Raw genomic sequence first — 57,671 nt, forward strand, 5'->3', positions numbered from 1 at the left:
CAAGATGAGGACTCCATTGAGGGTCGTCATAGACGATGACGTTGATAGGGTGCAGGTGTAAAGACGGTGACGTCAAAGCCGAGCACTACTAATTGCCCGAGATCTTTCGCTTCATGCTGATATTATCAGATGTAATCAAGTAGCTAAAGCAAGCTTTGCTACGTTTCTTGTGTCGACAATGTCAATAACCTATATTAGGTGGTTATTGCAGTGGGGTCCCACCTCTTCCCATTCCGAACAGAGAAGTTAAGCCCACCTGCGCCGATGGTACTGCAATGCAATGCGGGAGAGTAGGAAGCCGCCGTCTTTTTTAAAGAAGAGCCTCGAGAATACAATATTCTCGGGGCTTTTTCGTTTATATATATGTATGCAATGGACAGACAGAATTAGACAAACCAAAATACTTCTGGTAATAGCAGCTGTGGTAATAGCTGTTACCTCTTTATTGGTATCACATTTCTTGGTAAAAGACCTCTCTAACGAAGAGCGTAAGAAGATGGAAGTCTGGGCACAGGCACTCCATGCCTTGAACCATGCTGATGAGAATACCGATCTTTCTTTAGTACTCGACGTGATGCAAGGTAACACTACAATCCCTGTGGTTGTGTTGAACGATAAAGGAGAGATTGATGATTATCGTAATATCGATGATACGTTGCATCTGGATCAGATAGCCCAACGTATGCTGAAGGCGGGTGATACGATTGTAGTTGGTACCCAGGTTGTGTGTTACGATGAGTCGGTTTTGCTTAAGCGGTTGTCACAATATCCCTATTGGCAGCTGGGCGTGGTGATGATTTTTGTAGTGGTTGCCATCTTTGCCCTACTATCTTCCAAAAAGGCCGAACAGAATAAAGTTTGGGTTGGCCTGTCAAAAGAAACAGCTCATCAGTTAGGAACGCCTATCTCTAGTTTGATGGCATGGGTCGAAATATTGAAAGAGAATCATCCTGATGATGACCTGATACCAGAGATGGATAAAGACGTAAAGAGATTGGAGCGTATTGCCGAACGTTTTTCGAAGATAGGCTCATTGCCAGAACCAACACCTAGCTCGATGAACGAGGTGATTGTACATGTGGTAGATTATATGCGTAGGCGTACTTCAAATAAAGTTGAGATTTCTACCCAACTGCCAGATCACGACGTGATTGTTAATATGAATGCTTCGCTTTTTGAATGGGTGATTGAGAACCTCTGTAAGAATGCAGTTGATGCGATGGAAGGTGCCGGAAAAATTGCTATCCAGTTGATAGATGATGACCATCGTGTGGCTATCGAAGTTTCTGATACAGGTAAGGGTATCCGTAAAAAGGATATCAACCATGTTTTTACCCCTGGCTTTACCACCAAGCAGCGTGGTTGGGGATTAGGTCTTTCTTTGGCGCGACGTATTGTTGAGGACTATCATAAAGGTAAGATTTTTGTGAAGTCATCCGAAGTCGGAAAAGGCACCACTTTTCGCGTAGAATTGCACAAATAACCCTCGATTTGTGTAATATAAGGGCCTGATAACTAAGTAATTTGCACTAAAATGATAAAAAAATAAAATAAGCGTGCTTTCATTGAAAAAAAAGTTGTAACTTTGCAGCCCGTATAGCGCATTATTGCGTTTAAAAGTGTATAATAATGAATAGTCTGGAGTCGTTGAAGATAGATCTGAAGAGTTTGGTAAGCGAGGAAACATCCTTGGCTTTCGACTTGAACGATACTTACTTCGAGGCTTTGGATGGTGCTGAAGTGAAGAGGGGCTCTTTGCACGTGTCGGTGTCTATACGCAAGGCAACCGGCTTTTTCGAACTCCTGTTCCATACCGAAGGCACCGTTATTGTACAGTGCGACCGATGCTTAGACGATATGGAACAGCCGGTAGAAACCGACAACCGTTTGATAGTCAAGCTCGGAAGCGAATACTCAGAGGAAGATGATATCATCGTAGTGCCTGAGGACGAAGGAATACTCGACACCTCGTGGATCATCTATGAGTTTGTTGCGTTGGTAATACCCATCAGGCATGTGCATGCACCTGGCAAGTGCAACCCTGCCATGACGAAAGCTCTGGAAGAGCTGTCAGCTGACCGAAGCAGCGATGAGGAGTCCGACCAGCCCATCGACCCCCGCTGGGAAAAATTGAAGAATTTAAAAATGTAACAATTAAAAAATTTATAGAATTATGGCACATCCTAAAAGAAGACAGTCAAAGACTCGTACACTCAAGCGTCGTACTCATGACAAGGCAGTAGCTCCCACACTGGCAGTATGTCCTAACTGTGGTGCATATTATGTTTATCACACTGTATGCCCCACTTGCGGTTACTATCGTGGTAAGGTAGCTATCAAGATTGAGGAAAGCGTAGCTGAGTAATGGATAGAATCAATGCGATAATCACTGGTGTAGGCGGTTATGTGCCCGACTATATTCTGAACAACGATGAGTTGTCACGTATGGTCGACACCAACGATGAGTGGATTATGACGCGCGTTGGTATCAAGGAGCGTCACATACTTACGGAGGAGGGTCTCGGCACCAGCTACATGGCTCGTAAGGCAGCCAAGCAGCTGATGCAGAAGACCGGAGTCGATCCCGACTCTATCGATGCCCTCATCGTAACCACCTCTACAGCTGATTATAAGTTCCCTTCCACAGCCTCTATCGTATTAGGCAAACTCGGATTGAAGAATGCTTTTGCATTCGACTTCTGGGGCGCTTGCTGTGGATTCCTCTATACACTCGACGTGGCAGCTACGATGATTCAGAGCGGACGCTACAAGAAAATCATCGTGATCGGTGCCGATAAGATGTCGTCGGTTGTTGACTATAAGGATCGTCAGACCTGTCCTCTCTTCGGAGATGGTGCAGCTGCCGTTCTGCTCGAGGCTACCGAGGAACAGAATATCGGTGTGATGGACTCTTATTTCCGCACAGATGGTAAGGGACTTCCGTTCCTGCACCTGAAGGCTGGAGGTTCTGTCTGCCCACCGTCGCATTTCACTGTTGATCATCGTCTGCACTACCTCTATCAGGAGGGTCGCACTGTGTTCCGTTATGCAGTGACGAACATGAGCAACGACTGCGCCATCATCGCCGAGCGCAACGGTCTGAACAAGGACAACATCCAGTGGGTGGTTCCTCATCAGGCTAACATGCGTATCATCGAGGCAGTGGCCAAGCGCCTGGAGTTGCCAATGGAGCAGGTGATGGTAAACATCGAACGCTACGGAAATACGAGTGCCGCTACGATACCGCTGGCTATCTGGGAATACGAGAATAAGTTGAAGAAGGGCGACAACCTGATCCTCACCGCCTTTGGTGCTGGATTCGTTCACGGAGCTTCTTATTACAAGTGGGCCTATGATGGCAGCAAGTAAATTGACAAAGGATAATGGACAATTGAGAATTAATGCATAAAGCAGGATTCGTAAATATTGTTGGAAATCCCAACGTAGGCAAAAGTACGCTCATGAACCAGCTGGTTGGTGAGCGTATTTCTATTGCCACATTTAAGGCCCAGACCACCCGTCATCGTATCATGGGTATCGTGAATACACCCGAGATGCAGATTGTATTCTCGGATACCCCAGGTGTGCTCAAGCCAAATTACAAACTACAGGAGTCAATGTTGGCGTTCTCTGAGTCGGCCCTCCAGGATGCGGATGTGCTGCTCTACGTGACCGACGTGGTAGAGAACCCCGAAAAGAATATGGACTTCCTGGAGAAGGTGCAAAAGATGGATACGCCCATCATCCTGCTCATCAACAAGATTGATGAACTGGCTGGCGATGCCAGCCAGGCTAGTTTAGCAGCGATTGTTGAGCGCTGGCATGCCCTGCTGCCTAAGGCAGAGATCCTGCCTATTTCGGCTAAGAATAAGTTCGGTGTGGATATGTTGCTGAAGCGTATCCAGGAGCTCCTGCCCGAGAGCCCCGCTTATTTCGATAAAGATCAGTTAACCGATAAGCCCGCACGATTCTTCGTGTCGGAGATTATCCGCGAAAAGATACTCCTCTACTACGATAAGGAGATACCTTACAGTGTAGAGGTAGCTGTAGAGCGATTCAAGGAGGACGACAAGCACATCCACATCAATGCCATCATTTATGTGGAGCGCGACTCGCAGAAGGGTATTATCATCGGTCACCAGGGCGTTGCCCTCAAAAAGGTGAGCACCGAGGCCCGCAAATCGCTCGAGAAGTTCTTCGCCAAGCCCATCTTCCTCGAGATTTTCGTGAAGGTAGATAAGGACTGGCGTTCATCAGAAAAAGAATTGAACCATTTTGGTTATAATCCAGAATAATTATGGGAAATTTAGTAGCAATCGTAGGACGCCCTAATGTGGGTAAGTCTACACTGTTCAATCGACTGACAAAAACGCGCCATGCGATTGTCAGCGACGAGGCTGGTACCACTCGCGACCGCCAGTATGGCAAGTGCGAATGGAACGGTCGCGAGTTCTCGGTTGTCGATACCGGCGGCTGGGTCGTCAACAGCGACGATGTATTCGAAGAGGAGATCCGCAAGCAGGTGATTATTGCCACCGAAGAGGCCGATCTCGTACTCTTCCTCTGCGATATTAATAATGGTGTCACTGGTTGGGATATGGACGTAGCGCAGATTCTGCGCCGTGCCAAACTGCCCGTAATCCTGGTGGCTAACAAAGCCGACGATGGTAAGGACCTGTACGACCAGTACGAGTTCTATAAGCTGGGTCTTGGCGATCCGTATCCTATCTCTGCTGCTACTGGTAGCGGTACAGGGGATCTGCTCGACAAGGTACTTGAGATATTGCCCGAGAAGCCCAAGGACGAGCTCGAGGATGGTATCCCCCGTTTTGCGGTGGTAGGTCGTCCTAATGCCGGTAAGTCGAGCATTATCAATGCCTTTATCGGTGAGGATCGTAACATTGTAACCGATATCGCTGGTACCACCCGCGATAGTATCTATACCCGTTACGATAAGTTCGGTTTCGACTTCTATCTGGTAGATACTGCAGGTATCCGTCGTAAGAATAAGGTAACCGAGGATCTGGAGTTCTATTCGGTGATGCGCTCTATCCGTGCCATCGAGAATAGCGATGTGTGTGTGCTGATGCTCGACGCCACCCGTGGTATCGAGGCGCAGGATATGAACATCTTCCAGCTCATTCAGAAGAATAATAAGTCGCTGGTTGTAGTAGTTAACAAGTGGGATTTGGTTGAGGATAAGTCGCAGGAGGTTATCAAGACCTTCGAGAATGCCATCCGTAAGCGTATGGCTCCGTTTGTCGACTTCCCCATCATCTTCGCTTCGGCCCTTACCAAGCAGCGTATCTATAAGGTGCTCGAGACTGCCAAGCAGGTTTATCTGAACCGTAAGGCAAAGATTGGTACCTCGAAGCTTAACGAGGTGATGCTGCCCCTTATCGAGGCCTTCCCACCACCATCGGTTAAGGGTAAGTACATTAAGATTAAGTATGTGGCTCAGGTGCCCGACACGCAGATTCCTACCTTTGTGTTCTATGCTAATCTGCCACAGTACGTGAAGGAGCCTTACAAGCGCTTCCTGGAGAATAAGATTCGTGAGAACTGGGAGCTTACTGGTAGTCCCATTAATGTGTTTATCCGCCAGAAGTAATGCGTAAGCTCGTCTATCTTATATTGATAGTTATAGTAGTAGCCTGTAGCACCGGTGTGAGTCGCGAAGAACAAGCGGCTTTGGCTGCTAAAGGCTACTATACTCATTTAGTTCAGGGAGAGTACGAGCAGTTTGTTGAGGGCCGTTTTATGGCCGATTCGCTGCCTGCCGATTATCGCTCGCAACTGATCGAGGGCTATAAGCAGTTCTTTGCTCAGCAGATGGAAGCCCGAAAAGGCATACAAGAGGTATCTGTATCGCGTGCTTATACCGACAGTCTGGCTGGTTATACCAATGTGCTGCTGATGCTCTGCTACGGCGATAGCACCACCGAAGAGGTGGTAGTGCCGATGGTAGAACGCGATGGCCGCTGGATGATGAAGTAACTTAAGAATAACTAAAATATAAAAGTAAGAAATGAAAAAGATTGTTTTAGCAATAGCCGCTGCTTTGACTGTTAACCTGGCTTATGCCCAGGGCAACACCGATGGCAGCAGCAAGAAGAACGTGTTTGCTACCGAAAGTAAGAAGTTCACGCTCTCTTCTGTTACCGATTGGATGAAGGACAACGGTGTTTTCCAGAATCTCGATGTATCTGTAACCGCAGGTACCACTGGTATCGGTATCGATGTGGCTTCTCGTGTTCACGAGAACGTACAGATGCGTATGGGTTACGAGTATATGCCTCGCTTTAAAAAGAGCATCTACTTCCCTGTAGAGGTTGGTGGTAAGCCTGCTGTGGCTTACGATGCCAATGGTAATCGTGTAGAGACCACTTTCGACCGTCTTTCAAAGATGCTGCACGAACTCACTGGTTTTACTGTTGAGGACGAGGTTGAGATGGTTGGTAAGCCCACTGTCAACAACTTTAAGTTCCTGGTGGATGTGTTCCCCTTCAAGAATAAGCACTGGCACGTAACTGGTGGTTTCTATTGGGGCCCCTCACAGTTTGCCTATGCCGAGAACTCTACCACTGCCATGACTTCACTGCTGGCTGTAAGTATGTATAATCAGATTTACGAGAAGTGTGTGAAGGACGAGCCAATCATCCAGATAGAAGGCGACGAGGACGATCCTAATAATCCTGGTATGAACATCTTTCTGAACGAGGCTTACCGTCAGAAGATTCTGAACTACGGCCGTATGGGCTTCCATGTAGGTGACAAGAAAGAAGATGGCGAACCTTATGTGATGGAGGCTGATGCAGAGAGCGGTATGGTTAAGGTTCGTGCCAAGAGCAATAGTTTTAAGCCTTACTTAGGCTTTGGTTATGGTGGTAAGCTGATGAAAAGCCGCGACGATTGGCAGGTTTCTTTCGATGCCGGTATGATGTTCTGGGGTGGCACGCCAAGCTTGATAACCCACGATGGCACTAACCTTACTAAGGATGTTGAGAATATCACTGGTAAAGTAGGCGATTGGGTAGATTTCTTGGGTGGTATCAAGGTTTATCCCGTACTCCAGGTGCGTTTTACCAAGACTATTTTCTAAGTCTATTTTTCTCTAAATACTATAACACTACACCCGCTTTACTATGATAGTAGAGCGGGTGTAGTGTTAGGGTAAACGTTGGGTGGTGCAGGTGCAGCAGGTGGTGCTTTTTTATGGATTATAAAAAATAAATCCCTAAATATACCATCTGAGTATTTCTGAATTTAGGTATTTATTTTCGCGTTCGTATAGAAATACTCCACCTGCTGCACCTGCACCACCCAGAATACGAGATTGTATAAAAAATCAGGGCGGCCTATGGAGGGGCTGCCCTGATTGCATTATGTTAGATTCTTTTATTTGAATCTGTTGTTGCTTTACTCAGCTGCGGGCTTTGGAGTGATGGTACTAACCTTACAAAGGATGTTGAGAATATCTCTGGTAAAGTAGGCGATTGGGTAGATTTCTTGGGTGGTATTAAGGTTTATCCTGTACTCCAAGTGCGTTTCACTAAGACTATTTTCTAAGTCTATTTTTCTCTAAGTACTTTTCAATTGCAATCTAAGTACTTTGCAATTGTTTCCTAAGTACTTTTCAAAAATAACTCCCCGCTGTGTGTGGAAGCAGCGGGGAGTTGATTAGTTATTAATAATCTTAGGAATTAGATTCCTGTTGTTTAGATTACTTCTTAGGAACAGCCTGGCCCCAAATGTACTTGCTGTTTGAAGTAGTGCCTTCAATTGCAGTTGCTTTTGTCTTGTCGCTGGTATCGCCCTGCAGGAACTGGAAACCTGTAGCTGCAGTCAGACTACCCTTAACAGCTCTGTAGTCGTCGTTATAAGCTTGGAATGAACCCTTGTTAAGAACAACATCACCGATAACTGCGAAACTTGTCTCAGTGTCAGAGCCTTGACCTTGGGCAAGTACTAAACCACCATTCACTGTAAGTTTTCCGCTAAGTTTCATAGCGTACTTGCTGGTCCCAGTTGAATAAGCATTTAATGCACCTGCATAAACGTTAACGTCCTTTACGACAATTCCTCCATACGTAGTGAGTGTTCCTGCATAAATGTTAATCTCCTTGAAGTTTGTTATGCAATTTGCAACATTATTCCATGTATTAATATTGATATTAGGATTCCAGGCTTCATATGTACCAGCTGTTGCTCCAGGAATTGCTTCACCGAAGATATTAAGTGTAGCGTTATCTGTCTTATCATCAAGATTCTGTAATGATGAACCCCAACCGTTCTTAAAGATAAGTGTCACATCTCCCTTAATATCTATTGTTTTACTGCCGTCATAAACACCATTCTTTACGTAATATGTACCAGCCTCAACTGCGCTTGTTGCATTAAGGTCTAATTCCTTATACTTATCAGCAGTCAGGATCTCGCGCTTGCCTTCTTCGTTCATGTAAGCAATAGACTCCTTGATGTCAACCTTAACCATAGCAGTCCAATTGTCTTCGTCTGCTGCCTTCTTTTCGTAACCATCAGGGATGTTGTTAACCTTAGCATGGATATAAACAGTACCCTTGTCGCTGCCAACAGTAAATTTACCAGTTGCCATATCGATAGTGCTGTTACCTGTATAGGGGTTGTAGCCGCCATTACCATCATCTTCCCAGAGGCTATATTGTATTTCGCATCCTTCTGCTGGATATGGAACAAAGAATTCACTTGCTTCGAAGGTAGAACCATTATTGACAGTGTACTCTACATAAGATTCAATGTTACTCTTAAGTTTTACATTGGCATCCATTACAATGACCTTATAGGTAAGCTTGGTTGGCTCGAATACGCTTCTACCGTTTGTGCTCATACCAGAGATAACTGCGCTGATGTTGGCTTCACCTTCAGCTATAGCTTCAACTTCACCAGTAACAGGATCAACGGTTGCAACTTCTGTGTTGTCAGACTCGTAAGCAATAATTGCTGAACTTACGGCAGTTGCAGTAGCAATGATTTTCTTATCGCCAATCTTCATAGTTACCTCAGCACCTGGATCAGTCTTCCACTGAACGTAAGATGCAACAGGATTATCCTCCTGGCCAATCACGTCATCACAGCTTGAAATAACGAAAGCTGCACCGAGCAGGAGCGAAACCTGCATCAGATTCTTGAAATAGTTCTTTTTCATAAATCTTTTGTTTTAAGTTAATAAAAATGAATGTAAATTATTTATTTCAATTCGTACCTTTTAGAGTTTTACCATTTCGTTCCCTTGATGGTTATTCTATTTTACGTTATTGATACTGCAAATATAGGGATTTTTATTGAAAGTTACTCAAAAACGAAGAAATATTAACATAAATTAAGAAAAGTAATCCCGGAGGACTACTTTATCACCATTTTCTTTCCGTTCTGGATATAAATACCGGGTTTCAACTGCCGAGAATCGTTAATTCTGACGCCCGATAAACTGAAAGTTCCTTGTTTGCTGGTGCCTATTTCTTTGTCGGCATTGATGTCCTCAATACCTGCATATTCCTCGTAGTTTACCAGTCGGAAGTCGCCAGTATAGCCGTTGATTACTCTCAGGTAGCAGGTGTTCATTGGAATATGCTGACCATCGTTTGCCAAATCAGAGCTCTTGGCTGTAGTGAATATTATCTGGTTGGCATCGTTTACGCCTAATACTCTCATTGTAGTGGCATCGTATGCTATATATTCCTCATGTTTAGAGGTTGTAGAAGCGAAGTATGTACCAAGCAGATAATTGCCTGATATTGAACTTGAGTTATCGGCAACAGGCATAATCATGTTTTGTGCAGGATCGTTACTGCTGCATCTAAATATAATAGGTGTAGCGGCAGGAATTACGTCGTTAGTAATTTCGTTCAGTCGGCACATGCCTTCCTGTTCTCCATCAATATAGTATATCTTTATACCGTCGGATACCTTCTTGAATGCATAGTCGGCATAAAGTGTACCGTAATATCCGTCGGAAGCTTGTACTGTGGGCTGCAGGCCTAAGTAGTTGTCGCTTGTATTGATGGGCAGGAATTTCCAATATGAATAGTCAGAGTTGCTACCAGATTGCATTACATAGCCTTTATCAGCCGACTTTGTATTGTCGTAAAGTCGAACGGTAGCACCACTATATGTTACTGATAATACGTAGTTATCGTTTCCCTTTGAAGTTATATCGAGATATGTTTTTCCACCAGCTATCTGATAGATGCTTGTTCCTTGTGCTTTTAGATTATACTTAGATCCTACAGCCTCTACATATATTATTGAAGCAGGGTTACTCTTTACATAATCGAAACCGCGCCAAGTAATGATGTTATTAAGGTCGGCTGTAGTACTCGACATATTAACCTTACCTATAATATCATCGTTAATGGTGATATAACGCGAACTTCCATAGTTCTGTAAACGGTAGTATCCGTCGCCATTCAGCTGTGCTGAGGCGAGTGTTGGCATAAGAATAGAAACTAATGCACTTAGAATGACTCTTTTCATCGGGTTATCCTTTTTTTGTGGGTTTGAAAAAAGCCCAGCCCCTTTGTGGGACCGGGCTTTACTATTTTTGTTTTTGTAATCTTGTGATTACTCAGCGATTACGATAGATACACGGTTGCTGTCGTTGTCAGCGAATGGCTGAACACGAGCACCCTTGCTGTCGTAGCTGATGCGGCTTGCAGCGATGCCAGCCTTCTTCAGAGCCTTAACTACAACGTCGGCACGACCAGCAGCCAGGCGATCGTTGATGCGATCGTTACCTGTACCAGCGTCAGCGTAACCAGTTACGTTAACCTTAGCCTCAGGGTTAGCGTTCAGGTAAGCAACTACCTCGTCAACCTTCTGCTGCTCGCTCTTGCGGATAACAGTCTTACCGATAGCGAAGAAGATATCGCGACGGAGAGCCTCTGTCTTAGCCTCTGGCTCCTCAGCCTTAGCAGGAACCTCAACGATCTTCTCAACAATCTTCTCTACGTAGCGGATCTCTGGCTCTGGAGCAGGGATGAAACGTGTAGAGTAGGTGTTACCGAGGGCAATCTTCACACCAGCGAGGGCGTTGAAGTACCAATCCCAGTTCTTAGCCTTCTTTGAGTTGTACTTGTCGTTCAGGGTGTTAGCGCTCAGCTCGAGACCGATGCTAACCTTGTCGCTAACCTTGAAGTCACCCATCAGACCGAACTGACCCATGAGGCGAACCTTTGTACCGTCCCACAGATACTCCAGACCACGGTTTGTGGTGTAGGTAGTACCGTTGGCACCAACGATTGTACCCATAGCGCGGATAGCCTTATCAGCATCAGCAGCCTCTGTGTTAGAGAAACCGATGTTTACACCGATACCAGCGAATGCGCTCAGGTTGAATACACGGTTAGGATTGAAACCGAACAGTGCGTTAGAAACGTTGAATGTAGCGTCGATTGTAGGAGCTACATAGTTCCACTTCCACTTATACTCCTTGTTAGCAATGTCGAACTTGCTACCAGCCTTGCTCTGCCAAGCGTTAACGGCCAAGCGGGCACCCCACAGCTTTGAGAACTGACGGCCTACAGTAGCCTGTACGTTGTATGACAGCAGATCGCCGAAGCTTACCTCACCAAGTGTGTACTGAGCGCCCAGAGGCTGAATCTGTACATACCAGTGTGGCTCGAAGACGTATTCAGTCGTGCCCTTCTGCTCCTGTGCATTTGCTGAGATACCAGCCAACAGCATCAGGCAAGACAATATTGTTTTCTTCATTTTCATATTCTGTTTACTAATTATTTAAAATTCGCGAATGTTAATTACTTCACTACGTTGATAGCAACCTTCTTAGCAATCTGCTTACCGCTGAAGTCGAGAGCTGAGTAAACGATAGCCTGGTCACCCTCCTCGATCTTAACAGTAACCTTGCTGAAGTCTTTCTGGCCACGTGTCAGAACAACTGGGTTCTTAGCCTTACCATCCTTACCGATTACAGCAACATACTTCTTGTATGCAGGAGCGAAGAGCTCGTAAGTCATTGTTGTTGGGATGAGGTCAATCTCAGCACCAGCCTTTACAGATACGCCAGGAGCCAGACGGTTAACACCCTCGCTACCCTGATAGAGCAGTACTGGCTCGAGAACGCGTGTCAGACCATCGTTAGCAATCTTCAGGATTACCTTGTTGATGTACTTCTCGAGGAAGTTTGTAGCACGAGCCTCGAGGTTCTTAGCGCGGTCTGCATAGTAGTTAACGTCGTTGATAACCTGCAGAGCCTCAGATACCATCTCGTTCAGAGCTGTTACAGGAACTGAAGTGTAGAGAGCGTCAGCTGCATCAAGAGCGATAAAGTATTCTCTGTCTGCTGTGAGAGTTCCTGCAATTGTAATATTAGCAGGTACAATAATTGTTGTTGTAGAAGGTGCAGGTGCAGTTGCTGGAGAAACTACTTTTATAGTATTAGCAATAATCTTACCTGAAGCATTTGTCTTAAATGTCAAATATGGATTACCACCATCTGTCAACTCAACACTAACCTTAACGTCCTGCAGCTTAACATCGAGACGGTTCAGTCTATCCTGTACCTTGTTAACGAGCTTAGCAACAGCAGCGTCGATCTTGTCGAGGCTGATAGTGCGGCCATCAACACCCAGCTCAGCACCGAAACCGAAGCCGAGAGGCTTGTAAGCTGTAGCAGCGAGAGAGTAGTCAGAAAGTACGCTACGTGTACCAACAGTGTCGTTCCACTCAGCCTTCAGAGCCAGAGCTGGCATAGAAGGAATCTCGGTCTTGAGCAGAGTAGCAACAATCTGTGCACCATCCTTCAGAACCTCCTTAGCAGTAGCCTTAGCAGCTGAAGTAGTTCTTGCTGAATGATATGCGTCAGAAATGAGAGTTCTAACCTTGTCGGCGATAGTCTTGAAGTCGATCATCTGAGTAGGATCGATAACCTTCTTCAGTGTCTCAGCGTCGTCGAGGTCGATAGTAGCCTCAGCCTTCCACAGTGTTGGCTGGAACTCAGCACGAGTCAGACCCCACTCGAGAACAGTTGTTGTATCCTTCTCAGCCTTACCAATCTCTACGAAACTTGCTGCGTTCTGGCTGTTAACCAGTGAAAGAGCAATCTGCTGAGCCTCGAGGTCAGAGATGTTAGATGGGTTGAGGGTGAAGTACATTGTACCAGCGTTAGCCTTCTCAACTGGGAGGTAGTCGTTAGCACCCCACTCAGTCTTCTTTGCACCGGCGATATCGTTAGCTGTGAGAACAACACCGTGACCAGCAACGTAGTCGTCAGCCTCTGTTGAAGGGAACTCACCAGCGTATGTAGCCTGACCGTAAGCTGCACCCAGGAACTGCAGGTTGAGACCAGGGAATACCTTTGAGTTTGCAAGAATACCATTTGAAGTAGCATTAACAGTTACGCTTGTAACCATGTTTGTCAAAGCCTCAACAATCTTGTTGATCTTTGACTCAACCTGAGTCAGCTGACCCTCGATGGTCTTTGTAACCTGAGCCAAGCTATCCTTCTCCTGCTCCAGAGTAGATACACGGTTCTTCAGGCTTGTAACGTCGCTCTTCAGAGTCTTGATGTCGCCCTCAGCAGTGGTCATACGGCCTTCGAGTGCGTCGATGTCCTTCTCAGCCTGCTCTACGCGTGGCTCGAGGTTAGCCTTAACGGCATTTACCTGTGCCATCAAGTCTGTCTTTACATCCTCGCTTGTGTCCTTACAAGAAACGAATGATGTTGATGTAGCACCTACGAGGGCTACCATCAGAATACCATTGATAATTTTCTTTTTCATTGAACTTAAAAATTATAATTAAACAAATAAATAAAACAATAATATCGTACGTTAATTTATATAAATCGGTGACAAAAGTAGGAAATATAATTGAAACTTGCAAGAAATATTAGGTTTTTTTTTCAAAAAACCGCAAATTTCTGCCGAAATACCTGCAATATGGTAGTTTTTTCCATTTATAGCTCCTTTTTATGTTATTTTAAGTGATGTGCGCCTGACAGGACTCGAACCTGCACGTCATAAACACTAGATCCTAAGTCTAGCGCGTCTACCAATTCCGCCACAGGCGCAGAATCGACGTAAGTCAATTCGCATTTTGATAGAAATGCGGGTGCAAAGATAATGCTTTTTTTTTATTTGACCTACGGATTTAACGTATTTTTTTTAATTACTATTAAGTAAGGTACGCGCGTGTTCTATTATAGTATCTTTACCTTTGTTAAAATCTTCGTCGGTTAGCGTCACGTTGTAGTCGGGATCGATACCGAATTCGGTTTGGTTGTGGTTGGCATCGTAGGTAGGGCAGGCCGAGAAACGCACTGTCCAACCATTCGGCAGACTGGCGGTGAAGGGCAGGCCGCTGCCACCACCGGTACGGTCGCCCACTACGGTTACCTGTGGCATACATTTCATGTAGGTGGTAAACTCATTGGCGGCACTAAACACACCGCGGTTGGTGAGTAGTACCACCTTTTTCTGCCAGCGTAGGTTGCTGCTGGGCTCTATATACTGTGGCTCCTGTGCTGAGAAGTCGTTATGACCTTTACCGGTTTTATGCTGTATGTAGCCAACCAGTGTTTTCTGGTTGCAGAATCGGGCAGCCAGTTTCTCGGCATTGGTCAGGTCGCCGCCGCCATTGCTACGGATGTCGAGTATCATGCCCTGGCAGAACATGAGGTGCTGTATTACCTCGTCGAGATTACCTTCGCCCACAGCACTTGAAAAGCTGCCATAATATACATAGCCGATGTTATCGTCGAGGATGCGGTAGCGCAGGCCGCCGGCTATACGATAGTCGGTGCCTAAGTAACGACGCTGCAGGGTATCGCTGAAGTTGGTGGGGTAGTCCTCATGCCAGTTCCAGTAACGCCCATTGTCGAAAGCGGTGTAGAGGTTTACATGTCCGTCGCGCAGTTCGGAGAGCATATCGGTGAGCACCTCGAACAGCTGCTCGCGGTTCATATTGTCGTTTACACGTACCTTATAGGTCTGGTAAATCTGGTTCCAATCAATATCTTTGTAGTCGAAAAAACAGTAGTGCTCATCGATGATATGCCACAAGGCCTCGAAGTTGCCTGTGGGTGTATCGGGGCGTTCTTCCTCCTTTACGCAGGAAGTTATGGAAAAAATCAGGAGAATTAACAGCGTTATCTTTTTCATAGGCTGCGGGTGATGCCAAGCAGGATACGGTGGGTGTAGGTGTGCTGCTTGAGGTTGTTGACTTGGGCTTGCTGGTAGTTGCCGAGGTAGGCCAGGCGCAGTGCCCATTTTTGAGTGCAGTGCCAATCCACCGAGGCGAGTTGGCGGAAGGTGGGGGCGGAAACAAAAGTGGTGGGTACGATGTTATGATCGTAGTTGCCTCGCGAAAAGATTTCGTAGTAGCTCTGTCCGTAGTTAGGACTGAACATCACGCCTACCAGTGGCAGGTTGAGTTCGTAACGGGCAGTAAAACGGTGGCGACTGATGTGGAAACCATACGTGGCGGTAGCACTCGGCATGATGTTGAGTGCCGCACGGGCCTGGGCGGGGTTGTTGCTGCTGGTCATATTGTAGATAGCGCCAGCGCAGAGGTTGGCGGCTACACCTGCCTGCAGCTTCAGACCGTTGAGTACGGGACGGAAATTGTAGTAGCGTGCCCAGTAGAGGTTGTAAGTAATCTCCAGGTCGTTGATGTTATGGCTACGGTCGTGGGTGTTCGAGAGGTCGACCTCGTGCTCATAGGTGTTGCTCCAGAGTCGGGTGGTGTCGCGCTGCTCTTTGATATACATATAGGTAAAGCCCGTGCCGCTAAAGTTCTCGGGGGTTAGATAAGTATCGAGAACTTTGCTTGGGCCAAGGCCTATCATGTGTGATTTGTTCTGTGCGTTTGCTGCAGTTGCAGCAAAGCACAAAACAAACAATATATTACTTAAAATCTTCATTATCAAAAAGATTTAGCTGGCCGGTGAGCTCGTCGCGTACCTGCTGCTCGCTTTTTCCGGCATCGGGATCGAGGTCCTCTAGTTCCTCGGCCGATTCGGCCGAGGGGCTATTATCGCTAGTATCACTAGCTGGGCTAGAATTTCTAGGGTCTAGCTGGGGATCCAACTCCTCGATGCTTTCGAGGGCGTAGGTGGTCAGACGCTTACCCTTGGCCTTGTAACCCTTTACGGCAATGAACTGTTCGGCATCAATCTCCTCGCTGCCACGGAAGGCATCGGCACCGCCGTAGGTTACCTGCAGACGGGGATAAGGCGTGTCGGTGAGCAGCAGCAACTGTGACGATGGATTCTCCGAGAGCCAGTTCTGCTTTTTCTTAGTGGCATCCATCTGGAAGCGCTTGAGATAAGGATAGCCCTGGTTGTCGGCATCGTAGAGGACGGCCGTCCAAACCTTGTCGGCATCGTATTTCTCGATGCGCAGGATGTTCGACTCGTAGTGGTTGTTCAAATCAAAGTTGCTCAGATAGTAGTCACCATTCGAAAGGATAACCAGTATCTGGTCGTCGTCGTAGAACTCGCCTAACATCTTTCCATGGTCGTCGTAGTTCAAACGGTTTACGTCGGGATCGAACCACACCTTGCGACCACCCAGTGTAGAGTGTCCGTGACTTTTCAGTCCGATGCGGGTTACCTGATACTTGGTGAGCAGGTTACCCTTTGAGGCGCGGCCCTTGATCATAATCTCTGAGAAATCTTTGACTAAGAACACACGTTTGATGTTCTGTGAGGGGTCGAGTGTTACCTTGATCACCTCGGCCTCGCCGTTGGGGTTGGCGGTGAAGTACATCACGCGACTGCCGTCGGTGCCCTGTGTCAGGTCGTACTCCTTGTCGCGGGTCATGCTGGTAACGTTAAAACGCTTGATGTAGCAGGCGCCCTTCTTACCATCGCGATAAACGGCATTATAGATGGTACGTGAGTCGTTCTTCTTGAATACGTTCACATACAGGATGTTCTTACCTACAAACAGTTTCTCGGCTACGCGTACAATCTTGTATTTACCATCTTTATAAAAAATGATGACATCGTCGAGGTCGGAGCAGTTGCATACAAACTCGTCCTTCTTCAGTCCGGTGCCGATAAAGCCATCGCTGCGGTTGATATACAACTTCTGGTTGGCTTCGGCCACCTTGGCTGAGTCGATGGTGTCGAAATTGCGAATCTCGGTCAGACGTGGATGGTCCTTACCGTACTTATCCTTCAGGAACTGGAACCAGTTGGCAGTTACCTCTACCAGGTTGGCCAGGTCGCGGTCGATCTCCTCAATCTCTGCCTTCAGACGTGCCATGAGCTCGTCGGCTTTATCCTTATTGAATTTCAGGATGCGCTGCATTTTTATCTCCAGCAGCTTCAGGATGTCGTCCTTGGTTACCTCGCGGATAAACTGTGGATAGTAAGGTGTGAGTCGCTCGTCGATATGTTCGCAAACGGCATCTACGTTCGGTGCCTGTTCAAATTTCTTGTCTTTATAGATACGCTCCTCGATGAAAATACGCTCCAGACTCTGGAAGTGCAGCTGTTCTAACAGCTCGCCCTTGCGGATTTCCAGCTCCTGACGAATCAGGTCCTTGGTGCGCTCAACCGAATGACGCAGCACATCGCTCACGGTGAGGAACTGTGGCTTGTTGTCCTCGATCACGCAGCAGTTAGGCGATATGCTTACCTCGCAGTCGGTAAAGGCATAGAGGGCGTCGATGGTCTTATCGCTCGATACGCCTGGTGCCAGGTGTACCTGGATCTCAACCTCGGCTGCTGTGAGGTCTTCAACCTTACGGGCCTTGATTTTTCCTTTTTCGATGGCCTTTACGATAGAGTCCTGCAGGGTCTCTGAGGTTTTTGAGAATGGTATCTCGCGGATGACCAGCGTTTTCTGATCGATCTTCTCGATCTTGGCGCGTACCTTGACCACGCCGCCACGCTGACCGTCGTTATATTTCGAAACATCGATGCTACCGCTGGTGGGGAAGTCGGGGTAGAGTGCAAATGGCTGCTGGTGCAGATAGCTGATGGCTGCATCGCAGATTTCGCAGAAGTTGTGTGGCAGGATTTTTGAACTCAATCCTACGGCGATACCCTCGGCACCCTGTGCCAACAGCAATGGGAATTTGACAGGGAGTGTGATTGGCTCCTTGTTACGACCGTCGTACGACATCTTCCACTCGGTGGTCTTGGGATTAAACACTGTGTCGAGGGCGAACTTAGAAAGGCGTGCCTCGATATATCGTGGGGCAGCAGCCGATGAACCCGTGAGGATGTTTCCCCAGTTACCCTGCGTGTCGATGAGCAGGTCTTTCTGTCCCAACTGCACTAAGGCGTCGCCGATAGAGGCATCGCCGTGGGGGTGGAACTGCATGGTATGACCTACGATGTTGGCTACCTTGTTGTAGCGTCCATCGTCCATACGTTTCATAGAGTGCAGAATTCTGCGCTGTACGGGTTTCAGTCCGTCGCCCAGATGGGGTACGGCGCGCTCCAGAATTACGTAGCTGGCGTAATCCAGAAACCAGTTCTGATACATGCCGCTAAGATGATGAACCGCTGCGGCATCAAAGCGGTTGCTTGGTTTATAGTCGGAGTGCTGTTCCGACTGTTCAATCTCTTTAATCTCGTCGTCCATTCCTTTTTTATGCTGCGGTTTTTAGTACACGTAGAAAAAATTGCTAGTACACGTAGCCGTATTATTTTCTACGTGTACTAGCAAAAACAGGTTAGTTAAGCTTTGCCAGCTCTAACACCTTGTCAACGGCGGCGCTCAAGCCGTCGGCGTTCTTACCACCAGCCTGGGCAAAGTGAGGCTGACCGCCACCACCACCCTGGATGAGCTTAGCAGCCTCGCGAACCATCTGACCGGCATTCAGTCCGTGGTCGCTTACCATATCGTCGCTCATCATGATGCTAAGCTGTGGTTTATTGTTGTCGTGAGTACCCAGTACACACAGCAGTGAGCCCTCTACAGCTGCGCGAATCTTAAATGCCAGATCCTTGGCAGCAGCAGGATTCATAGGCAGAACGGCAGAAACAACCTTGACGCCGTTTACCTCGCGAGCCTTGTCGACCAACTGCTTGGCAGCGCGCTCTACAGCCTGTGCCTGGAAAGCCTCAATCTCCTTCTTCATAGAGTCGTGCTCCTCGATATACTTCTTGATAACACCCTGCAGGTCCTTGGCATTGTTAAAGAATGCCTTAACAGCCTTCAGGATATCCTCGGTCTGGTACAGCAGTTCCTCGCACTCCTGACCGGTCTTGGCCTCGATACGACGGATGCCGGCAGCAACGCTGCTCTCAGAGATAATCTTGAAGAAACCGATACGTCCGGTGCTTGAAGCGTGGATACCACCACAGAACTCGCAACTTGGACCGAAACGAACCACACGAACCTTATCGCCGTACTTCTCGCCGAACAGGGCGATAGCACCAAGCTTCTTAGCCTCGTCGAAAGGTACGTCGCGGTGCTCATCGATGTGAATGTCCTGACGGATCATATCGTTAACCATACGCTCAACCTCGCGCAGCTGCTCGTCGGTAACCTTCTCGAAGTGTGAGAAGTCGAAACGCAGGGTGTCGGGGCTTACAAACGAACCCTTCTGCTCTACGTGGTCGCCGAGAATCTGCTTCAAAGCATAGTCGAGCAGGTGAGTAGCGGTATGGTTAGCGGCCGAAGCGTTACGCTTGTCGGTATCAACGCATGCCATGAACTGGGCTGCGGGATCCTTTGGCAACTGCTTCACGATGTGAACGCTCTGACCGTTCTCGCGCTTGGTATCGATGATGTTGATGGTCTCGGCCTCGTTAACGAGTACACCGCAGTCACCAACCTGTCCACCCATCTCACCATAGAATGGGGTGTTATCGAGTACCAGCTCGTAGAACTCATTCTTTTTCTGAGTTACCTTGCGGTAGCGGATGATATGGCACTCGTATTCGGTATAATCATAACCAACGAACTGCTGTTCTCCGGCGGCCAGTTCAACCCAGTCGCTGTTCTCAACGGCAGCGGCGTTACGGGCACGGTCCTTCTGCTTCTGCATCTCAACATTGAACTGCTCTTCGTTAACGGTGAAGCCGTTCTCGCGACAGATGAGCTCGGTGAGGTCGAGAGGGAAACCGTAAGTGTCGAACAAACGGAAGGCCTGTACGCCATCCAGTTCGGTCTTACCCTCGGCCTTGAGGGTGTTCATGGCATCGTTCAGCATACCGATACCCTTTTCGAGGGTGCGGAGGAACGACTCTTCCTCTTCCTTGATCACCTTAGTGACAAGCTGCTGCTGAGCCTCCAACTCGGGGAAGGCACCGCCCATCTCGGCAACGAGTGTTGGAACGAGCTTGTACAGGAAACCATCCTTCTGGTTCAGGAAGGTATAGGCATAACGTACGGCACGGCGCAAGATACGACGGATGACATAACCTGCCTTGGCATTAGAAGGCAGCTGACCGTCGGCAATCGAGAAGGCAACGGCACGCAGGTGGTCGGCGCAAACACGCATAGCCACGTTGATGTCGTCCTGCTCCTTGCTGATGGGACTCTCGGTCTCCTCCTCGAAGGTGAAGTACTTCAGTCCGGTAATCTGCTGCTCGGCCTTGATGATAGGCTGGAATACGTCGGTATCATAGTTAGAGTGCTTGCCCTGCATCATGCGGACCAGACGTTCAAAGCCCATACCGGTATCAATCACGTTCATTGACAGAGGCTCGAGTGAACCGTCGGCCTTGCGGTTGAACTGCATGAATACGATGTTCCAGATTTCGATAACCTGTGGGTCGTCCTGGTTAACCAGCTCACGACCGGTCTTGCCGCTGGCAGCTTTCTGCTCAGGGGTGCGGCTATCTACGTGGATCTCAGAGCAAGGACCGCAAGGACCTGTATCGCCCATCTCCCAGAAGTTATCGTGCTTGTTTCCGTTGATGATGTGATCCTCGGGTACGTGCTTTGCCCAGTACTTGGCAGCCTCGTCGTCGCGAGGGATGTTCTCCTCGGGCGAGCCCTCGAATACGGTCACATAGAGATCCTCAGGATTCAGCTTCAGCACGTCAACCAGATACTCCCATGCCATATCGATGGCGCCCTCCTTGAAGTAGTCGCCAAAGCTCCAGTTACCGAGCATCTCGAACATGGTGTGGTGATAAGTATCGTGTCCAACCTCTTCAAGGTCGTTGTGCTTTCCTGATACACGCAGGCACTTCTGTGTATCCGCTCGACGGCGTGGCTCTGGGTCGCGAGTACCCAGGATGATATCTTTCCATTGGTTCATACCTGCGTTCGTAAACATCAGTGTGGGATCGTCCTTGATCACCATTGGGGCTGATGGTACGATAGCGTGCTGCTTCGACTCGAAAAACTTCTTGAATGAGTCGCGAATCTCATTTGCTGTCATCATCTTATTTTACTATTTGACAATTTATGATTTACCATTTATAAATTTGGGTGCAAAGTTACACATTTTTTTCGTAAAAGTTTTGAGATTTCGGTGAAAAAGTTTACCTTTGCAGCAAAATAGTAGTAATTATGGCACTGAATTTGAATAGGAGGCTGAAAACGTACTACTCCATTAGGGAGGTAGCCGAGATGTTCGATTTGAACGAGAGTACGCTGCGCTACTGGGAAACTGAGTTTCCATTCCTGAAGCCAAAGACCTCGGGAACTGCGAAAATACGTCAGTATCAGGAGAAAGATCTGGATCAGATACGCCTGATACACAACCTGGTGAAAGTGCGTGGATTCAAGATTGCTGCTGCACGTGAAATGTTGACTAAAAACCGACAAGGCGTGCAGAAAACAGCCGATGCCTTACAGAACCTGATTGCGTTGCGCGAAGATTTGCAAGTGCTTAAAAGTCATCTCGATGCGCTCTAAATAAATAAGCCCCGCCAACCGGCGGGGCTTTTTGTTTATCGTTTGTGACCTCCAAAATCATTCTTGGTCTTTTCCTTGAAGGCAGCGCCTTCCTTGAGCATCTCCTGTACGGCACGCTCTAACTGACGGTCGTGACCGTTAAGGTAATCCTCGGGGGTGTTGTAAACCTCGATGTCGGGCTGCAGTGGGGTGTTCTCACCATAGTCGCCACGCACATCGATACGGCCTACCTGTGGAATACCGAATACTACGCCGTTGACAAGCGTCTCCCACCAAACACTGGTGGATGTTCCGGCTACAGGCGCACCAATCAGCTTACCAATCTTCATGTCCTGATACTGACGGGGGAATCCGCAGGCATTGCTATAGTCGTCTTCGCACAGAACAACGCACGATGGCTTGTTCCACTGGGCTGATGGCTCGATACCTAAGTATTTGCCATGGGCCATGAAGTGTGAGTGCTGACGGCCATTGAGCAGATGGCAAAGATCGTCGTGCAGATAGCCACCACCATTATGGCGCTCATCTACTATCACGGCATCGCGCCCGCGGTTGGTCTCGTTCAGAATCTCCTCATACAGTTCACGGAATTTGGCACCGTTCATCGATGAGATGTGTACGTAAGCCAGACGACCGTTCGACAGACTGTCGACCAGTTTGCGGTTTCGCTCTACCCAACGATCGTAAAGGATATTGTTGTATGCGGTGAGCGAGATGGCTTTGATGTTCACGATACGACCATTGATGGTGAGACGTACCACCTTACCGGTCTTCCCAGCCAGCAGGGGATAGTAGTCGTCGCCTTTCCTGATTGGTGTACCGTCGATGGCCTCGATAATGTCGCCAGCCTTGACGCCGGTGTTACGTACAGCCAATGGCGAGCCCTTGGGAATCTCGGCAATCTTCAGTCCGTCGCCCTTGTAGCTGTCGTCGAAGAACAAACCTAACGAGGCCGTGCGGAACTCAACGGGATTCTGGTAGCGGGCACCAGTATGCGAGGCATTCAGCTCACCTAACATCTCGGCCAGCATATCGCGGAAGTCGTACACGTTGTTGATGTATGGCAGGAACTTTTCGTAGATTTTCTTATATCCAGCCCAATCCACGCCATGCAGGTCGTCGCGGTAGAACTTATCGTCAACCTGACGCCAGATATGCTCGAACAGATGCTGGCGCTCTTCAAACGGACGGTTGTTGAAGTCGGCTTCGAAATCAATAGCCTTACGGCTGCCTTTCGCGATGTCGATACGGCGCAGCGAACCCTTATTCATAAAGAATAGGTTTTTACCTTTCTTGTCGGTGCTCAGGCGTCCGTTGCCTACGCCACGGATCACCAGCTCGCTCTTATCCTCCAGCAGGTCGTACTTCCACAGGTCGTAGCCATCCTCATAGGCAGCCTGGTAGTACAGGGTGTCGCCCTTTGGTGTGAGGTAGGCATCGCCCAAGCGGGTAGAGTGGGCGGTCAGGCGTACAATACGGTCCTTAGCATTCTCCAGGTCGAACTGCAAAGGTTCAACGGCTGGCTTCTTTTCTGCAGCTTTCTTATCCTTGCTGTCGGTAGCCGTGTTTTCTTTTTTGGCAGGCTTGTGAGCCTCGTCGTAGATGGCCTTCTCCTCCTTCGACATCTGGAAACGTTCGTAGGCATCGATATCAAAGAACATCAGGAAATAGTCGTTCTGCCATCCGTGTCCGCCGTGGTTCTTGAAGCCTCTGCGGTTGCTTGTGAACAGCATGGCCTTTCCACCGAGAACCCAGTGAGGGTTCATGTCGTAGTAAGAACTATTGGTCAGATTGTAGGGCTTCTGTTTACCCGAGGCATCAATCAGCGCAATATCATCGTGGTGGTAGCCGCCGTCGCCATAGTAGGTGGCCAGCAGCCAACGGCTGTCGGGACTCCACTCAAAGTCGATGTCGCCATCAGAGTATGAGAAGAGATCCTTGCCGTCCATGACGGTACGTATTTTCTTGGTGGCTAAATTGATGATGCGGATGGTGCCGCGATCCTCGAAGAAAGCCAACTCCTTACCATCGGGACTGTAGCGGGGATAGAACGAGGTGTGGTTGTGCTTGGTGAGCTGCTCTTCGGTAAAGTCGGTAGCATAAGCAAACTGCTTCTCGTCCTTGTTCTTGATGGTTGTCTGGTAGATGTTCCAGCAGCCATTACGCTCTGAGGCATAGGCCAGCGAACGTCCATCGGGTGAGAAACTCAGGTTGCGCTCCAGCTCGGGGGTGTCGGTAATACGACGGGTGGTCCTGTAATCGGTAGAGGTTACATATACCTCGCCATGTACAATGAATGCCACCTCCTTGCCGCTGGGCGAAGCTACCACCTCGGTAGCACCCTTGGTAAGCACCTCGCGGATGAGTTCGCGATCGGTCTTGTCGCTGACGATATTGATGTTTACACGCTGAGGCTGACTGCCCTGACGTACGGTGTAGATCTCGCCATCGTAGCCATAGCACAAGGTTCCGTTGTCAGCTGCGCTGAGGAAACGTACGGGGTTGGTCTTATGACGTGTAATCTGCTGGTTCTGTTTGCCGTCCAGACTGCGGTACCAAACGTTAAAGGTGCCATCCTGCTCGCTCAGGTAGTAATAACCCTTACCATCGGCAGTCCACACTGGTGTGCGGTCTTCGCCGGCAAAGTCGGTAAGCTTGGTGTATTTTCCCTTCGACAGCAACCAGATATCGCGGCAGATTGCCGACTGGTGGTGCTTGCGGTACATATCCTCGCTGCCCTTGATGTCGTGATACAGCACATCGCCCGTTTTACGGTTGATGTTGATATCGGCCATCATCAGACCAGAGAACAAGCGTGGGCGACCGCCCTTTATGCTAACCTCGTATACCTGAGGGAATTTCCCAAGGCTGGGGATGATACTCTGGCGTGTGGGCATGTCGGCCATGCTGAACAGCACATGGTCGTTGTCGGCAAATGTCAGCACGTTCTTAAAATGACTACTGGTGGTAATCTGCTGTGGCTGTCCGCCCTTGCTGGGCATTACCCACACATTGATGCCACCCTCACGGTCGGAAGCAAAAGCAATCTTGCTGCCGTCGGGGCTCCAAACAGGATTGTAGTCGTAAGCAGGGTTGGTGGTAAGCTGCTTGGCTGTGCCACCAGTAACGGGCACTGTAAACAGGTCGCCCTTATACGAAAATGCAATCGTCTGTCCGTCGGGCGAAATGGCGCAGAAACGCATCCAGAGCGGACGCTCCTGGGCGATGGCCACGAGTGACAGTGTAGTGGTTAAAACTGTAATTAGTAATTTCTTCATATATATACCTTATTTATTTTATAGGGGTCCAACCGTCGTTGCGGGCAAAGACGTTGGAGATGGTGATCTTAGCAGCTTCTTTCTTGGTGAGCTGGCGACTCCATGGAACTCGCTGACTGGTGTTGGCACCGGTACCACGGTTGTTGTACTCTAAGTAACGGGCAGTCTGCTCGCGGTGCTTCTCCCAGTGATGCCAACCCTCAGGACGGATGTGAGCGCCTAACTCGCAGTTCATGAAGAGCGTGTAGCCATAGTCGCGCCAAGGACGACCTAAGTAAACCTGTGTGGCCTCGGGGGTAGCTATCAGACGGCAGTTGTTGAAGATGTAGCCGTAGGGCTGATCCTGTGGTGTTGAGGCTGCTGTAACGTATGAGTTGATACGACTCTCGATGGTGCAACCCTCGAACCAGGCAGTAGAGGGACCGAAGATGAAATCGGTGGTGCCACAGATAAAACAGTCCTTGAAGTACAGACGTGTGCCTGCCACTCCGGTGTAGACCGTATCCTGATGACCGATGAAACGACAGCCGACAAATACCAGTCGGTCGCCCTCGGTATGCAATGCCACAGCCTGACCTAAACGGGCAGAGTTGTTCTCGATGGTGATATTCTTCAGGGTGATATCATTGCCCTCAATCTTCAGGGTGTAAGTACGGAACGTGCCCATGGGCTTTCCTGTTTCGGGACGGGCGATGTTGGCATGATCGTCGTAGGTGATGATGGTCTTCTCGGCATCCTCACCGCAAATCTCGATGTTCTGCAACCACGAAGGGATAATCAGTTTTTCCTTGTATGTACCGTTCTTGACAAAAATAACCTTGTGGTAATCCATAAACGCACGACATACCTCGATGGCTTCGTCGACGGTGCGGAACTGTCCCGTACCATCGCGAGCTACTACGATGGTGTCGGGGTTATCGAAATTTTTAGCAGGGCTAGATGTTCTAGCCGAACTAGAGGCAGAAATGGCCATGATGGCCAGTAATAGCAGTAGTTTTTTCATTGTTTATAAAGTAGTTTACATAATTTCGGAAATCTCCTTGAGATCGGGAATCTTCTTGAGGTTCTCCATGATGGCACGTACGTTGTCGCGGTCGTGTACACGCATTTCGATGGTTCCCTCGAAGATACCTTCTTCGCAGGTGATGAGGATCTTGTGGATGTTCACATTCATCTCCGACGAGATAACCTGTGTCATCTCGCTCAACATACCCAGACGGTCGATACCGCTGATGCGGATGGTGGCATCGAAGTAGAGCTTCTTGTGCATGTCCCACTTGATGTCGAGGATACGGTTGCCGTAGCTGGTCTTGAGCTTGGCAGCCACCGGACAGGCACGCTTGTGTATCTCAATCTGATTCTTATTGTTGATATAGCCTAAGGCATCGTCGCCTGGGATGGGGTGACAGCAGCCCATGAACTTGAACTGGTTGTAGTTCTCCTCTGAGATATATACCGGCTTTTTGCGGTTGAACTTCTCAGGTACCACAAACAGTTCCTGACGGCTGTGCTCTTCCTTTTTCTTCTTTCCCACAAAGGGTACGAACTTACGCCAGCCGGAATTGCTGTCGGCCTCCTTGTTCTTGCCGTTCAGCTCATCCACATCTTTCTCGCCTAACAGCACAATTTTTTCGCCCAGGGCCTGGAAGAACTCAGGACGCTTGTTGTACTCGTGGTATTCGGCCAACTTGTCGGCCAGAGCTACTGTAGGCTCGAAGCCATTCTTCTTCAGGAAGGCATTCAGTATCTCCTCACCCTCGCGCTGTACCTCGCGGTTGTCGCGACGCAGAATGGCCTGAATCTTGGCTTTGGCCTTGGCGGTAGATACAAAGTTGATCCATGCGGGGTTGACATGCTGCGACTTAGAGGTAAGAATCTCAACCTGGTCGCCACTCTGTAGCTTGTAACTCAGAGGAACCAGCTTGTGGTTTACCTTGGCACCGATACAATGACTACCTAAGAAAGTGTGGATAGAGAAGGCAAAGTCGAGTGCCGTGCAGCCAGCGGGCAGGGTGCGGATTTCGCCCTTGGGGGTAAACACGAATATCTCGCTTGCAAAGAGGTTGAGTTTGATGGTGTCGAGGAAGTCCATTGCATCGGGCTGTGGGTCGTCCAGAATCTCCTTGATGGTACGCAACCATTCGTTCAGCTCGTTCTCGTCCTCGGTATATTCCTCCTCAACGCCGTCCTTGTATTTCCAGTGAGCCGCAAAGCCCTGCTCGGCTATCTCGTCCATGCGGTCGGAACGTATCTGTACCTCAATCCACTGACCGGTCTTCGACATCAGGGTGACGTGCAGGGCCTGGTAACCGTTGGCCTTAGGCTGCGAGAGCCAATCGCGCAAACGGTCGGGGTGCGACTTGTATATCTTTGAAATAGCAACGTAGATCTTGAAGCACTCGTTAACCTCGTCGTCGCGGTTGTTAGGCGTGAAAATGATGCGCACGGCCAGGATATCGTAGATTTCCTCGAAGCTAACGTGCTTGTTCTGCATCTTGTTCCATATAGAGTAAGGTGTTTTTACACGCTCCTTAATCTCGTATTTGATACCCATGCTGTTGAGTGCGTTCTCGATGGGCGAGGTGAACTGTGAGAACAGCTCGTCGCGGTCCTCACGGGTCAGCTTCAGTTTCGATTCTATCTTGTTATACTCGTCGGGGTGCTCAAACTTAAAGCTCAGGTTCTCCAGCTCGCTCTTAATCTTGTTCAATCCCAGACGATTGGCCAACGGCGCATAGATGTAAAGGGTCTCGCCAGCAATCTTGTACTGTTTGTTGGCAGGCTGACTCTCCAGGGTGCGCATGTTGTGCAAACGGTCGCAGATCTTGATGATAATCACACGGATATCATCACTCATGGTGAGAAGAAGTTTCTTGAAGTTCTCGGCCTGTGCCGAAGCCTGCTCGCCAAAGATACCGCCACTGATCTTGGTCAGTCCATCCACAATCTGTGCGATCTTGGCACCAAAAATGTTCTCGATGTCCTCTACGGTATAGTCGGTGTCTTCTACTACATCGTGCAACAGGGCTGCACAGATACTGGTAGAGCCTAAGCCCACTTCGCTGCATGCAATCTGCGCTACGGCGATGGGGTGCATGATATATGGCTCGCCCGACAGACGGCGAACACCCTTATGGGCCTGACGTGCAAAGTTGAAGGCCTTTGTGATGAGGTCGACTTTCTTACGATGACGCGACGAAATATAATCGTTCAACAGTTGCTGGAACGCCTCATTGATCATCTGATCATCTTTTTCTTCTTGGGTTAATTGTTTTTCTTCTGCCATACCTCTTTTACTTCATTTATAAACGTCAAATCTGCTTTATCTTACTCGGAGCTTCTTACCAGCTCGGATATTATTGCCACGGAGACCATTGAGTCTTTTCAGTTTTGCAACGGTAGTGCCATTACGACGGGCTATCTCGCCCAGTGTCTGACCAGAGCGGACGGTGACGCTGGAACCGCCACGGCGTGAATTGCGACTGGCGCGACTACTGCGACCGCGTCGGCTGCTCTTCTTGCTACGATAGGTGGGCTGATCGTCGTTAACCTCGGCTACGGCACGCTTGGTGAGCAACTCGTCGGCACGATAGCTGTAGATGCTATCCTGCAGGTCGATAAAGCGAGTGACATCGGCCATAGGCAGGCGGATGGCATGCTTCTTGTTGGCGCCAGGCACAATGTCGCGGCGATATTCGGGGTTTAACGAACGCAGCATCTCAATATCCAAATCGAGCACGGCGGCCACTTGTTGCAGGTGTACATCGCGATCAACCACCACGGTATCGGTCTGCAGAGGCAGACGGGTGTTCATGGGGCAGATGTTATGCTCGCAATAGTAGGTCATCGCATAGTTGGCTGCGATGAATGCTGGTACATAACCACGTGTCTCGGCTGGCAGGTAAGGATACAACTGCCAATAGTCCTTTTCGCCTCCGGCACGGTGAATGGCTTTGTTGATGTTACCAGGACCGCAGTTGTAAGCGGCAATCACCAGGTTCCAGTCGCCAAACACACGATACAGGTCGCGCAGATAGCGGGCTGCAGCATACGAAGCCTTTACAGGATCGCGGCGCTCATCAACCAGCGAATTTACCTCCAGTCCGTACTGCTTACCAGTAGTCAGCATGAACTGCCACAAGCCAGTGGCACCTACACGTGATACGGCTTTGGGATTCAGTGCACTTTCGATAACGGGCAGGTACTTGAGTTCCAAGGGAACCTGATAAGCCTCGAGGGCTTCTTCGAAGATGGGGATGTAGAAATTGGCTGCACCCAGCATCAGACTAACCGAGTGGCGCAGACGACCCATGTAACGGTCGATGAAGCGCTGTACGATATCGTTGTAGGCCATCTCCATGACAGTAGGCATACGGCGAAGTCGTTCAATATACTCCTCTGGTGTGTAGGTGGGGTTCTCATCCTTCATCTCGCAATCGCCCTTGCTCAGATAAGTCTTGGTCATGTAGAGCTCGAGCAGACTGTCGAGGTTGAATGTCATGGCCTCGGGAAACTCGATGAGTTCCTCGTTGCCCTGTTTGTCTCTTACCGAAATCTCATCCTCGATGGGTACGAACAGGCTGTCAACCTCCTCTTCGTCTTCCTCCTCTTCGGGATCGTCTAAAATAGTCTGTGCCGACAGCGGTGCGCTACTAAAGAGCAGTACCGCAAAACTTAAAATCTTTATGTAATTCTTTACTATCATATGCCATTAAAATTTGATACTACATTGCACACCAACGGCACCGGCGTCGAGCGGATTGCGTGAGGTGTGGGTGTCCAGGATGGTGGGTTCGATGCTCAGACTCAAGTCCTTGCTGATATCGAATACCGACAACTCGGCATCAACATATGCGTCGATGACTGAAAGGGCGTAGACGCCTACCAGTACAAAGAAACTCATGTCGCGCCAACGACGGTAGCGGTCCTTACGCTGCTTGAAGAGCTTCTTGTATCGCTCTTCCTGGCCGTTGATGGTGGCACCGTTATGCAGAAACTGGTTGTAACTCTGCGTGCCAGGGTCGTTGTCCATGATATCGATATAGGCCTGTGAGTAGTCCTTATACATGGTGTTATTCCAGTTCATGGCGTACAGACAACCGATGAAACCGCCGTAAACCAACGGCAATTTCCAGTATTTGCGGTTATAGATCTGTCCGCCGCCAGGTATTACCAGAGCCAGCCACAGCGCGCGTTTAGGATCGGGGCGCCAAGTGCTCATGTCCTTGAGAGGCTTGGTGGGTATGCGGGCCGAATCGACCAGCAGCGACACCTCGTTATTGATGGCTTGTGACAACGAGTCGTGCTCCAATACCACCTCCTCCTGGGCTCGGACGGTACCGAAACCGGTGGCCAGCAGCATGCCAGTTATCAACAGCTTACATCTATTCTTCATGTTCTTGTTTTACTTCTTCTTCAGTTTGTCGAAGACATTCATGATATACTCCAGCTCATCCTCATTGGCAAAGGAAATGCTGATGCGCCCCTTCGACTGGGCAGAGCAGGTCATTTGTACTTTTGTTTTGAACAGGTCCGACAGGCGGTCTCTCAGAATGCTGTACTCCAGTGGCAGCTGGTTGGGAGCCACGGTCTTGCGGGCGTTCTGCAGGGTGTCGCCGTTCTTCACCATCTGCACCATCTCCTCTACCTTACGTACCGAGTAGCCGTTGCGGTGTACGTCCTTAAACAGCTTGAGCTGTGCCGAAGGACTGTCGAGTGAGAGCAGAGCACGGGCGTGTCCCATATCGATATCGCGATTCTTCAGGGCCATCTGTATCTGTGCGGGCAACTTGAGCAGACGCATATAGTTGGTAATCGAGGTGCGACTCTTACCCAGGCGCTCCGACATGCGCTCCTGTGTCATACCTGTAGATTCCGACAGTCGCTGGTATGCCAGTGCTATTTCGATAGCGTTCAAATCCTCGCGCTGAATATTCTCAACCAGAGCCATCTCCATGGTCAGCTTATCGTCGGTGGTCTTAATGTAGGCAGGGATAGCTGTAAGACCTGCCAGCTGTGATGCACGCCAACGGCGCTCACCGGCAATAATCTGATAGCGTCCAGAAGGCATCTCACGAACAGTGATGGGGGTGATGATGCCAATCTCACGGATACTGGCTGCCAGCTCGTTAAGTGCGTTCTCGTCGAACTCATGTCGTGGCTGGTCTGGGTTAGGTTCAATCAGCTCGATGGCTATCTCATTCAGGTTTGATGTACCTTTGGTGTTGATATCGTTAGTATTGATAAGTGCATCGAGCCCCATGCCTCTGCCGGTGCCGATGTTATCGAGTCCGCGACCCAGTACGTTGTGATCGTATTTTTTTCTTACTGCCATAGTTATTTTTTGTTCTTGTAGATGATTTCCTGAGCCAGTGCCAGGTGGTTCTTGGCACCTGTCGAGTCGGCATCATAGAGAATGACGGGCAGACCATGACTGGGTGCCTCGCTTAATTTAACGTTACGCTGAATAACAGTCTTGAATACCAGCTCCTGGAAGTGGCGCTTTACCTCATCGTAAATCTGGTTGGCCAAACGCAGACGACTGTCGTACATCGTCAGCAGGAATCCTTCTATCTCGAGCGTTGGGTTCAACTTGTTCTTGATAATCTTGATGGTGTTCAGCAGCTTGCTGATACCCTCCAGTGCAAAGTACTCGCACTGTACAGGGATAATCACCGAGTTGGCTGCAGTGAGCGAGTTTACGGTGATGAGACCCAGTGATGGTGAACAGTCGATGAGGATATAGTCGTATTCGTTACGAATAGGCTCAAGCATCTTCTTGATCACTTTCTCACGATCGTTCAGATTCAGCATCTCAATCTCGGCACCAACCAGATCGATATGGCTGGGGATGATATCCAGTCCGTCGATATCGGTGGTGTAGATGGCGTCGCGCACATCGGCCTTGTTGATGATGCATTCGTATAGTGAACATTCTACATCCTTGATGTCTACACCCAAGCCACTCGAAGCGTTGGCCTGAGGGTCAGCGTCGACAACCAGTACCGTTTTTTCCAACGTGGCCAGCGATGCTGCCAGGTTGATGGTAGTGGTGGTTTTGCCTACACCGCCTTTTTGGTTTGCTAAAGCAATAATCTTTCCCATTTGATTTTGACTTAATCTTGATAAAAATAAGAAATTTGGCCACAAAGTTACTAAAAAATTAAGAATTAATCGTTATGAATTAAGAGATTTTTGTAACTTTGCAGCCAAATCATTGATATTTTATGGAAATTAAACGACCTTTATTGCTCATTTCGAACGATGACGGCTATCAGGCAAAAGGTATTAACTGCCTGATAGACATGCTGAAGGATATAGCTGATATCATTGTTTGTGCACCTGATGATGCCCGTAGCGGCTACTCGTGCGCCTTTTCGGCTGGTATCCCTTTGCGCCTGAATCTGCAGCGAAAAGAGGAGGGGGTAGAGGTGTGGAGTTGTAATGGTACCCCCGTGGATTGTGTAAAAATGGCGCTGGCCAATATCTGCAAGCGTCAACCCGATATGGTGATTGGTGGTATTAATCATGGCGATAACGCTTCGGTCAATACGCACTACAGTGGTACGATGGGTGTTACCATCGAGGGTTGTCTGAAGTATATCCCATCGGTGGCCTTCTCGCTTTGCGATCTGCATGCCGATGCCGACTTTGAACCGCTTCGACCTTATGTGCGTGAGATTACCCAAAGGGTGCTGAACGAAGGATTGCCTAAAGGCGTGTGCTTGAACGTGAACTTCCCATTGGTTGAGGCTTATCAGGGCGTTAAGGTTTGTCGTATGGCATTTGGTACGTGGTATAACGAAACCGAGATGCACCATCATTCACGTGGCTACGACTACTGGTGGATGATTGGTCACTATCGTAATGATGAACCCGATGCTGAGGATACCGACAACTGGGCACTGCACCATGGCTATATAGCTATTACGCCTACTCAGATAGACGTGACCGCCTATCAGGCTATGGATCTTGTAAAGGGCTGGAACTTATGAAGTATTACCTGATAGTAGGCGAGGCCTCGGGCGATCTGCATGCGTCGCATCTGATGAAAGCATTGAAAGATGTTGACGATGAGGCTGAGTTCCGTTTCTTCGGTGGCGACCTGATGACGGCCGTGGGTGGTACCCGTGTTCGCCATTATAAGGAACTGGCCTATATGGGTTTTATACCTGTGCTATTGCATCTGCCCACTATACTTCGCAACATGAAGATGTGTAAGCAGGATGTGGTGGATTGGCAGCCCGACTGTTTGATATTGGTAGATTATCCAGGTTTTAATCTCAAGATAGCTGAGTTTGTAAAAAGTCATACAAATATTCCTGTGTATTATTATATCTCGCCCAAGATCTGGGCTTGGAAGGAGTATCGTATTAAGAATATCAAACGTGATGTTGATCAACTCTTCTCAATCCTGCCTTTCGAGGTGGATTTCTTTGAGAATAAACATCATTATCCCATGCATTACGTAGGTAATCCCACGGCTGATGAGGTCAAGGAGTTCTTGCAGGCTCAGCCGGAGGCAAAGAAGGAACGGATTATCGCGCTGTTGGCAGGATCGCGTAAACAGGAGATAAAAGATAATCTGCCTGCGATGCTTGAGGCTATAAAACCTTATGAAAATGATTACCAAATTGTAGTGGCAGGAGCGCCTGGCATCGAACCTTCGTATTATCAGCAGTTTATGCAAGGTTCGCAGGCTGATATTGTGTTCGGACAGACGTATGCTTTGCTCGCGAAAGCCCATACAGCCTTGGTGACCAGTGGCACGGCCACGCTTGAGACTTGCCTGTTTGGCGTGCCACAGGTGGTGTGCTATAAAATACCGATGCCTGCCGTTCTAGGGTTCTTGCGTCGCCATTTCTTAAAGGTAAAATATGTTTCGCTTGTAAATCTGGTGGCAGGTCGCGAAGTGGTTAAGGAACTGCTCGAAGATTTCTCGGTAGCTAACATCCGTAGCCAACTCGAGAAGATTCTTTCCGGTCCCGATCGTGAACGTATGCTCGAGGGGTACCATGAGGTAAAGCAGGCTTTAGGTGATAAGAAAGCCCCCGAGAATGCAGCGCGACTCATTGTTGATACATTAAAAGATTAAACATTATATATAATATAATTATGAAAAAGTTTTTTTCTATTGCGTTACTGGCTGTAGCAGCTATGAGCGTTAGTGCACAGAATGTGCAGTTGCATTATGATTTTGGTCGTAATTTCTACTCTGATGAGGAATCAGGTCGCCAGAAGGTAACCATGACCCTCGAGCAGTTCAAGGCCGACCAGTGGGGTTCTTGGTTCTACTTCGTGGATATCGACTTTAGTCGTAAGTTCACCGAGGGTGCTTATGGTGAAATCTCTCGTGAGTTTAATATTGGTAAGAAAGGCTTTGCTGCCCATGTGGAGTATGATGGTGGATTGAATCGTTTCGGTTCGTTCCAGCAGGCAGGATTGATTGGTGCTGCGTGGAATGGTCATAACGCCGACTTCTCAAAGACCTATTCGGTGCAGTTGATGTATAAGCGTTTCTTTAAGAGTTACGACAATACCAGCGCCTATAATTCGGTACAGCTTACTGGTGTATGGGGTCTGAACTTTGCAAATAAGAAGGGTACCTTCTCTGGTTTCATTGATTTCTGGCGTGGCGAAAAGGCCAATGGACACGGTCAGCTGGTTCTGCTTACTGAGCCTCAGTTGTGGTACAATGCTACCGAGCATTTCAGTGTAGGTACCGAGGTAGAGGTTAGCAACAACTTCATTTATAATACCTATAATGATAAGAAGTTCTTTATCAACCCAACGCTTGCAGTAAAGTGGAATTTCTAAAATAAACACTTGAGTTATATTTTAGTATGAGGCAATATAGTTATTGCCTCATTTTTTATTCTTTATTTTGCGAAATTCTGGCTAAAAATTTGGAGGTGTAGAGTATTTTTCTTATATTTGCCAACAAGAAGTACTACTATTAACCTAAGACAAGTTAGCCTATGACGAAGAATTATTTATATGTGATGGCCGCCGTGATGGCTTGTTTCGTGAGCTTAAGTATGACGGCATGCAGTGTGGATTATGATGGTAATGCCGAAAACGGTGCAGAATTGATTGGAACATGGGATGCCATCTGTGAGCAGTACTATGCCGACAACGCAGGCTACGGAATGCCTGGTCGTGCAAGCGGCTATTGGGTGATTACAGCCCGCACCATCACTGAGTATCAGCAAGCAAATGCTATTGCCAGCACCACTGCTGGCTATACCTTTGACGGACGAAGGCTGACCATCGACGGGCGTACCGCCTGTGAGGTGGTAACATTAACCCGCCAGCAGATGCTGCTACGTAAACAGGTACAGCAGGGTGTGTATCAGGAAACGACCTTTAAACGTAGATAATACTTTATTTAATCACTATTTTCTTCTTGTTGTTAAAGTAGAGGCCTTTTTGTGAAGGCTTATTGATCTGTCGGCCATCCAGGGTGTACCACTTGTTATGCTGACTGCTCTGGCTTTGGTTGTCGACCTGAGTGTCCTCTATGTCTGTGAGAGCATTGTTTGCGGCAACCGTGATGATACCGCCTGATACCTTAGTAGCAGAGTTGGTAGATGCCACAGTTTTGGCTTTAATATTGACATGTTTGATGCTTCCCATCAGCTTACTGCGCTTGTTTACACGCGTGCTTCGCATTCTGGTAGATGCACCTGGCTTCTTTACCAGATACAGCCAGCAGAGTGTGGCGTCGTCTAACTGGTAAGGAACATCGGCATTGGGTTGTGTGATGATATAATCTGCCACCTTTACGGCATCATTATTTCCAATCTTAAGATGGAACCCGTAACCATCCTCAACTTCTTGGGCGATTTTGATGGTTCCCTCGCCACCTTGTACTATAAACGTGAGTCCGATAAATCTGTTGGCATAGTCGTCGCTACCCACAATGAGTGTGCTGTTGGCAACATCATTCGCAACCTGAGTAACGACCTCGTCGGTCATGGTGGTTACGATGCCGATATCATTGTATTCTGGATCATAACCCTGACCTTCGGTATCATTGTTCAGGGTGTACAGAATATTGTTGATAGCGTTGTTTGTCAGATCGATAGTAGCAGTGGTGCCGTCGGGATATGTTACTGTAAAGTCGTCGGGATTCAACTCGTCTGGTTCGTCGCCCGTCAGTGGGTTCAGTACCACGCCGATTGTCAGCGTGCTGACTACTGCACCGTTGCCGTTAACCATCTTACCGTCTTTGTATGTGGCATCCTCGGGTGCCAGGACTTGCAGACCGAATTCATAGCCGACGCTTGCAAATCCGCTGATGGCACTCTCGCCCTCGGTGTTCTCTATGGTCAGCTTGCCTGGGAAGTTGCTGTCGCAGGTGAACAGCACTTTTCCTGTGTTGGCGCTATTGCCCTGATTATTGAAGACAACCTTCTTCAGTTTGTTATCCTGGCTCAGGTGTATATTCAGCTCTGGCAGGGTACTCTCGATGGTAAGACCTTCGTTTGAGCCGATAATCAGCAGCGTGTTCTTTTCGGGGTTGAACAACATACTTGGAGACACCCTCTTATGGTCGCCATCGTCGGTTCCGTCATCACCAAAGATATCGGTATAGTTGTCCTCGTTCACCTCGGTGTCGCCAATCTTTACGCCGTAGCTCTTGGCTTTGCCGCGAGTTACTGTCAGTACATATTGTGCCTCGCTGTCGGCGTAGTTTATGTTGTTTGCTGAAGTGGCCTTGATGGTTGTCTGACCAATGCCGGTGAGGCTGACGGCGCCTGTAGCGCTTACCGTAGCCACTGCGGTGTTGCTGCTGCTATAGGTGATGTCCAACCCATGAGGATTGCTGAGACTTGGTGCTGTCCATCCGTCGCCATTCAGCTCTGCCGAGGCTGTAGCAGCAGAGTAAGCCAATCCGCCTGCAGCTTTGCTGATTTCAACTGTTTTACTACCGGTTACAGGGGTGTAGTTTTCCTTCGATACCTGATAGTAAACCTGGTATGTGCCAGCATCGGTGAATGTGGGTGATGCTGTAAGGTCGTATGTGCCCTCCTGGGTTCCATACATCACAGTTGCGCCCTCAGGGGCTGCAACAGTTATACCATGGGCCTTTCCATCGTATGCGCCTTCGTAACCCGATGCAGTAACAGTCATCGTTGCCGGGGAGATGGTGAAGGTGTTCGTGGCTTCGGCACCGTTATAGTTGGTGGTCTCGGCTATAGTTACCATCACGATATGCGTTCCTAAAGCTGTTGGCACTTCTGTTGTGAAGACTTCAGATCCTTCACCCTTATAGGTGATTGTTTCTTTGCCATTGCCGGTATTGCCCTTCACTTCGGGTGTGTTTGGTGTTGAATCATAGGGCCAGCCCTCAAGCGTGATAGTTGGGGTGATGTCGGCCTTGATGATTTCTACTGTTGCACTATCTGCAATGGTGATGTAGTTGATATGTTCTACCTGGTAGTGAATCCAATATGTGCCAGCGTCGGTGTAGGTTGGCGATTCTGTAAGGTCGTATGTGCCCTTTTTAATACCGTATTTTACGGTAGCGCCCTCTGGAGCTGAGACACTGATGCCGTGTGCCTTTGCATCGTATGTTCCTTCGTAACCTGTAGCAGTAACGCCAGTTGCTGTTCCTGCTGCAACATTGAGTGTGTAGGTAGCTGTAGTAGCCTCGTAGTTGTTATTACCTGCAAAGCTGACAGTGATTATTGTCTCGCCTACGCCAATAATGTTGATGGTTCCGTCAGTTATGGTAGCCACCTGTGTGTTGGATGAACTCGTAGCTGTAACAGTTAATCCCTCTGGACATGTGGTTGGGGTAGGTGGCGTGAATGTTTCGCCGAAAGCGATGGAGTAGCTCTCCTCATCGAATGTAATAGATGGGGTAGCTTTTGAAATAGTGAATGCTGCCTCTTTGGAGCCAGTGTAGTTTCCTTTGGCTGTAGCAATGGCTTTATATGTACTAGCATTGATAATTTCGTTTGCAGCAATGTCTTCCTCACTTTCGCCTACAACTTTTTTGTAGGTAACGTCGTAGTCGGTACCCTCTGTTAGGATGGTTGCATTACCAGTAGATCCGCCAGAACCAGTGCTACCATCAGACTCAAATTTAATTGTAACGCTTGGTTTTTTAACATTTCCATCGTAGGCAAACTCTGTCTCTGATAGTGTTATTGTTGCCTCTGCCAATGATTTTGCAATAATGGAGAAAGTTAGTGTTATTGTTCCTGTATAATACCCCTTACCAGTGATTATTGCTGTTGGTGCCTTCTCATCAGTAGAAGTGGCTACATATGTATTGTTGCTATATATTACTGTATAATCACCTGTGTCTTCTGGTGTCGCTGCTTGAGCCAAATTCTTGTCTCCATCCTTCATCGTGACTGCAGGTGTTAGAGTTTCTCCGGTGTATGTAGCATCTGTTATCGTAGCAGTAATGCTTGAGTGCGTCAGGTCCTTATAAACCGTCAGTGTATAGCTAACTGTTTGCGATAAGTACGTGTCTGTTTGTGCTGTGGTAGCGCTAATTGTAGCCTCTCCAATTCCAATAACAGTTACTTCGCCAGATTCATTTATCGTGGCTACATTTTCGTTATTGCTACTATATGTTACCTCTAGGTCTGATGCATCTTGTAGAGTGGGGAGGGTTGGATTATCTGCAGTTCCTATCGTGTATTGCGCAGTTTCTGCAGTGAAACTCACTCCGGGATTCTGTCTGATTACGTATTGTGCTTCAACGATGTCGCTCTTTATCTTTTTGCCAGAGTCTCCGTCGATAACATAGAATGATATCTTTGTAGATTCAGAAACCGTAATTGGGGTCTCGTCATTATAGCGAATAGAGTCATTCTTGTTGTCGTTCAAATAGTACCAGATTTGTGGAACCTGAATGTTTTCATTTAAATCTGATATATATGCTTCTGTTGTGTTTTGCGTTAGACCTGTGATAGATACTCGCTGAGGCTCATTATATATTTCCTCTGCTGATAATGAAAAAACAGGCTTTGTGATGACTTTCGGATAGAAATGGCTCGCAAATTGGTAATTCCTGCTTGCTTCAGTGTCCCCTCCTGGATATACAGCATAACAACGGATGGCATACGAATTGTCACTGGCTGCAAGTGTGAAGGTGCCGTCTTCAGTCTTAACAGGTGTACTTGCACCTATCATATTGGCATAATAGAGATTAAAACCCTCTGCCTCTTCTTTTTGAGTCATCTTGAATACATGGTCGGGGAAATATAGACCATGCTCGGGCTCGTCAATCTCTACATGAGGAATGAATAGGGCCACAACTTTAGGTAATGATGAATTGGTTGCATCGTCTCGTAGACAAAGACCGCTGTTGTATACTACATTACCTTCTGAGAAACCGCTAATGGGCGTATCAACACTATACCAGAAATTCAATTTCGCGGCACCACGATTCTCCTGTGCTGATGTGAAGATCAATCTGCAGTTGTCTCCCTGCGCTCTGATACTACCAGAGGTCTCGCTTTCGCCAATCAGGTCGATGGTTAATTCCTCAACTGAGCTGATGATGCCATCGCTGTTGATCTTGGCGTTATTCAGAGTGAGAATGCTATTCCCGTTTTCCTGTTTGAACGAGACCTTACCTTTGTTTTGACTGTCTTCTGAAAGTACATCTGAAGCATTGTAACTAGAAACAGCTACACCGCTTACCTTTAGCCTATAATCATCAGCAATCACTAACGATTCAACAACGTTATCTGATGATGATATGTAATGTAATCCGTTCTCTTCATCTATCTCCAATTCATCAGCAGCTATGGCAATCAAATCATTACCATCTTCATTATTCACACCATTTACACCTTGGATGCTTTTGAAACCGTCAATGACAGTTTCACCGGGTGATGATATTCTTAGTGAGCATGGCATGTCATCACCCTTCCCGAAAACAAGAGTTGAGCGAATGTCACTATTTTGGCGAATAGGTGATACACCATTGTAGCTCTCAATGACATTGTTGCCGATAATACTGATGGTCAATGGATCGGTGCCTGAGTACTCTATGCATGGAGCCTCCATTGTGGGAGCATCAGGTTCACTGCCATTCCCCATAGTTATTGTAGCGTTATTCAGTGTTAGCGTGTGTTCGTCGTTGTTGTAACTTACCCTACCGTCACCAAGTACATCGTCCTTGTTTGCTTCGGAAACGAAAGTTCCGGCTATCATGATGTTGTAACATGGGGCATTAGCTATCGTAACAGTCTTTATGTTACTAGTCCATTCTGTAAAATTCTCAGGACTACTTACTTGTAGTGGATTCTTGAGTATAACTTGCGAAAAACCGCTAATAACGCCGCCTTCGCTCTCAGAGTCACTCAATGATAAACTCACATTGCTATTATACCCTATATCAAAGGTAAGATTGCCAGAAAGAACATCTACGGTAGGTTCGAATGAAATCGATTTCATCCGTTGGCCTTCGCCCTCAATGATGATTGTTAGATTCGGCAGACTACTTTTAATTGTAAATGAATCGTAATAACCACCATAAGTTAAAACGGCTGATTCTCTGTCGTATGATACTCCACTATAAAATAATGTTGCATCTGTTACTTGGTGACTATCTAGCCAAAGGGGGTACTTTTTGTTTAGTTTTAAGTCGGTATAATTGTCAGCGCTATTATATTCTACCATCCAGTTGCATTTTTCATCTGATCCATCTGCAACTTCTTCGGTTATGGCAGGTGCCTCCATCCAATTGTCTGCTATGTAATATTTAGAAGTTGAACCAATAATACGTAGTTTTCCTGGGTTGTCTGCGTCTGTTTCGAATGATAGCGTGCTGTCATAGTTACCTGTAAACATAAACATGTCGTTGCTAGTGCGATACATGGTGTTCTCGCCTACAAAACGTACTACCAGATTATTCTCTGCAGTGATATTACCATTTATTGTGGCATTATTTAGTGTTAGTGTGGCAGGTAAGTCGTCTGTTGCTGGGGTGAAAGATACTGTTCCATCACCGAGGATATTTGTGGCATTTGCACTTGTGACTTCTGTGCCTCCTACTGTTAGACCATATGTAGTGATGTCTTCTGCCCGGAGGGTGGTGGGCATGATGGTTATTACTAGGAAGATAATACTCCTTGTTAATGTCTGCAGGCTAAGTAATTGTTTTGTCATGATGGGTCAATTTATTAATGTTATATAGATTAATAGGAATAGGTGTTAACTTTTAACCGTGAAGCATAGCATCGTGAGGTCGTCGTTAGGCTCGGCGCCTTCGCGGTGCTTTTCTACTTCGGCTTTCAGGTACTCGATGGTCTCCTTTGCCGATTCGAAATGGTGAGTAGCCATGATGTCGAGCAGGTGATCATCACCAAACTGATCTTTCTCGTTGTTTTCGGCCTCGTTGAGTCCGTCGGTATAGATGAACAGTTGACGACCACGGATATCGGCTATCTCTTCGCCTTCGTAATCCAGACCAGGGAACAGACCGATAGGTGCGTTGGGAATCATCTCTATGAACTCGGTGCCGAGTATCGGTGGGTTGTGGCCGGCGTTACAGAATTGCAGGTGGCCTGTGGTGATGTCGACAACGCCAAGGAACATGGTGACGAACATGCCCTGCTCGTTGTCGTCGCCCGAGAGGGCATCGTTCATGCGGGTGGCTATCTCGGCAGGCTGCATTTGTTGGGCTGCCAGAGTTCTGAATAGTCGTGTGGCTTGGGCCATGAAGAGTGAAGCGGGCACTCCCTTTCCTGAAACATCGCCAAGAGCGAAGTATAACTTATCGGGCGCATCGTCGCGAATCATGAAGTTATACAGGTCGCCACCCACCTCCTTGGCAGGTGTCATAGAACCGTAGATATCGAGGTCGGGACGATCGGGGAAGGTGCTGGGCACCATCGACATCTGTATATTACGTGCGATACGGAGGTCGCTCTCTATACGCTCCTTGGCAATGGTTGTCTCTTCCAGCTGGTCGTAGGCGGTGAGTAGCTCCTGGTGGGTGGTTTCAAGTTGCTGGTGTGCAATCTTTAAGCGGCGTGCTGAGCGCAGACGGAAATAGATGAATATGCTTAATGCCAGTACAATGATAGTGGCAATGGTGATGATGCTGAGTCGCTGTTGGCGGGCACGCTCTTCGGCTTGTTGGAGTTTCAGTTCGTCGACATGAAACTTGGTGCTCATCTCGGCCAGCTTATTCTTGGTGTCGTTGGCATTGACAGAGTCGCTGATGTTATATATGGATTGATACATCTGTGCTGCCTCACGGAACCGGCCCAGTTTCTCGAATATCTCGGCACGTTGCTTGCGAACGCGGATGATTTCGGCAGGATCGCTGCTCTCGTCGAGGAGTTGGAGACGTTGGCTGTTGAATGCCAGTGCTTCGTTGTACAGATGCTGCCGCTTGTACAGTTCTGCGCTGAAAAAGAGCCACATGTTACTCAGGTTATAGTCGTCGGAAGCGTTTTTCTGTACCTCATCGAGCATCTTGGTGGCTTCGGCATAGTGGCCTAATCCCAACTCGGCTTGCGCGCGCGACATATAGTAATAGCCCCAAGCCATGCTGGCGTCGGCATCTGTATTGTTATATTGCTCTTTCAGGAAATCTCGCCATTGATTGTTCAGTGTGTTCATGGCGTTGTAGCGTTTGAGGATATCGAGAACCTCTGAGTAATAACCGAATATTTCGGCGAGTTGTGTAGGTTCCGGGGTGAACCCAGTCAGAATGCTGACGCTCTTCTGATAGGCATTCGCAGCCTCTTCGTGGTTGCGCATCATGGCGTAGACCAATCCCAGTGCGAAGTGACCTAATCCTATGCCATACTGGTTGTTGTGCAGCTCGGCATCGGTAATCATCTTCTTGGCTTCGTCCATTCCCATGATGGTCTTGCCGTCGAAGTTGTAAGTCTCGATAAGTATTAACCATATTTCATAGTAGGTGTCCCAGATGTTGGCGGTTTCTAAGAAACGTAGCGTATTTGGTGTCTGCTCGTAGATGGAGTCGTTAAGGTCGTTGTTGTAGAATAGCTTGATTTTCATGGATCTGGCCATACCTTCTTTCTCGCGGTCGCCCTGATGATGGGCTTCGGCAATGAGGTCGTTGATGCAGCGTTGCTGATAGACGATATCATTGGAAGACAGACTGGAAAGATAAAGCTCAAAGTAGGCGTCTATCAGTTCCTGACCTTTCAGTTGAGGTAGTCTTTGACGAAGCTCACTGGTTTTATCGGCCTGCACCGTAGTGACGGCGAGACAAAACAAGAGGTAGGTAAGTAGACGTCGTAGGTTCATAGGTATAGGTGGCGATTTTTTTGGTTTACACCAATATTAGATACAATAAACCCCTCCATAGTTAGTGGAGGGGCTGTATGTTATGATTAGATGGGCAGTGAGAACACAAAGCGTGAGCCGCCGCGGTAATCGGTGTCGAGACGGATATCGCCACCCAGACGGCGGGCGATGCTACGTGCTACGGTTAAACCGATACCATTGCCCTCGAAGAAATCGTTGAGCTTTACGTATGGCTCGAAAATCTTCTCGGCATATTCGGAGAGAACACCTGTGCCAGTGTCTTCAACGCAGAACTCGAGGTTTGAGCCTGAGATGTTGATAAGCAGCAGAATCTCGCCTTGTGCGGTAAACTTCATGGCGTTGTCGAGCAGTGCTACCAATGCGCGCACGGCATACTTGCTGTTGGTGAATACCATGGTGGCCTGAGCTTCCTCTACCATCTGGCACTTGAATTCGGCCTTCTGGTAGCTCTGGACGCCTGACTCCTGGATGGCCATAGCAGCGATATCCTGAGCCATCACGTTATCCTCGCACTGCAAAGGCTGCTCCATCTCGATGTCGATAACATTGAGTATCTGATTGGCTGCCAGAGCGATGTTGCCAGCATTAGGATGGGTATAGTCTAACTTCTGTTTGATGCCCTCGGCATACTGCTCGATGATGCTCTTCTTCTTGAGCATGGTCTCTTCAAGCTTTTGCTTGGCAGCCATAACCTCGTTTGACTGCTTCTCGATGGCCTCTTTTACCTTCAGCACTTTCTGCTTCTCCTCTTCCATCTTGTCGAAAGCCATCAGGGCCTCTTCGTATCCCTGACCAACATTGTCGAAGTTCTGCTCGAGCGAACGATAGTCCTTGAGTAACTTCTCCATCTCGTTGACGCGCTTCTGGTAGTCCTCGAGCAACTGCTTGCCCTCGGCCTCCTGCTCACGACTATGCTTAATCTTCATCTGCAGAACAATGCAGACAATGAGGAGTATAATAACAAGTAAGACAACCAACCAAATCATATGTTATGCTTTTTTCTGTTCTACCTTCATGAACTTGGTGAATCCGGTCATAGCCAGAATCTTGTAAATTTCGGGCGACACGTTGGTGATTTTGAACTGACCCTTGAGCTGAGTAACAATGCGCATAGTCTTCTGGATGATACGCAGACCCGAGCTGGCCATGTAGGTGAGCTCTGTGCAGTCCATTTCGAGGTCAACACCTCCCTCTTTCAAGGCGGGCTGGATGTCCTGCTCGAACTGGTTGGCATTCATAGTGTCGATTCTTGAACCGGTCTTAATAATGGTTTTACCACCTTCTTTGATAATCTGTGTCATAATATGTGTTATCTAATTGTTTTGTAATTAATCCTCTAAATCCTTTTTCATGGTGAGCAGGTTCTTGCCCTCCAGACGCTGATAGGTAACCTCGTTCATGATGTTCTTTACGATGTAGATTCCCAAACCACCCAACTCGCGGTCAGCTGGATCAGTAGCGGTGTCGATGTCCTCCTTCATGGTAGGGTCAAACTCGCGGCCTTTGTCGCTAAGCACAAATGTGAGTGTGTGGCCAGCGCACTCGGCTGACAATTCGATGTCGGCAGTCTTTCCTTCAGGATAAGCATAGAAGATAACGTTAGATACCATCTCTTCCATTACCAGGTTCAGGTTCATCAGCAGCTCCATATCAAGCTGAAGTTCCTCTCCGATCTCCTCGATGAAGGCGTTTACTTTCTCTAACTCGCCAACCTGATTCTTAATCTTAATTTCTTTTTTCATATAAAAATGCTAAAATTGGATGTTATAATTTCGTATTATTGCTGCAAAAGTAAGTAAAAATTCTGAATCGAACAAGCTTTTTAAGAAAAATTTATTTTATCACAAGGTATTTTTCTTGAGTTCTTTATAAAGACAGCCCGTTGTCGATGACGATTCGTCGCATATTTTTGAGCAAATCGCTGGCAAAGATAAAGTCGGTTAAGCGGGGATTATCGGCACCCATCACCTCGCTGCTAACTCCTTGCCACTCTTTGTTGCCTTCGTAAATAAAAATAATGTTTTCGCCGATGCCCATTACTGAGTTCATGTCGTGGGTGTTGATGATCGTGGTCATGTTGTACTCCTGAGTAATGGAGTGTAGCAACTCATCGATAACAAGCGATGTCTTGGGGTCGAGGCCGGAGTTGGGCTCGTCGCAAAACAAGTATTTGGGGTTGAGGGCGATAGCGCGGGCGATGGCTACACGCTTCTGCATGCCACCGGATATCTCACCAGGGAATTTTTCATCGGCACCTGTCAGGTTTACGCGGTCCAAGCAATCCTGTGCGCGACGGATACGTTCGCGTAGGGTCATTGATGAAAACATGTCGAGCGGGAACATGACGTTCTCGAGAACTGTCATGGAGTCGAAGAGGGCTGCGCTTTGGAAAATCATGCCCATCTCACGTCGCATCATCACTTTTTCGTGCTTGCTCATACTGACAAAGTTACGACCATCGTAGAGAATCTCGCCGCGGGTTGGCTCGAAAAGTCCGACAAGATTTTTCATTAATACAGTCTTTCCGGAACCGCTCTGTCCGATAATGAGGTTGGTCTTTCCGTCTTCGAATACGGTATTGATATCTTTCAGGACTTCTCTGTCCTCAAAACTCTTATATAAGTGCTTAACTTCGATCATGACAGTAACTGGGTTAAGAAAACATCTGAAAACAGAATGAGTACACTTGAGGTGACAACGGCATCGGTTGATGCCTTACCTACGTTTACACTACCACCCTCGACCGTGTAGCCGCAGAAGGCTGGCACGCTGGAGATGATGAATGCGAAAAACTGACTTTTGATAATGCTCATCCATACGAACCAAGGGATGAATGCATGTTGCAGTCCTGCTGTCAGGTCGTCGGGGGCGATGATATGTCCTAAATAGGCAGTGCCGTATGCACCAATGATACCTGTGGCCGAAGAGAAGATGACCAGGAATGGCATGATGGTGAGCAGGCCGATAATTTTGGGCAGAATCAGATAGCAGGCAGAGTTGATACCCATAATCTCGAGTGCGTCGATCTGCTGGGTAACACGCATCGTGCCCAACTCGGAGGCGATGTTGGAACCTACTTTTCCTGCCAGGATCAAGCACATGATGGAGCTTGAGAACTCCAAAAGCAGAATTTCGCGGGTGGTGTAGCCGGCAACCCAGCGTGGCATCCAAGGACTCTGAATATTCAGTTTCATTTGGATACAGATAACAGCTCCGATGAAAAACGAGATGATGAGTACGATGCCGATAGAATTGATGCCTAATTGGGTCATCTCGGTAATGTACTGTTTCAGGAACATTCTCATACGCTCAGGGCGTGAAAAAACACGACCCATCAGCATCAAATATCGACCAAAGGTGGTCAGCCATTTATGTAATAACATTGCAAACAAACTAATTATTCGGGTGCAAAGGTACGAAAAATAAGACACGAATTGCGCGAATTAACACGAATTATTTCTATTTGAGATTATTTTTCGTGAAATTCGTGTAATTCATGCCAAAAAATAACTAACTTTGCAGCCGATTATGGAAGAAGAGCGTATAGTATTACGAACAGAAGGCCTCGTGAAACGCTACGGTAAGCGCACGGTGGTTAACGATGTGAGCTTCGATGTGAAGCAGGGTGAGATTGTGGGACTACTGGGACCTAATGGTGCTGGTAAGACAACCTCGTTCTATATGACCACAGGACTGATTGTTCCTAATGGTGGACATATTTATCTGGGTGAGGAGGATGTAACCAAATTCCCTGTTTACAAGCGTGCTCGTGCCGGTATTGGCTATCTGGCTCAGGAGGCCAGCGTGTTTCGTAAGATGACTGTAGAGGATAACATCCTCTCGGTTCTGGAGATGACAGGTAAGCCTCGCGACTATCAGTTGAATAAACTGGAGGAACTGATTAGGGAGTTCCGACTGGAAAAGGTTCGCAAGAACTTAGGTGACCGATTGTCGGGAGGTGAGCGTCGACGTACTGAGATTGCCCGCTGTCTGGCTATTGAACCCAAGTTTATTATGCTCGACGAGCCTTTTGCTGGTGTCGACCCTATCGCTGTGGAAGATATCCAGCAGATTGTGTATAAACTGAAATATCTGAACATCGGCATTCTGATTACCGACCATAATGTGGATGAGACATTGGCAATTACCGATCGTGCTTATCTGTTGTTCGAGGGTAGAATCTTGTTCCAAGGAACACCAGAAGAACTGGCAGCCAACCAGATAGTGCGTGAAAAATATCTGACGGAATCGTTCGAGTTGAGAAAGAAGAATTTCCAACAGATAGAGATGGAACGTAATGCCAAGGAGCAGGCGGAGAAAAGTTAAAAATTGAAAAATCGGCGTTGATTACGCCGTTTTTTTGTACTTTTGCACCCCAATATTTGAATATATATTATAAATAAGTACATAAGAAGATGAAAATTTCGTTTGAGTGCGCCGACAAGATCAATGGTCTGTTGACTATGACTGTTGAGAAGGCAGATTATCAGGATGCAGTAGAGAAGCAGCTGAAAAATTATCGTAAGAAGGCACAGGTTCCTGGATTCCGTCCAGGTATGGTTCCCATGGGAATGATTAAGAAGCAGTATGGCACAGCAGTGAAGGTTGACGAGGTTAACAAGTTGCTGGGCGAGAAGCTGTATGAGTATGTTCGTGAGAACAAGATCCAGATGCTGGGTGAGCCCCTTCCAAATCAGGAGAAGCAGGTACCCCAGGACTTTGAGAACGCAGATGATCTGACATTCGTGTTCGATATTGCTGTAGCTCCCGAGTTCAAGGCCGAGCTGACAGGCAGAGATAAGATTGACTATTACACCATCAAGGTTGATGATAAGATGCTTGACGATCAGGTACAGATGTATGCATCGCAGGCTGGTGAGTTCGTAAAGGCTGAGGTATTCAGCGGTAACGATACACTGACTGGTGACATGCGCGAGCTTGACGAGAATGGTAACACCAAGGAAGGTGGTATCACTACCGAGGCTGCTATGGTTATGCCTGCTTACATCAAGGCCGACGACCAGAAGAAGCTCTTCGACGGCGCTAAGGCTGGCGACATCATTACTTTCAACCCCAAGAAGGCTTACCCCGACAACGATGCTGAGGTTGCTGCCCTGCTGAAGGTTAAGAAGGAGGAGGTAAAGGATCTGAATGCTGACTTCAGCTTCCAGATTACTGAGATTCGTCACTTCCAGCCTGCAGAGGTTGACCAGAAGCTCTTCGACCGTGTATTTGGTGAGGGTGAGGTTAAGGATGAGAAGGCTTTCCGTGCTAAGATTGCAGAGAGCATTGCTCCACAGTTGCAGCAGAATAGCGATTATAAGTTCATGCTCGATGTTCGTAAGCACATGGAGAAGAAGGTTGGTAAGCTGGAGTTCCCTGAGGCTCTGCTCAAGCGTGTTATGCTGCAGAACAACCAGGATAAGGGTGCCGACTTCGTAGAGAAGAACTTCGAGGGTAGCATTAAGGAGCTGGCTTGGCACCTGATTAAGGAGCAGCTGGTTGCCGCTCAGAATATCAAGGTTGAGGATGCTGACATTAAGAACGTTGCCAAGGAGGCTATGCGTGCTCAGTTCGCTCAGTATGGTATGAGCAATGTGCCCGATGATGTTCTGGAGAACTATGCCAACGAGCAGCTCAAGAAGCGCGAGAATATCGACAACTTCGTTGATCGTGCTGTTGACGTTAAGCTTACTGAAGCCCTCAAAAATGTGGTTAAGCTGAATGCAAAAGAGGTCACATTTGAGGAGTTTAATAAGCTTATGACAGAAAAATAAGCTTTTTTAGGAAAAAATAACCCCTAAAATACGAGGGTTATCGACTTTTTGTATTATCTTTGTGTCCCAAACGCAAGATGAGGAAGGTCGATAACCTTTTCTCTATATTTAAAAGAAAGGAATTGATAGTATGAATAATGATTTCAGAAAGTATGCTGTACAGCATTTAGGAATGAACGGTCTGGTGGTCGATGATGTAATCAAGGCCCAGAACCAGTACTTGAATCCCTATATTCTCGAGGAGCGTCAGTTGAACGTGACTCAGATGGATGTGTTCTCACGCCTGATGATGGACCGTATCATTTTTCTTGGTACTCAGATAGACGATTATACCGCCAACACATTGCAGGCACAGCTGCTGTTCCTGGATTCAACCGACCCTGGCAAGGATATCTCTATTTATATCAACTCGCCTGGTGGTAGCGTAACAGCCGGTTTGGGTATTTATGACACTATGCAGTTTATCACCAGCGACGTGGCTACCATCTGTACAGGTATGGCTGCATCAATGGGTGCTGTGTTGCTTGTGGCTGGTGCCGAGGGTAAGCGTTCGGCTCTGCCTCACAGTCGTGTGATGATTCACCAGCCTCTGGGTGGTGTTCAGGGTCAGGCTTCGGATATTGAGATCGAGGCCAAGGAGATTTTGAAGTTCAAGAAAGAGTTATACACCATTATCTCGGAACATTCGCATACACCATACGATAAGGTTTATGCCGACTCTGACCGTAACTACTGGATGACGGCCGAGGAAGCAAAGGCTTACGGAATGATTGACGAGGTGCTGACACGGAAGAAATAATGCCGATGAAGAAAGTATGTAGTTTCTGTGGTAGAGGCGAAAACGAGGTAAAGCTGTTGATCTCGGGCCTGAATGGTCAGATCTGCGAGAGTTGTGTAGAGCAGGCTTATCAGATTGTAAGTGATAACCTGCGAGAGGCTCCTGCTGCAAAGCAGAAAGGAAAGACTGCCGAAAAACCTGAAGCCCTGAAAGTACCCAAGCCCAAGGAAATCAAGGAGTATCTCGACCAGTATGTGATTGGTCAGGACGATGCCAAACGTTATCTGGCTGTGGCTGTTTACAACCACTACAAGCGTTTGCAGCAGCCCGTGGATGATGATGGTGTAGAGATTGAGAAGAGTAATATTATTATGGTAGGAAGTACCGGTACAGGTAAAACCTTGCTGGCACGTACCATAGCAAAACTGCTTGATGTGCCCTTTACCATTGTGGACGCTACGGTGTTTACCGAGGCAGGTTACGTAGGTGAGGACGTAGAAAGCATATTGTCACGTCTGTTGCAGGTGGCTGATTACAATGTTGAGGCAGCCCAGCGCGGTATCGTGTTTATCGACGAGATCGATAAGATTGCTCGCAAGAGCGACAACCCTTCTATCACCCGCGACGTCAGTGGCGAGGGAGTACAGCAGGGATTGTTGAAATTATTAGAGGGTACCATGGTGAATGTACCACCCAAGGGCGGTCGTAAGCATCCCGATCAGGATTACATCCATGTGGATACCCGTAATATCCTGTTTATATGCGGTGGTGCCTTTGATGGTATTGAACGTAAGATAGCGCAGCGTATGAACACCCATGTGGTAGGTTATAACTCAGTAACCAACGTCAGAAAGATTGATAAGAACGATTTGATGAAGTATATCGTTCCCCAAGATCTGAAGTCGTTCGGACTTATTCCTGAGATTATCGGTCGTCTGCCAGTACTCACACATCTGAATCCACTGGATCGTAAGGCATTGGAAAGAATCCTGACTGAACCAAAGAATTCTATCATTCGTCAGTACAAGAAACTGTTTGAGATGGATGGTGTAGCGTTGACCTTCGATCAGGAGGCACTCGATACGCTGGTTGACAAGGCTGTAGAGTACAAACTTGGTGCTCGCGGACTACGTTCGATTGTAGAGAGTGTGATGATGGACGCTATGTATGACCTGCCCTCAAAGAAAACTAAGAAATTCAATGTGACGGCTGATTACGTCAGTAAGCAGCTTGATAAATCATACCTCCAGAAGTTGGAAGCCTAACTAACTATAATATATGAGCGAAAAGATGAATCTCACAGCAGCCCTGAAGAAGTACTTTGGATTCGACACATTCAAAGGCGATCAGGAGCGTATTATCCAGAACCTGATGGATGGTAACGATACCTTTGTGCTGATGCCAACAGGCGGTGGAAAATCATTGTGCTACCAGTTGCCCTCGCTACTGATGGAGGGTACAGCCATCGTGATTTCGCCGCTGATTGCGCTGATGAAGAATCAGGTAGACGTGATTACCAGCATGAGCGAAACCGAGGGCACTGCCCACTACCTGAACTCCTCGCTGAACAAAGCAGCGATTGATCAGGTGAAATCGGACGTTATGGCTGGTAGAACCAAACTGCTATATGTTGCCCCAGAGTCGTTGACAAAAGAGGAGAACGTAGAGTTCCTGCGTTCGGTTAAGATATCCTTCTATGCCATCGATGAGGCTCACTGTATTTCAGAGTGGGGTCACGATTTCCGTCCTGAGTATCGTAAAATCCGTCCTATCGTAAATGAAATAGGTAAGGCACCTATCATTGCGCTTACGGCTACTGCTACCGATAAGGTTCGTACTGATATCAAGAAGAACCTTGGTATTGTGGATGCTGCTGAGTTCAAAAGCTCGTTTAACCGTCCGAACCTGTATTACGAAGTACGTCCAAAGACTGCGAATGTAGATAAGGATATTATCAAGTTCATTAAGCAGCACCCCGGAAAGAGCGGCATTATCTACTGCCTGTCGAGAAAGAAGGTAGAAGAGTTGGCCGAAATCCTGCGTGTGAATGGTATTAAGGCTGCTGCCTATCATGCCGGACTTGACTCGAATACCCGTTCGAACACTCAGGATGAGTTCCTGATGGAGAATATCGATGTGATTGTGGCTACCATCGCCTTTGGTATGGGTATCGACAAGCCCGATGTGCGCTTTGTGATCCACTACGACATACCTAAGTCGTTGGAGGGCTATTATCAGGAAACTGGTCGTGCCGGACGTGACGGTGGCGAGGGTATCTGCTTGGCCTTCTACTCGTATAAGGACTTGCAGAAGCTCGATAAGTTTATGGAGGGTAAACCTGTGGCCGAGCAGGATATCGGTCGTCAGCTGTTGGTTGAGACCGCAGCCTATGCCGAGACGTCGGTTTGTCGCCGTAAGATGCTGTTGCATTACTTTGGTGAGACCTACGAGAAGGACAACTGTGGTAACTGCGACAACTGTCTGCATCCCAAGACCAAGATTGAGGCACAGGAACAGTTGGTTACTGTACTGAAGACGATTCAGGTTATCAAGGAGAACTTCCGCTCGGACTATGTTATTGACTTTATTATCGGCAAACCTACTGAAGAGATCTTAGCTCATCATCATGACGAGCAGGAGTTGTTTGGTGCTGGAGCCGATGACGATGAGAAGATTTGGAATCCAGTAATCCGACAGGCGTTGATAGCTGGCTACCTGCGTAAAGAGGTAGAGAACTACGGACTACTGAAACTGACTGCCGCTGGTAAGAAGTTTATTAAGGCCCCCAAATCGTTTATGATCGTGAAGGATGTTGAGTTTAACGACGACTATGAGTCGGCCGATCCGGAGGGTGGACTAAGCGCTCTCGATCCCGTGCTGACGGCTATGTTGCTTGACCTTCGTAAGAAAGTCTCGAGGCAGTTAGGTCGTCCACCTTACGTTATCTTCCAGGATGTGTCGATCGACCAGATGGCAACCGACTATCCTATTACCCTTGAGGAGTTGAAGTGTATCCAGGGTGTGGGTGAAGGTAAGGTTAAACAGCCTTATGCTCAGGAGTTTGTAGACCTGATCAAGGCCTACTGCGAAGAGAATGAGATTGAACGACAGGTTGACATGCGCGTGCGTACCGTTGCTAAAAAGTCAATGCTGAAAGTTAAGATTATCCAGAGTATCGACCGTCAGATAGCACTCGACGATATCGCTGAAGCACAGGGTATTGAGTTCGAGGAACTGCTCGACGAGGTTGAGGCTATTGTTTATAGCGGTACCAAACTGGATATTGATTACTTCCTTGAGGAGGTAATGGATGAAGATCACGTAGATGATATCTACGACTACTTTGCCGAGAGCGAAACCGATAAGCTGAGTGTGGCTGAGGAAGAGCTTGGCGAGGACTACTCGGAAGACGAGATCCGACTGGTACGCATTAAGTTCATTTCGGAGATGGCGAACTAAGAATTGAAGATTTGAAGAATTAAAAAGAGATAAAGATTATGGCATCATTTATTGCAGACAAGATTGTGATGGACGGTCTGACATTCGACGACGTCCTGTTGATTCCCGCTTATTCGGAGGTGCTGCCCAAGACGGTGGAGCTGAAAACCCGTTTTTCGAAGCACATTGAGCTGAACGTTCCTTTTGTAACGGCAGCTATGGACACTGTAACCGAAAGCCAGATGGCTATTGCCATCGCTCGTGAGGGAGGTATCGGAGTAATTCACAAGAACATGTCGATAGACAACCAGGCACGCGAGGTAGCGATTGTAAAGCGTGCCGAGAATGGTATGATCTACGACCCCATCACTATCCCATTGGGAAGCACAGTGGCTCAGGCCCTCGAGATTATGTCGGAGTACCATATCGGTGGTATTCCCGTGGTTGATGACGACCGCCATCTGGTGGGTATCGTAACCAACCGTGACCTGCGCTTTGAGCGTCGCTTGGACCGTCCCGTTGAGGAAATCATGTCGAAGGATAACCTGGTAACCACCCATCAGCAGACCGATCTGACTGCTGCAGCACAGATTCTGCAGGAGAACAAGATTGAGAAACTGCCCGTTGTGGATAAGGATAACCGTTTGATAGGTCTGATTACCTATAAGGATATTACCAAGGCAAAGGATAAGCCCATGGCTTGTAAGGATGATAAGGGACGTTTGCGTGTTGCAGCCGGTGTAGGTGTAACCGTTGATACCCTCGACCGTATGCAGGCTCTGGTTAACGCAGGTGTTGATGCCATTGTAATTGATACAGCCCACGGACACTCAAAGAGTGTGATCGAGAAGTTGCGCGAAGCTAAGGCTTCGTTCCCCAATATCGATATCGTGGTAGGAAATATTGCTACAGGTGCTGCTGCTAAGATGTTGGTTGATAATGGTGCCGACGCAGTAAAGGTTGGTATTGGCCCAGGTTCAATCTGCACTACTCGTGTAGTTGCCGGCGTTGGCGTGCCTCAGCTGAGTGCTGTTTACGATGTGTACAGTGCCCTGAAGGGAACTAATGTTCCTTTGATTGCTGATGGTGGTCTGCGTTACTCAGGCGATATCGTAAAGGCACTTGCTGCCGGTGGTAGTTGTGTCATGATCGGTTCACTTGTGGCTGGTACCGAGGAGAGCCCAGGCGATACAATTATCTATAACGGACGTAAGTTCAAGAGCTACCGTGGTATGGGTTCGCTCGAGGCTATGGAGCATGGTTCAAAGGATCGTTATTTCCAGGCCGACACCAAGGATGTGAAGAAGCTTGTACCAGAGGGTATCGCTGGTCGTGTACCTTATAAGGGAACTGTTCAGGAGGTGATTTATCAGATGGTTGGTGGCTTGCGCTCAGGTATGGGTTACTGCGGTGCCCAGACTATCGAGAAGTTGCACGATGCCAAGTTTACCCGCATTACCAATGCCGGTGTGAATGAGTCGCATCCACACGATATCACTATCACCAGTGAGGCTCCTAACTACAGCCGTCCAAACGATTAATGATGAGAAAACTCACCATAGCCCTTTCATTGTTTGCTGCGATAACCTCGCAGCAAACATTGGCACAGACTACCGACCCGGTTGTAATGACCGTGGCCGGTGTTCCTGTTTCTCGTTCGGAGTTCGAGTATTCGTACAATAAGAACAACGGTGAAGGGGTCATCGACAAGTTGTCGGTGGATGAGTATGTCACCTTATTTATAAATTATAAGCTGAAGGTGGCTGCTGCTCTTGATGCTAAACTCGATACATTGTCGTCGTTCCGTCAGGAGTATCAGATGTATCGCGACCAGCAGGTACGTCCAACAATGGTGACCGATGCCGAGGTGCTTGATCAGGCCCGACAGATGTACGATCGCACTCAGGCAATGATAGGCTCGAAAGGATTGGTACGTCCTGCACACATCCTATTGAAGTTGTCGACGCAAGCTACCGTTCAGCAACAGGAAAAGATTCACCAGCGTATCGATTCTGTTTATCGTGCCCTGCAAGCAGGAGCCGATTTTGCAGAATTGGCCAAGAAGGTTTCTGAAGATGCTGGTTCGGCTGCACGTGGAGGCGACTTATCTTGGATAGCCCCTTCGCAAACCCTGAAGGAGTTCGAGGATGTGGCTTATTCGCTGGCACCAGGTCAGTTGAGTCAGCCGTTCCTGAGTCCAGTTGGTTATCATATCATCTTGATGAAAGAGCGTAAGCAACTGGAACCATTCGACTCGTTGAAACAGAGCATCGTTGCATCGCTTGAGCGTCATGGTATCCGTAACGAGATAGCCGACATGAAGTTGCGTAACCGTGTGGCAGCATCGTCAGGCAAACTCAAGGCCAGTGATGTAATGCAGCAAAAAGCCGATTCGGTGGCTGCTGTCAACAGTGAGCTGAAATATCTGTTTAAAGAGTATCACGACGGTTTGCTGCTTTACGAAATCAGCAACCGCGAGGTGTGGAGCAAAGCCCAGAACGACGAGATTGCACTGAAGGCTTGGTTCGACACCCATAAAAAGAAATACACATGGAAGGAACCCCGTTACCGCGGTATTGCCTACCACGTGAAAAACAAGCAAGATGTAAAGGCTGTAAAGCGATGTGTAAAGAATCTGCCCTTCGATCAGTGGACAGAGGCTCTGCGTACTACCTTTAACCCCGATTCTGTGATCCGCATCCGAGTGGAGAAAGGTCTGTTCAAACCAGGTGATAATGAGACCATCGACAGGCTAGTGTTTAAAACTGGAAATACTAGTAAATCTAGCAGGGCTAGTAGTACTAGTAATGCTAGCTATCCCATCGATGCAGTATTTGGCAAGAAACTGAAGCGCCCGGATAACTATGAGGACGTACGTCAGCAAGTGGTTGAGGATCTGCAGGATTACCTGGAGCAGGAGTGGGTCGACACCTTACGCCGTCGCTATCAGGTAGAAGTGAATCAAGAAGTATTGAAAACTGTAAATAAACATCTATGAGTATTATAAAGAAAGTAATGACACTGGCGCTTCTGGCCTTACCTTTGGTAGCTACTGCCCAGAAGAAGGATTCTATTGGTACCGTCATCGACGAAGTGGTATGGGTGGTTGGCGATGAAGCCATCCTCCGTTCGGATGTTGAAGCCCTGCGTATGCAGTCGGCTATGGAAGGTGTAAAATGGAGTGGTAATCCCGACTGCACTATTCCAGAGCAGATTGCAGTTCAGAAACTGTTCAAACACCAGGCTCAGATCGATAGTATTGAGGTGACCGATGCCGATGTGGCACAGGAGGTAGAGCAGCAGATCAGCTACTGGCTCGAGATGGTTGATGGTTCACGTGAGCGCCTCGAGGAGTACAAGCACCAGAACCTGACACAGATTCGTGCCGACCTGCGCGAGGAGATGAAAGATCGTCAGATGGTACAGAAAATGAAGCAGAAGCTTGTTGAGGATATTGCCGTAACACCTGCTGAGGTTCGTCGCTATTTCAGTGCCCTGCCACAGGATAGTCTGCCTTTTGTTCCTACCGAGGTTGAGGTACAGATTGTGCAGCTTACTCCAAAAATCGAACAGGAAGAGCTGAACCGTGTAAAGGATGAGCTGCGTAACTATACAGAGCGTGTAAACAAGGGTGAAACCCGATTCCAGACTTTGGCCCAGTTATATTCTGAGGATCCTGGTTCGGCTCGTCGTGGTGGTGAACTCGGATTGATGGGTCGTGGTACCCTTGACCCAGCCTTTGCCGCTGTAGCTTTCAATCTTACCGATCCTAAAAAGGTTTCGAAGATTGTTGAGTCGGAGTTCGGTTTCCATATCATCCAGCTGATTGAGAAGCGTGGTGATAAGGTGAACGTACGTCATATTCTGCGTAAGCCAGTGGTATCGCAGGAAGCTGTTGACCGTGCTTTGGGTCGTCTGGATTCTATTGCAGCCGACCTGCGTGCCGAGAAGTTCAGCTTTGAGGATGCTGCTTCGCTGATTTCTGACGATAAGGAAACCCGTAATGCCAAGGGTCTGCTGAGTACCGATCAGATGCGTACAGGTAAAACCTCATCTAAGTTCCGTATGCAGGATCTTCCTGCCGAGATTGCCAAGGCTGTTGATACGCTGAAGGTTGGTGAAATCTCGAATGCCTTCCAGATGATTAACCAGCGTGGTAAGACCGTGTGCGTGATTGCTAAGCTGAAGAGTCGTACCGATGGTCATAAGGCCTCAGTAACCGAGGACTTCCAGATTATGAAGGACGTGGTGCTGAATAAGCGTCGTGAGGATCGTATTCATCAGTGGGTAGTAG

43 protein-coding genes, 1 tRNA gene and 2 rRNA genes (1 of these 46 running past the window's edge) are annotated in these 57,671 nt (G+C 48.0%); 23 read left to right on the top strand and 23 right to left on the bottom strand.

Annotation, left to right across the window (positions count from 1 at the left end; all coding sequences use genetic code 11):
• The 10 genes from T500_RS0105330 to T500_RS0105375 all read left to right on the top strand — a co-directional run.
• Positions 1-113, top strand: a 23S ribosomal RNA gene (locus tag T500_RS0105330); the annotation flags it as partial.
• A gap of 81 nt (positions 114-194) precedes the next feature.
• Positions 195-307, top strand: a 5S ribosomal RNA gene (rrf, locus tag T500_RS0105335).
• Between the two features lie 60 nt (positions 308-367).
• Positions 368-1,483, top strand: a complete 1,116-nt coding sequence (locus T500_RS0105340; protein WP_028907255.1) for a sensor histidine kinase — start codon at positions 368-370, stop codon at positions 1,481-1,483.
• 146 nt (positions 1,484-1,629) lie between these two features.
• Positions 1,630-2,151, top strand: a complete 522-nt coding sequence (locus T500_RS0105345; protein ID WP_028907256.1) for a YceD family protein — start codon at positions 1,630-1,632, stop codon at positions 2,149-2,151.
• A 22-nt stretch (positions 2,152-2,173) separates the two neighbouring features.
• Positions 2,174-2,365 (top strand): 50S ribosomal protein L32, encoded by a 192-nt coding sequence (rpmF, locus tag T500_RS0105350; RefSeq protein WP_013063689.1) that lies wholly within the window; start codon positions 2,174-2,176, stop codon positions 2,363-2,365.
• A complete protein-coding gene (locus T500_RS0105355; protein WP_028907257.1) occupies positions 2,365-3,369 on the top strand; it encodes a beta-ketoacyl-ACP synthase III in 1,005 nt (334 codons plus the stop codon). The genes rpmF and T500_RS0105355 overlap by 1 nt, the downstream gene beginning before the upstream one ends.
• 32 nt (positions 3,370-3,401) lie before the next feature.
• On the top strand, positions 3,402-4,295 hold the full coding sequence (era, locus tag T500_RS0105360) for a GTPase Era (protein ID WP_028907258.1): 894 nt from the start codon (positions 3,402-3,404) through the stop codon (positions 4,293-4,295).
• A gap of 2 nt (positions 4,296-4,297) precedes the next feature.
• Entirely contained in the window at positions 4,298-5,611 is a 1,314-nt protein-coding gene (der, locus tag T500_RS0105365; protein WP_028907259.1) for a ribosome biogenesis GTPase Der, read from the top strand.
• Positions 5,611-5,997, top strand: coding sequence for a hypothetical protein (locus T500_RS0105370; RefSeq protein WP_028907260.1), 387 nt, complete (start codon positions 5,611-5,613; stop codon positions 5,995-5,997). Before der ends, T500_RS0105370 begins: the two co-directional genes overlap by 1 nt.
• Positions 5,998-6,028: 31 nt before the next feature.
• Positions 6,029-7,102, top strand: coding sequence for a hypothetical protein (locus T500_RS0105375; RefSeq protein ID WP_155267447.1), 1,074 nt, complete (start codon positions 6,029-6,031; stop codon positions 7,100-7,102).
• A 621-nt stretch (positions 7,103-7,723) separates the two neighbouring features.
• Here T500_RS0105375 and T500_RS0105380 read toward each other — a convergent pair.
• The 9 genes from T500_RS0105380 to alaS form a co-directional block, all read right to left on the bottom strand.
• Positions 7,724-9,184, bottom strand: a complete 1,461-nt coding sequence (locus T500_RS0105380; protein ID WP_028907262.1) for an Ig-like domain-containing protein — start codon at positions 9,182-9,184, stop codon at positions 7,724-7,726.
• Between the two features lie 197 nt (positions 9,185-9,381).
• Positions 9,382-10,512 (bottom strand): hypothetical protein, encoded by a 1,131-nt coding sequence (locus T500_RS0105385; RefSeq protein WP_196243474.1) that lies wholly within the window; start codon positions 10,510-10,512, stop codon positions 9,382-9,384.
• 87 nt (positions 10,513-10,599) lie between these two features.
• Positions 10,600-11,748, bottom strand: coding sequence for an OmpA family protein (locus T500_RS0105390; RefSeq protein WP_316930773.1), 1,149 nt, complete (start codon positions 11,746-11,748; stop codon positions 10,600-10,602).
• A 44-nt stretch (positions 11,749-11,792) separates the two neighbouring features.
• Entirely contained in the window at positions 11,793-13,775 is a 1,983-nt protein-coding gene (locus T500_RS0105395; RefSeq protein ID WP_028907265.1) for a hypothetical protein, read from the bottom strand.
• A gap of 209 nt (positions 13,776-13,984) precedes the next feature.
• Positions 13,985-14,065, bottom strand: a tRNA-Leu gene (locus tag T500_RS0105400).
• Positions 14,066-14,159: 94 nt separating this feature from the next.
• The gene (locus T500_RS0105405) at positions 14,160-15,155 is read right to left on the bottom strand and encodes a S41 family peptidase (RefSeq protein ID WP_028907266.1); all 996 of its coding nucleotides are present in this window, start codon (positions 15,153-15,155) and stop codon (positions 14,160-14,162) included.
• Positions 15,152-15,916, bottom strand: coding sequence for a DUF3316 domain-containing protein (locus T500_RS0105410; protein ID WP_036908580.1), 765 nt, complete (start codon positions 15,914-15,916; stop codon positions 15,152-15,154). The genes T500_RS0105405 and T500_RS0105410 overlap by 4 nt, the downstream gene beginning before the upstream one ends.
• Complete coding sequence (locus T500_RS0105415; protein ID WP_028907268.1) at positions 15,900-18,593, bottom strand: DNA gyrase/topoisomerase IV subunit A; 2,694 nt, start codon at positions 18,591-18,593, stop codon at positions 15,900-15,902. The genes T500_RS0105410 and T500_RS0105415 overlap by 17 nt, the downstream gene beginning before the upstream one ends.
• Before the next feature lie 91 nt (positions 18,594-18,684).
• The gene (alaS, locus tag T500_RS0105420; RefSeq protein ID WP_028907269.1) at positions 18,685-21,351 is read right to left on the bottom strand and encodes an alanine--tRNA ligase; all 2,667 of its coding nucleotides are present in this window, start codon (positions 21,349-21,351) and stop codon (positions 18,685-18,687) included.
• Positions 21,352-21,479: 128 nt separating this feature from the next.
• Here alaS and T500_RS0105425 point away from each other — a divergent pair, with 128 nt between their 5' ends.
• Entirely contained in the window at positions 21,480-21,827 is a 348-nt protein-coding gene (locus T500_RS0105425) for a MerR family transcriptional regulator (protein WP_013063345.1), read from the top strand.
• 35 nt (positions 21,828-21,862) lie between these two features.
• On the opposite strand, the gene T500_RS0105430 is transcribed toward T500_RS0105425, so the two are convergent.
• From T500_RS0105430 to T500_RS0105460, 7 genes are read right to left on the bottom strand one after another with little or no spacing between them, the layout of a single operon-like run.
• Positions 21,863-25,105, bottom strand: a complete 3,243-nt coding sequence (locus T500_RS0105430; protein WP_028907270.1) for a S41 family peptidase — start codon at positions 25,103-25,105, stop codon at positions 21,863-21,865.
• A 13-nt stretch (positions 25,106-25,118) separates the two neighbouring features.
• Positions 25,119-26,108, bottom strand: coding sequence for a pectinesterase family protein (locus T500_RS0105435; protein ID WP_028907271.1), 990 nt, complete (start codon positions 26,106-26,108; stop codon positions 25,119-25,121).
• A 15-nt stretch (positions 26,109-26,123) separates the two neighbouring features.
• The gene (locus tag T500_RS0105440; protein WP_028907272.1) at positions 26,124-28,391 is read right to left on the bottom strand and encodes a RelA/SpoT family protein; all 2,268 of its coding nucleotides are present in this window, start codon (positions 28,389-28,391) and stop codon (positions 26,124-26,126) included.
• A 36-nt stretch (positions 28,392-28,427) separates the two neighbouring features.
• Complete coding sequence (locus T500_RS0105445) at positions 28,428-29,810, bottom strand: lytic transglycosylase domain-containing protein (protein ID WP_028907273.1); 1,383 nt, start codon at positions 29,808-29,810, stop codon at positions 28,428-28,430.
• Between the two features lie 6 nt (positions 29,811-29,816).
• A complete protein-coding gene (locus tag T500_RS0105450; protein WP_028907274.1) occupies positions 29,817-30,500 on the bottom strand; it encodes a DUF5683 domain-containing protein in 684 nt (227 codons plus the stop codon).
• Positions 30,501-30,509: 9 nt separating this feature from the next.
• Complete coding sequence (locus T500_RS0105455) at positions 30,510-31,439, bottom strand: ParB/RepB/Spo0J family partition protein (protein WP_028907275.1); 930 nt, start codon at positions 31,437-31,439, stop codon at positions 30,510-30,512.
• A gap of 2 nt (positions 31,440-31,441) precedes the next feature.
• Positions 31,442-32,209 carry a ParA family protein gene (locus tag T500_RS0105460; protein WP_028907276.1) on the bottom strand — a complete coding sequence of 256 codons (768 nt, stop codon included), beginning with the start codon at positions 32,207-32,209 and terminating at the stop codon, positions 31,442-31,444.
• Positions 32,210-32,331: 122 nt separating this feature from the next.
• On the opposite strand from T500_RS0105460, the gene surE reads away from it, so the two are divergent.
• The 4 genes from surE to T500_RS0105480 all read left to right on the top strand — a co-directional run bounded on the left by surE (position 32,332) and on the right by T500_RS0105480 (position 35,484).
• Positions 32,332-33,099: a 5'/3'-nucleotidase SurE gene (surE, locus tag T500_RS0105465; RefSeq protein ID WP_028907277.1), complete on the top strand. Its 768-nt coding sequence runs from the start codon at positions 32,332-32,334 to the stop codon at positions 33,097-33,099.
• Positions 33,096-34,199, top strand: a complete 1,104-nt coding sequence (gene lpxB, locus T500_RS0105470; protein WP_028907278.1) for a lipid-A-disaccharide synthase — start codon at positions 33,096-33,098, stop codon at positions 34,197-34,199. The genes surE and lpxB overlap by 4 nt, the downstream gene beginning before the upstream one ends.
• 20 nt (positions 34,200-34,219) lie before the next feature.
• Positions 34,220-34,921, top strand: a complete 702-nt coding sequence (locus tag T500_RS0105475; protein WP_028907279.1) for a DUF5020 family protein — start codon at positions 34,220-34,222, stop codon at positions 34,919-34,921.
• Between the two features lie 161 nt (positions 34,922-35,082).
• Positions 35,083-35,484 (top strand): hypothetical protein, encoded by a 402-nt coding sequence (locus T500_RS0105480; protein WP_155267448.1) that lies wholly within the window; start codon positions 35,083-35,085, stop codon positions 35,482-35,484.
• A 4-nt stretch (positions 35,485-35,488) separates the two neighbouring features.
• Here T500_RS0105480 and T500_RS0105485 read toward each other — a convergent pair whose 3' ends face one another.
• The 7 genes from T500_RS0105485 to T500_RS0105515 form a co-directional block, all read right to left on the bottom strand.
• Positions 35,489-41,245: an Ig-like domain-containing protein gene (locus T500_RS0105485; protein ID WP_080694803.1), complete on the bottom strand. Its 5,757-nt coding sequence runs from the start codon at positions 41,243-41,245 to the stop codon at positions 35,489-35,491.
• Positions 41,246-41,290: 45 nt separating this feature from the next.
• Positions 41,291-43,363 (bottom strand): PP2C family protein-serine/threonine phosphatase, encoded by a 2,073-nt coding sequence (locus T500_RS16320; protein WP_230580858.1) that lies wholly within the window; start codon positions 43,361-43,363, stop codon positions 41,291-41,293.
• Between the two features lie 86 nt (positions 43,364-43,449).
• The gene (locus tag T500_RS0105495) at positions 43,450-44,310 is read right to left on the bottom strand and encodes an ATP-binding protein (protein WP_028907283.1); all 861 of its coding nucleotides are present in this window, start codon (positions 44,308-44,310) and stop codon (positions 43,450-43,452) included.
• A 63-nt stretch (positions 44,311-44,373) separates the two neighbouring features.
• A complete protein-coding gene (locus T500_RS0105500; protein WP_013064295.1) occupies positions 44,374-44,685 on the bottom strand; it encodes an STAS domain-containing protein in 312 nt (103 codons plus the stop codon).
• 27 nt (positions 44,686-44,712) lie between these two features.
• Positions 44,713-45,126 carry an ATP-binding protein gene (locus T500_RS0105505; protein ID WP_028907284.1) on the bottom strand — a complete coding sequence of 138 codons (414 nt, stop codon included), beginning with the start codon at positions 45,124-45,126 and terminating at the stop codon, positions 44,713-44,715.
• Between the two features lie 124 nt (positions 45,127-45,250).
• Complete coding sequence (locus T500_RS0105510; RefSeq protein WP_028907285.1) at positions 45,251-46,024, bottom strand: ABC transporter ATP-binding protein; 774 nt, start codon at positions 46,022-46,024, stop codon at positions 45,251-45,253.
• Positions 46,021-46,767: an MlaE family ABC transporter permease gene (locus T500_RS0105515; protein ID WP_028907286.1), complete on the bottom strand. Its 747-nt coding sequence runs from the start codon at positions 46,765-46,767 to the stop codon at positions 46,021-46,023. Before T500_RS0105515 ends, T500_RS0105510 begins: the two co-directional genes overlap by 4 nt.
• A 145-nt stretch (positions 46,768-46,912) precedes the next feature.
• Here T500_RS0105515 and lptB point away from each other — a divergent pair, with 145 nt between their 5' ends.
• The 8 genes from lptB to T500_RS0105555 form a co-directional block, all read left to right on the top strand.
• Positions 46,913-47,710, top strand: coding sequence for an LPS export ABC transporter ATP-binding protein (gene lptB, locus T500_RS0105520; protein WP_013065316.1), 798 nt, complete (start codon positions 46,913-46,915; stop codon positions 47,708-47,710).
• A gap of 89 nt (positions 47,711-47,799) precedes the next feature.
• A complete protein-coding gene (gene tig, locus T500_RS0105525) occupies positions 47,800-49,161 on the top strand; it encodes a trigger factor (RefSeq protein WP_028907288.1) in 1,362 nt (453 codons plus the stop codon).
• A 130-nt stretch (positions 49,162-49,291) separates the two neighbouring features.
• Entirely contained in the window at positions 49,292-49,960 is a 669-nt protein-coding gene (clpP, locus tag T500_RS0105530; protein WP_028907289.1) for an ATP-dependent Clp endopeptidase proteolytic subunit ClpP, read from the top strand.
• Complete coding sequence (clpX, locus tag T500_RS0105535) at positions 49,960-51,204, top strand: ATP-dependent Clp protease ATP-binding subunit ClpX (protein ID WP_028907290.1); 1,245 nt, start codon at positions 49,960-49,962, stop codon at positions 51,202-51,204. Before clpP ends, clpX begins: the two co-directional genes overlap by 1 nt.
• Before the next feature lie 13 nt (positions 51,205-51,217).
• Positions 51,218-53,398, top strand: a complete 2,181-nt coding sequence (gene recQ / locus T500_RS0105540) for a DNA helicase RecQ (protein ID WP_028907291.1) — start codon at positions 51,218-51,220, stop codon at positions 53,396-53,398.
• 38 nt (positions 53,399-53,436) lie between these two features.
• Positions 53,437-54,918, top strand: coding sequence for an IMP dehydrogenase (gene guaB / locus T500_RS0105545; RefSeq protein ID WP_028907292.1), 1,482 nt, complete (start codon positions 53,437-53,439; stop codon positions 54,916-54,918).
• 2 nt (positions 54,919-54,920) lie between these two features.
• The gene (locus T500_RS0105550) at positions 54,921-56,375 is read left to right on the top strand and encodes a peptidylprolyl isomerase (RefSeq protein ID WP_028907293.1); all 1,455 of its coding nucleotides are present in this window, start codon (positions 54,921-54,923) and stop codon (positions 56,373-56,375) included.
• Positions 56,372-57,671: the 5' portion of a peptidylprolyl isomerase gene (locus T500_RS0105555; RefSeq protein WP_028907294.1), read on the top strand. Its footprint extends 80 nt past the window's final position; only the first 1,300 of its 1,380 coding nucleotides appear in the window; the start codon lies at positions 56,372-56,374; the stop codon falls past the right edge of the window. The genes T500_RS0105550 and T500_RS0105555 overlap by 4 nt, the downstream gene beginning before the upstream one ends.

It is taken from the genome of Xylanibacter ruminicola Ga6B6, from assembly GCF_000687715.1.
GTDB lineage: Bacteria > Bacteroidota > Bacteroidia > Bacteroidales > Bacteroidaceae > Prevotella > Prevotella ruminicola_B.

Coding starts and splice junctions, on each gene's coding strand:
- T500_RS0105340 (WP_028907255.1), top strand. CDS start 368: ATGCAATGGACAGACAGAATTAGACAAACCAAAATACTTCTGGTAATA.
- T500_RS0105345 (WP_028907256.1), top strand. CDS start 1,630: ATGAATAGTCTGGAGTCGTTGAAGATAGATCTGAAGAGTTTGGTAAGC.
- rpmF (WP_013063689.1), top strand. CDS start 2,174: ATGGCACATCCTAAAAGAAGACAGTCAAAGACTCGTACACTCAAGCGT.
- T500_RS0105355 (WP_028907257.1), top strand. CDS start 2,365: ATGGATAGAATCAATGCGATAATCACTGGTGTAGGCGGTTATGTGCCC.
- era (WP_028907258.1), top strand. CDS start 3,402: ATGCATAAAGCAGGATTCGTAAATATTGTTGGAAATCCCAACGTAGGC.
- der (WP_028907259.1), top strand. CDS start 4,298: ATGGGAAATTTAGTAGCAATCGTAGGACGCCCTAATGTGGGTAAGTCT.
- T500_RS0105370 (WP_028907260.1), top strand. CDS start 5,611: ATGCGTAAGCTCGTCTATCTTATATTGATAGTTATAGTAGTAGCCTGT.
- T500_RS0105375 (WP_155267447.1), top strand. CDS start 6,029: ATGAAAAAGATTGTTTTAGCAATAGCCGCTGCTTTGACTGTTAACCTG.
- T500_RS0105380 (WP_028907262.1), bottom strand. CDS start 9,184: ATGAAAAAGAACTATTTCAAGAATCTGATGCAGGTTTCGCTCCTGCTC.
- T500_RS0105385 (WP_196243474.1), bottom strand. CDS start 10,512: ATGAAAAGAGTCATTCTAAGTGCATTAGTTTCTATTCTTATGCCAACA.
- T500_RS0105390 (WP_316930773.1), bottom strand. CDS start 11,748: ATGAAGAAAACAATATTGTCTTGCCTGATGCTGTTGGCTGGTATCTCA.
- T500_RS0105395 (WP_028907265.1), bottom strand. CDS start 13,775: ATGAAAAAGAAAATTATCAATGGTATTCTGATGGTAGCCCTCGTAGGT.
- T500_RS0105405 (WP_028907266.1), bottom strand. CDS start 15,155: ATGAAAAAGATAACGCTGTTAATTCTCCTGATTTTTTCCATAACTTCC.
- T500_RS0105410 (WP_036908580.1), bottom strand. CDS start 15,916: ATGAAGATTTTAAGTAATATATTGTTTGTTTTGTGCTTTGCTGCAACT.
- T500_RS0105415 (WP_028907268.1), bottom strand. CDS start 18,593: ATGGACGACGAGATTAAAGAGATTGAACAGTCGGAACAGCACTCCGAC.
- alaS (WP_028907269.1), bottom strand. CDS start 21,351: ATGATGACAGCAAATGAGATTCGCGACTCATTCAAGAAGTTTTTCGAG.
- T500_RS0105425 (WP_013063345.1), top strand. CDS start 21,480: ATGGCACTGAATTTGAATAGGAGGCTGAAAACGTACTACTCCATTAGG.
- T500_RS0105430 (WP_028907270.1), bottom strand. CDS start 25,105: ATGAAGAAATTACTAATTACAGTTTTAACCACTACACTGTCACTCGTG.
- T500_RS0105435 (WP_028907271.1), bottom strand. CDS start 26,108: ATGAAAAAACTACTGCTATTACTGGCCATCATGGCCATTTCTGCCTCT.
- T500_RS0105440 (WP_028907272.1), bottom strand. CDS start 28,391: ATGGCAGAAGAAAAACAATTAACCCAAGAAGAAAAAGATGATCAGATG.
- T500_RS0105445 (WP_028907273.1), bottom strand. CDS start 29,810: ATGATAGTAAAGAATTACATAAAGATTTTAAGTTTTGCGGTACTGCTC.
- T500_RS0105450 (WP_028907274.1), bottom strand. CDS start 30,500: ATGAAGAATAGATGTAAGCTGTTGATAACTGGCATGCTGCTGGCCACC.
- T500_RS0105455 (WP_028907275.1), bottom strand. CDS start 31,439: ATGGCAGTAAGAAAAAAATACGATCACAACGTACTGGGTCGCGGACTC.
- T500_RS0105460 (WP_028907276.1), bottom strand. CDS start 32,209: ATGGGAAAGATTATTGCTTTAGCAAACCAAAAAGGCGGTGTAGGCAAA.
- surE (WP_028907277.1), top strand. CDS start 32,332: ATGGAAATTAAACGACCTTTATTGCTCATTTCGAACGATGACGGCTAT.
- lpxB (WP_028907278.1), top strand. CDS start 33,096: ATGAAGTATTACCTGATAGTAGGCGAGGCCTCGGGCGATCTGCATGCG.
- T500_RS0105475 (WP_028907279.1), top strand. CDS start 34,220: ATGAAAAAGTTTTTTTCTATTGCGTTACTGGCTGTAGCAGCTATGAGC.
- T500_RS0105480 (WP_155267448.1), top strand. CDS start 35,083: ATGACGAAGAATTATTTATATGTGATGGCCGCCGTGATGGCTTGTTTC.
- T500_RS0105485 (WP_080694803.1), bottom strand. CDS start 41,245: ATGACAAAACAATTACTTAGCCTGCAGACATTAACAAGGAGTATTATC.
- T500_RS16320 (WP_230580858.1), bottom strand. CDS start 43,363: ATGAACCTACGACGTCTACTTACCTACCTCTTGTTTTGTCTCGCCGTC.
- T500_RS0105495 (WP_028907283.1), bottom strand. CDS start 44,310: ATGAAGATTAAGCATAGTCGTGAGCAGGAGGCCGAGGGCAAGCAGTTG.
- T500_RS0105500 (WP_013064295.1), bottom strand. CDS start 44,685: ATGACACAGATTATCAAAGAAGGTGGTAAAACCATTATTAAGACCGGT.
- T500_RS0105505 (WP_028907284.1), bottom strand. CDS start 45,126: ATGAAAAAAGAAATTAAGATTAAGAATCAGGTTGGCGAGTTAGAGAAA.
- T500_RS0105510 (WP_028907285.1), bottom strand. CDS start 46,024: ATGATCGAAGTTAAGCACTTATATAAGAGTTTTGAGGACAGAGAAGTC.
- T500_RS0105515 (WP_028907286.1), bottom strand. CDS start 46,767: ATGTTATTACATAAATGGCTGACCACCTTTGGTCGATATTTGATGCTG.
- lptB (WP_013065316.1), top strand. CDS start 46,913: ATGGAAGAAGAGCGTATAGTATTACGAACAGAAGGCCTCGTGAAACGC.
- tig (WP_028907288.1), top strand. CDS start 47,800: ATGAAAATTTCGTTTGAGTGCGCCGACAAGATCAATGGTCTGTTGACT.
- clpP (WP_028907289.1), top strand. CDS start 49,292: ATGAATAATGATTTCAGAAAGTATGCTGTACAGCATTTAGGAATGAAC.
- clpX (WP_028907290.1), top strand. CDS start 49,960: ATGCCGATGAAGAAAGTATGTAGTTTCTGTGGTAGAGGCGAAAACGAG.
- recQ (WP_028907291.1), top strand. CDS start 51,218: ATGAGCGAAAAGATGAATCTCACAGCAGCCCTGAAGAAGTACTTTGGA.
- guaB (WP_028907292.1), top strand. CDS start 53,437: ATGGCATCATTTATTGCAGACAAGATTGTGATGGACGGTCTGACATTC.
- T500_RS0105550 (WP_028907293.1), top strand. CDS start 54,921: ATGAGAAAACTCACCATAGCCCTTTCATTGTTTGCTGCGATAACCTCG.